At 69.4% G+C, this 57110-nt stretch carries 52 protein-coding genes and 1 pseudogene (2 of these 53 cut by a window edge); 25 read left to right on the forward strand and 28 right to left on the reverse strand.

The annotated features are described in order from the left end of the window. A protein-coding gene (locus HFP15_RS09460) for a 3-ketosteroid-9-alpha-monooxygenase, oxygenase component (protein WP_168513707.1) crosses the window boundary here: on the reverse strand, window positions 1–641 show its 5' portion. Its footprint begins 484 nt before the window's first position; 641 of the gene's 1125 nt are visible here — the first part of the coding sequence; the start codon lies at window positions 639–641; its stop codon lies beyond the left edge, outside the window. Beyond that, entirely contained in the window at window positions 638–2296 is a 1659-nt protein-coding gene (gene kstD / locus HFP15_RS09465; protein ID WP_168513709.1) for a 3-oxosteroid 1-dehydrogenase, read from the reverse strand. The genes HFP15_RS09460 and kstD overlap by 4 nt, the downstream gene beginning before the upstream one ends. A 99-nt stretch (window positions 2297–2395) precedes the next feature. Between kstD and HFP15_RS09470 the strand changes: the two are divergent. The 6 genes and pseudogenes from HFP15_RS09470 to hsaB all read left to right on the forward strand — a co-directional run bounded on the left by HFP15_RS09470 (window position 2396) and on the right by hsaB (window position 7882). Then, window positions 2396–3986, forward strand: a pseudogene (locus tag HFP15_RS09470) (FAD-binding protein). Window positions 3987–4100: 114 nt separating this feature from the next. After that, window positions 4101–5276 (forward strand): 3-hydroxy-9,10-secoandrosta-1,3,5(10)-triene-9,17-dione monooxygenase oxygenase subunit, encoded by a 1176-nt coding sequence (hsaA, locus tag HFP15_RS09475; RefSeq protein ID WP_168513713.1) that lies wholly within the window; start codon window positions 4101–4103, stop codon window positions 5274–5276. Then, a complete protein-coding gene (hsaD, locus tag HFP15_RS09480) occupies window positions 5276–6121 on the forward strand; it encodes a 4,5:9,10-diseco-3-hydroxy-5,9,17-trioxoandrosta-1(10),2-diene-4-oate hydrolase (protein WP_168513715.1) in 846 nt (281 codons plus the stop codon). Before hsaA ends, hsaD begins: the two co-directional genes overlap by 1 nt. Further along, a complete protein-coding gene (gene hsaC, locus HFP15_RS09485) occupies window positions 6121–7023 on the forward strand; it encodes an iron-dependent extradiol dioxygenase HsaC (protein ID WP_168513717.1) in 903 nt (300 codons plus the stop codon). Before hsaD ends, hsaC begins: the two co-directional genes overlap by 1 nt. 3 nt (window positions 7024–7026) lie before the next feature. Then, window positions 7027–7161, forward strand: a complete 135-nt coding sequence (locus HFP15_RS43440; RefSeq protein ID WP_281355531.1) for a hypothetical protein — start codon at window positions 7027–7029, stop codon at window positions 7159–7161. A gap of 193 nt (window positions 7162–7354) precedes the next feature. Continuing rightward, entirely contained in the window at window positions 7355–7882 is a 528-nt protein-coding gene (gene hsaB / locus HFP15_RS09490; protein ID WP_168513966.1) for a 3-hydroxy-9,10-secoandrosta-1,3,5(10)-triene-9,17-dione monooxygenase reductase subunit, read from the forward strand. Window positions 7883–7930: 48 nt separating this feature from the next. Here the strand turns inward: hsaB and HFP15_RS42645 are convergent, their stop codons facing one another. The 5 genes from HFP15_RS42645 to HFP15_RS09505 all read right to left on the reverse strand — a co-directional run bounded on the left by HFP15_RS42645 (window position 7931) and on the right by HFP15_RS09505 (window position 12954). Further along, window positions 7931–8272 (reverse strand): MFS transporter, encoded by a 342-nt coding sequence (locus HFP15_RS42645; RefSeq protein ID WP_246271542.1) that lies wholly within the window; start codon window positions 8270–8272, stop codon window positions 7931–7933. 337 nt (window positions 8273–8609) lie between these two features. After that, complete coding sequence (locus HFP15_RS42650; protein WP_246271543.1) at window positions 8610–8831, reverse strand: hypothetical protein; 222 nt, start codon at window positions 8829–8831, stop codon at window positions 8610–8612. Between the two features lie 109 nt (window positions 8832–8940). Beyond that, window positions 8941–9219 carry a hypothetical protein gene (locus tag HFP15_RS42655; protein WP_246271544.1) on the reverse strand — a complete coding sequence of 93 codons (279 nt, stop codon included), beginning with the start codon at window positions 9217–9219 and terminating at the stop codon, window positions 8941–8943. Between the two features lie 1855 nt (window positions 9220–11074). Then, complete coding sequence (locus HFP15_RS09500) at window positions 11075–11863, reverse strand: alpha/beta fold hydrolase (protein ID WP_168513719.1); 789 nt, start codon at window positions 11861–11863, stop codon at window positions 11075–11077. A gap of 251 nt (window positions 11864–12114) precedes the next feature. Beyond that, window positions 12115–12954 (reverse strand): SDR family oxidoreductase, encoded by an 840-nt coding sequence (locus HFP15_RS09505; RefSeq protein ID WP_168513721.1) that lies wholly within the window; start codon window positions 12952–12954, stop codon window positions 12115–12117. Between the two features lie 117 nt (window positions 12955–13071). Here HFP15_RS09505 and HFP15_RS09510 point away from each other — a divergent pair, with 117 nt between their 5' ends. Further along, window positions 13072–13503, forward strand: a complete 432-nt coding sequence (locus tag HFP15_RS09510; protein WP_168513723.1) for a winged helix-turn-helix transcriptional regulator — start codon at window positions 13072–13074, stop codon at window positions 13501–13503. Between the two features lie 861 nt (window positions 13504–14364). Here HFP15_RS09510 and HFP15_RS09515 read toward each other — a convergent pair. Beyond that, window positions 14365–15495: a steroid 3-ketoacyl-CoA thiolase gene (locus HFP15_RS09515; protein WP_168513725.1), complete on the reverse strand. Its 1131-nt coding sequence runs from the start codon at window positions 15493–15495 to the stop codon at window positions 14365–14367. A gap of 238 nt (window positions 15496–15733) precedes the next feature. On the opposite strand from HFP15_RS09515, the gene HFP15_RS09520 reads away from it, so the two are divergent. Next, window positions 15734–16960 carry a cytochrome P450 gene (locus tag HFP15_RS09520; RefSeq protein ID WP_168513727.1) on the forward strand — a complete coding sequence of 409 codons (1227 nt, stop codon included), beginning with the start codon at window positions 15734–15736 and terminating at the stop codon, window positions 16958–16960. Between the two features lie 45 nt (window positions 16961–17005). Next, window positions 17006–18517 carry an amidase gene (locus HFP15_RS09525; RefSeq protein ID WP_168513729.1) on the forward strand — a complete coding sequence of 504 codons (1512 nt, stop codon included), beginning with the start codon at window positions 17006–17008 and terminating at the stop codon, window positions 18515–18517. Here HFP15_RS09525 and HFP15_RS09530 read toward each other — a convergent pair. From HFP15_RS09530 to HFP15_RS09540, 3 genes are read right to left on the reverse strand one after another with little or no spacing between them, the layout of a single operon-like run. After that, the gene (locus tag HFP15_RS09530; RefSeq protein ID WP_168513731.1) at window positions 18514–19674 is read right to left on the reverse strand and encodes a thiolase family protein; all 1161 of its coding nucleotides are present in this window, start codon (window positions 19672–19674) and stop codon (window positions 18514–18516) included. The genes HFP15_RS09525 and HFP15_RS09530 overlap by 4 nt on opposite strands. Then, window positions 19674–20690 (reverse strand): thiolase family protein, encoded by a 1017-nt coding sequence (locus tag HFP15_RS09535; RefSeq protein WP_168513733.1) that lies wholly within the window; start codon window positions 20688–20690, stop codon window positions 19674–19676. Before HFP15_RS09535 ends, HFP15_RS09530 begins: the two co-directional genes overlap by 1 nt. Before the next feature lie 11 nt (window positions 20691–20701). Then, window positions 20702–21655, reverse strand: a complete 954-nt coding sequence (locus HFP15_RS09540; protein ID WP_168513735.1) for a Zn-ribbon domain-containing OB-fold protein — start codon at window positions 21653–21655, stop codon at window positions 20702–20704. Between the two features lie 78 nt (window positions 21656–21733). Between HFP15_RS09540 and HFP15_RS09545 the strand changes: the two genes are divergently transcribed. Beyond that, on the forward strand, window positions 21734–23302 hold the full coding sequence (locus HFP15_RS09545; protein WP_168513737.1) for an acyl-CoA synthetase: 1569 nt from the start codon (window positions 21734–21736) through the stop codon (window positions 23300–23302). Between the two features lie 120 nt (window positions 23303–23422). On the opposite strand, the gene HFP15_RS09550 is transcribed toward HFP15_RS09545, so the two are convergent. Further along, window positions 23423–24211, reverse strand: a complete 789-nt coding sequence (locus HFP15_RS09550) for a crotonase/enoyl-CoA hydratase family protein (RefSeq protein WP_168513968.1) — start codon at window positions 24209–24211, stop codon at window positions 23423–23425. 46 nt (window positions 24212–24257) lie between these two features. Here HFP15_RS09550 and HFP15_RS09555 point away from each other — a divergent pair, with 46 nt between their 5' ends. Together HFP15_RS09555 and HFP15_RS09560 are read left to right on the forward strand one after the other, a co-directional pair. Further along, window positions 24258–25853, forward strand: coding sequence for an acyl-CoA synthetase (locus tag HFP15_RS09555; protein ID WP_168513739.1), 1596 nt, complete (start codon window positions 24258–24260; stop codon window positions 25851–25853). 10 nt (window positions 25854–25863) lie between these two features. Further along, window positions 25864–26973, forward strand: coding sequence for an NAD(P)H-dependent flavin oxidoreductase (locus tag HFP15_RS09560; RefSeq protein ID WP_168513741.1), 1110 nt, complete (start codon window positions 25864–25866; stop codon window positions 26971–26973). Window positions 26974–26989: 16 nt separating this feature from the next. Here HFP15_RS09560 and HFP15_RS09565 read toward each other — a convergent pair whose 3' ends face one another. Beyond that, window positions 26990–28165 (reverse strand): APC family permease, encoded by a 1176-nt coding sequence (locus HFP15_RS09565; protein WP_246271575.1) that lies wholly within the window; start codon window positions 28163–28165, stop codon window positions 26990–26992. A 160-nt stretch (window positions 28166–28325) separates the two neighbouring features. Here HFP15_RS09565 and HFP15_RS09570 point away from each other — a divergent pair, with 160 nt between their 5' ends. Together HFP15_RS09570 and HFP15_RS09575 are read left to right on the forward strand one after the other, a co-directional pair. Continuing rightward, complete coding sequence (locus HFP15_RS09570) at window positions 28326–28805, forward strand: hypothetical protein (RefSeq protein WP_168513745.1); 480 nt, start codon at window positions 28326–28328, stop codon at window positions 28803–28805. A gap of 16 nt (window positions 28806–28821) precedes the next feature. Next, window positions 28822–29268: an SRPBCC family protein gene (locus tag HFP15_RS09575; RefSeq protein WP_168513747.1), complete on the forward strand. Its 447-nt coding sequence runs from the start codon at window positions 28822–28824 to the stop codon at window positions 29266–29268. Between the two features lie 54 nt (window positions 29269–29322). Here the strand turns inward: HFP15_RS09575 and HFP15_RS09580 are convergent, their stop codons facing one another. The 4 genes from HFP15_RS09580 to HFP15_RS09595 form a co-directional block, all read right to left on the reverse strand. Further along, window positions 29323–30996, reverse strand: a complete 1674-nt coding sequence (locus HFP15_RS09580) for a fumarate hydratase (protein ID WP_168513749.1) — start codon at window positions 30994–30996, stop codon at window positions 29323–29325. A 336-nt stretch (window positions 30997–31332) separates the two neighbouring features. Continuing rightward, window positions 31333–32379: a sigma-70 family RNA polymerase sigma factor gene (locus HFP15_RS09585; RefSeq protein ID WP_168513751.1), complete on the reverse strand. Its 1047-nt coding sequence runs from the start codon at window positions 32377–32379 to the stop codon at window positions 31333–31335. A gap of 221 nt (window positions 32380–32600) precedes the next feature. Continuing rightward, window positions 32601–33026 carry a D-aminoacyl-tRNA deacylase gene (dtd, locus tag HFP15_RS09590; RefSeq protein ID WP_168513753.1) on the reverse strand — a complete coding sequence of 142 codons (426 nt, stop codon included), beginning with the start codon at window positions 33024–33026 and terminating at the stop codon, window positions 32601–32603. Then, complete coding sequence (locus HFP15_RS09595; RefSeq protein WP_168513755.1) at window positions 33023–34504, reverse strand: DUF7782 domain-containing protein; 1482 nt, start codon at window positions 34502–34504, stop codon at window positions 33023–33025. Before HFP15_RS09595 ends, dtd begins: the two co-directional genes overlap by 4 nt. Before the next feature lie 108 nt (window positions 34505–34612). On the opposite strand from HFP15_RS09595, the gene HFP15_RS09600 reads away from it, so the two are divergent. Both HFP15_RS09600 and HFP15_RS09605 read left to right on the forward strand, forming a co-directional pair. After that, complete coding sequence (locus HFP15_RS09600; RefSeq protein ID WP_168513757.1) at window positions 34613–35830, forward strand: amidohydrolase; 1218 nt, start codon at window positions 34613–34615, stop codon at window positions 35828–35830. 54 nt (window positions 35831–35884) lie between these two features. Beyond that, the gene (locus HFP15_RS09605; RefSeq protein WP_168513759.1) at window positions 35885–36220 is read left to right on the forward strand and encodes a DUF3099 domain-containing protein; all 336 of its coding nucleotides are present in this window, start codon (window positions 35885–35887) and stop codon (window positions 36218–36220) included. A gap of 6 nt (window positions 36221–36226) precedes the next feature. On the opposite strand, the gene HFP15_RS09610 is transcribed toward HFP15_RS09605, so the two are convergent. Genes HFP15_RS09610 through HFP15_RS09620 form a run of 3 tightly spaced genes read right to left on the reverse strand, consistent with a single transcriptional unit; the run spans window position 36227 to window position 38511 of the window. Continuing rightward, window positions 36227–37090: a carbohydrate kinase family protein gene (locus HFP15_RS09610; RefSeq protein WP_168513761.1), complete on the reverse strand. Its 864-nt coding sequence runs from the start codon at window positions 37088–37090 to the stop codon at window positions 36227–36229. Further along, window positions 37087–37989 carry a pseudouridine-5'-phosphate glycosidase gene (locus HFP15_RS09615; RefSeq protein WP_168513764.1) on the reverse strand — a complete coding sequence of 301 codons (903 nt, stop codon included), beginning with the start codon at window positions 37987–37989 and terminating at the stop codon, window positions 37087–37089. The genes HFP15_RS09610 and HFP15_RS09615 overlap by 4 nt, the downstream gene beginning before the upstream one ends. 12 nt (window positions 37990–38001) lie before the next feature. Next, the gene (locus tag HFP15_RS09620) at window positions 38002–38511 is read right to left on the reverse strand and encodes a pyridoxamine 5'-phosphate oxidase family protein (protein ID WP_168513766.1); all 510 of its coding nucleotides are present in this window, start codon (window positions 38509–38511) and stop codon (window positions 38002–38004) included. A 70-nt stretch (window positions 38512–38581) separates the two neighbouring features. Between HFP15_RS09620 and HFP15_RS09625 the strand changes: the two genes are divergently transcribed. Continuing rightward, entirely contained in the window at window positions 38582–38833 is a 252-nt protein-coding gene (locus tag HFP15_RS09625; RefSeq protein ID WP_168513768.1) for a DUF3039 domain-containing protein, read from the forward strand. Here HFP15_RS09625 and HFP15_RS09630 read toward each other — a convergent pair. Beyond that, window positions 38797–39906, reverse strand: a complete 1110-nt coding sequence (locus HFP15_RS09630; protein WP_168513770.1) for a YihY/virulence factor BrkB family protein — start codon at window positions 39904–39906, stop codon at window positions 38797–38799. The genes HFP15_RS09625 and HFP15_RS09630 overlap by 37 nt on opposite strands. Before the next feature lie 204 nt (window positions 39907–40110). Between HFP15_RS09630 and HFP15_RS09635 the strand changes: the two genes are divergently transcribed. After that, window positions 40111–41871: a DEAD/DEAH box helicase gene (locus tag HFP15_RS09635; RefSeq protein ID WP_168513772.1), complete on the forward strand. Its 1761-nt coding sequence runs from the start codon at window positions 40111–40113 to the stop codon at window positions 41869–41871. Window positions 41872–41906: 35 nt separating this feature from the next. On the opposite strand, the gene HFP15_RS09640 is transcribed toward HFP15_RS09635, so the two are convergent. Together HFP15_RS09640 and HFP15_RS09645 are read right to left on the reverse strand one after the other, a co-directional pair. After that, window positions 41907–43226, reverse strand: a complete 1320-nt coding sequence (locus tag HFP15_RS09640; RefSeq protein ID WP_168513774.1) for a PepSY-associated TM helix domain-containing protein — start codon at window positions 43224–43226, stop codon at window positions 41907–41909. 106 nt (window positions 43227–43332) lie between these two features. Continuing rightward, window positions 43333–43512, reverse strand: coding sequence for a DUF7455 domain-containing protein (locus HFP15_RS09645; RefSeq protein ID WP_168513776.1), 180 nt, complete (start codon window positions 43510–43512; stop codon window positions 43333–43335). Between the two features lie 418 nt (window positions 43513–43930). Here HFP15_RS09645 and HFP15_RS09650 point away from each other — a divergent pair, with 418 nt between their 5' ends. From HFP15_RS09650 to HFP15_RS09660, 3 genes are read left to right on the forward strand one after another with little or no spacing between them, the layout of a single operon-like run. Then, window positions 43931–45277, forward strand: coding sequence for a type I glutamate--ammonia ligase (locus tag HFP15_RS09650; RefSeq protein ID WP_168513778.1), 1347 nt, complete (start codon window positions 43931–43933; stop codon window positions 45275–45277). Window positions 45278–45281: 4 nt separating this feature from the next. Then, window positions 45282–46061 carry a DUF6885 family protein gene (locus HFP15_RS09655; RefSeq protein ID WP_168513780.1) on the forward strand — a complete coding sequence of 260 codons (780 nt, stop codon included), beginning with the start codon at window positions 45282–45284 and terminating at the stop codon, window positions 46059–46061. A 4-nt stretch (window positions 46062–46065) separates the two neighbouring features. Continuing rightward, window positions 46066–46833 (forward strand): CPBP family intramembrane glutamic endopeptidase, encoded by a 768-nt coding sequence (locus tag HFP15_RS09660; protein WP_168513782.1) that lies wholly within the window; start codon window positions 46066–46068, stop codon window positions 46831–46833. A gap of 18 nt (window positions 46834–46851) precedes the next feature. Here the strand turns inward: HFP15_RS09660 and HFP15_RS09665 are convergent, their stop codons facing one another. The 5 genes from HFP15_RS09665 to HFP15_RS09685 form a co-directional block, all read right to left on the reverse strand. After that, window positions 46852–48960 (reverse strand): 3-hydroxyacyl-CoA dehydrogenase NAD-binding domain-containing protein, encoded by a 2109-nt coding sequence (locus HFP15_RS09665; protein ID WP_168513784.1) that lies wholly within the window; start codon window positions 48958–48960, stop codon window positions 46852–46854. Then, on the reverse strand, window positions 48957–50150 hold the full coding sequence (locus HFP15_RS09670; protein ID WP_168513970.1) for a thiolase family protein: 1194 nt from the start codon (window positions 50148–50150) through the stop codon (window positions 48957–48959). Before HFP15_RS09670 ends, HFP15_RS09665 begins: the two co-directional genes overlap by 4 nt. Before the next feature lie 232 nt (window positions 50151–50382). Beyond that, entirely contained in the window at window positions 50383–51633 is a 1251-nt protein-coding gene (locus HFP15_RS09675) for a ribonuclease D (RefSeq protein WP_168513786.1), read from the reverse strand. Window positions 51634–51701: 68 nt separating this feature from the next. After that, window positions 51702–52418 (reverse strand): response regulator, encoded by a 717-nt coding sequence (locus HFP15_RS09680; protein WP_168513788.1) that lies wholly within the window; start codon window positions 52416–52418, stop codon window positions 51702–51704. 631 nt (window positions 52419–53049) lie between these two features. Next, a complete protein-coding gene (locus HFP15_RS09685; protein WP_168513790.1) occupies window positions 53050–53613 on the reverse strand; it encodes a DUF3000 domain-containing protein in 564 nt (187 codons plus the stop codon). 87 nt (window positions 53614–53700) lie between these two features. On the opposite strand from HFP15_RS09685, the gene hemE reads away from it, so the two are divergent. The 4 genes in view from hemE to HFP15_RS09705 are tightly spaced (at most 19 nt apart) and all read left to right on the forward strand, a layout consistent with a single transcriptional unit that may run on beyond the window. Then, window positions 53701–54780, forward strand: a complete 1080-nt coding sequence (gene hemE, locus HFP15_RS09690; RefSeq protein ID WP_168513792.1) for a uroporphyrinogen decarboxylase — start codon at window positions 53701–53703, stop codon at window positions 54778–54780. Continuing rightward, window positions 54780–56150 (forward strand): protoporphyrinogen oxidase, encoded by a 1371-nt coding sequence (gene hemG / locus HFP15_RS09695; protein ID WP_168513794.1) that lies wholly within the window; start codon window positions 54780–54782, stop codon window positions 56148–56150. Before hemE ends, hemG begins: the two co-directional genes overlap by 1 nt. Window positions 56151–56169: 19 nt before the next feature. Beyond that, window positions 56170–56862 carry a hydrogen peroxide-dependent heme synthase gene (gene hemQ, locus HFP15_RS09700; RefSeq protein ID WP_168513795.1) on the forward strand — a complete coding sequence of 231 codons (693 nt, stop codon included), beginning with the start codon at window positions 56170–56172 and terminating at the stop codon, window positions 56860–56862. Further along, a protein-coding gene (locus tag HFP15_RS09705) for a CoA transferase (RefSeq protein WP_168513798.1) crosses the window boundary here: on the forward strand, window positions 56859–57110 show its beginning. Its footprint extends 1098 nt past the window's final position; the window shows 252 of its 1350 coding nt (coding positions 1–252); it begins with the start codon at window positions 56859–56861; the stop codon falls past the right edge of the window. Before hemQ ends, HFP15_RS09705 begins: the two co-directional genes overlap by 4 nt.

Raw genomic sequence — 57110 nt, forward strand, 5'->3', positions numbered from 1 at the left:
TAGTTGGAGGCCATGCCCACGTCCGGGCGGCCCTTGGTGTTGAGGTACTGCGTCGCGATGTGGCCTTCGAAGACGTTCTTGAAGTACGTCGGGAAGGCGTAGTGGATGTAGAAGAAGTGCGCCATGTCGACCATGTTGTCGACGATTTCCCGGCAGTTGGACCCCTCGATGAGCACCGAGTCCCAGGTCCAGTTGCTCCACTCGCCGCTGAAGATCCCGTCGATGCGCGGGATCACGACGTCCTCGGGAGGAGGGTTGCCCTGCGGGTCGTGCCACACGAACAGCTGCTTGTTCTCCTCCAGGGTCAGCCACGACCGGGTGCGCGCACGCAGCGGAACCCTTTTGGCGTAGGGAATCGACATGCACTTGCCGTTGCCGCCCCAGCGCCAGTCGTGGAACGGGCACGCCACCTCGTTGCCCTTGACCGTGCCCTGGGTGAGGTCCCCGCCCATGTGCCTGCAGTATCCGTCGAGCACGTTGAGCTTGCCGTCCTCGCTTTGGAACACGACCAGTTTCGTGCCGAAAGCGTTGATCGCGTGCGGCTTTCCGTCCTTGAAGGAGTCCGCGAGGCCAAGGCAGTGCCAGCCACGCGCGAACCGCTCCGGCGGTGCGCCCGCTTCGATGCTCCGGACTTCTGTCATCGTTGCCCTCCGCTGCTCTTGTCTCCAGCCAGGTGCTCGGCGGCGAGGTAACCGAAAACCATCGCGGGTCCGATGGTCGCGCCGGGACCCGCGTACGTGTGGCCCATGACCGCCGCGCTGGTGTTTCCCGCCGCGTACAACCCCGCGATCACCGATCCGTCCTCACGCAGGACTCGTGAGTGCGTGTCGGTACGCAGTCCGCCCTTGGTGCCGAGGTCGCCGGGGACGATCTTGACCGCGTAGAACGGCGCGCGGTCGACGGGGCCCAGGCTCGGGTTCGGCCGGTTGCGCGGGTCGCCGTAGTAGTGGTCGTAGGCGCTGGCCCCGCGCTGGAAGTCCTCGTCCACGCCGTTGCGCGCGAAGCCGTTGAACCGGTCCACGGTTTTGATCAACGACTCGGCGGGCACCCCGATGCGCTCGGCCAGTTCCGGCAGCGTCGCCGCCTTCGCCGCGGCGCCGTGTTTGAACCAGCGTCCGGGCAGCTTCTGCCGGGGGCCGAGACCGGTGAACATGTACCGGTCGCGGTAACGCTGGTCGAACACGAGCCAGGTCGGGATGTGCCGGGCCGGTCCGTCGCCCTCGCCGTACATCGCGTGCACTGCCTCCACATACGGCGCGGACTCGTTGACGAACCGCTCGCCGTGCCCGTCGATCATCAGCGAACCGGGCCGCGACCGTTCGGCCAGCGCGAACCACGGACCACCGGGGAGCGGGATCGACGGCCCCCACCAGGCGTCGTCCATCAGGCCGACGGCGGCGCCGAGCTTGAGCCCCGCGTTGATGCCGTCGCCCGTGTTGGCCTTGGCGCCGACCGTCCATTCGGTTCCGATCGGCTGGCGCTGGTACTTGGTGCGCATCTCCTCGTTGTGCTCGAAGCCGCCGGCCGCCAGGACAACGCCGCGCCGGGCCCTGATCTCGCCCTCCGGGGTGAGCACGCCGGTCACCCTGCCCTCTTCGGTCATCAGGTCCGTCAGTGGCGTGCTGAGCCACACCGGGACATCGGCGCGCAGGAGCCCGGCGCGCAGGCCGGCCGCGAGCGCCTGACCCATGGACAGCGGACGGCGGCCGGTGACTCGCGCGCCGAGCCAGCGCAGACCGAGGCCGAACAGTCGCAGCACGCCCTTCGGGTGCCGCGCGATGAGGCTCAGCCAGCGATAGTCCGCCTGGGTGATCGGCACGCCGAGCGGCGCCGCGCTGTAGGGCGGTTCGAGATTCGCGATCTCCGGTCCGAGCAGGCGCGCGTCGAATGCCTTCGGCTCGACGGAGCGGCCGCCCGGCCGTCCGCCCGGCGCCTCGGGGTGGTAATCGGAATAGCCGGGCACCCACTGGAACCGGAGCGGGGTGTGCCGCTGCACGAAGGCGACGACCTCGGGACCGCGGTCGAGGAAGGTGTTCCGCTGCTCGGCGGGAACGGCGTCGCCCACGATCGCCCGCAGGTAGTCGCGCGCCTTCTCCGGCGTGTCCGTGATCCCGGCGGCGCGCAGCACCTCGTTGTCCGGGATCCACACGCCGCCGCCGGAACGGGCGGTCGACCCGCCGAACTTCGCGGCCTTCTCGAGGACGACGACACTGAGCCCATGCTGGGCGGCGGCCAGCGCGGCCGTCATCCCGGCTGCCCCGCTGCCGACCACGACCACGTCGAACTCGTGGGTCATGCCACCTCCGGATGAAACATGTTCCAGACGGACGGGCCGCTGCTCGCAGCCTTTGTCGTCACCATAGACGAGAACGTGTTTCAGTTCTAGGGTGAGGTCGTGGCTGGAGCAGTGGATGTCGTCGTGATCGGGTTCGGAGCAGCAGGTGCGTGTGCGGCCATCGAGGCCGCCGACGCAGGCGCCTCGGTGCTCGTACTGGACCGGTTCAGCGGCGGTGGCGCGAGCGCGCTGAGCGGTGGAATCGTGTACGCGGGCGGCGGTACCGCGCATCAGCGTGCGGCAGGTGTCGACGACTCGGTCGATGCGATGTACGACTACCTGCGCGTCGAGGTCGGCGACGCCGTGTCGGAAACGACACTGCGCCGGTTCTGCGAGCAGAGCTCGGACATGGTCGGCTGGCTGGAAGGCAACGGGGTGCCGTTCGAGGGCAGTCTCTGCCCCTACAAGACCTCGTATCCCAACAACGACTACTACCTCTATCACTCGGGCAGCGAAACGTCCGCGGGCTTCCGCGACCTGGCGAAACCGGCCGCGCGCGGGCACCGGGTGAAGGGCCCGGGCACGTCGGGGAAGTTGCTGTTCGCGCGGCTGGCGGAGGCGGTGCGCGGGCGTGGTGTGGAGGTGCTGTCCGGCACCCGGGCGACGGAGCTGATCGCCGGGCCGGACGGTGTCGCCGGGGTCCGGGTCCGCACACTGCGGGAGGCGCCGAGGTGGGTGCGTCGCGCGCACCGGTTGCTGGCGAAGTACGCGGCGAAGCCGGGAATCTACGTTCCGGCCGTGCGGAAGGCGCTGCACCGGCGGGCTGAGCGGCTCGAACGTCGCTATGCCAGGGAAGTGGAAATTCACGCCCGCCGCGGGGTGATCATCACGGCGGGAGGCTTCATCGCGAACCGGGAGATGATGCGCGAGCACGCGCCGGCCTACCGGGGCGGGCTGCCGCTGGGAACGGCCGCCGATGACGGCTCCGGCATCGGCCTCGGAGTCGGCGCGGGTGGTGCGACGGCGAAGATGGACAAGGTGACCGCGTGGCGGTTCATCACGCCGCCGCGTGCGTTCGTCGGCGGGCTGCTGGTCGACGCGGCGGGGCAGCGGATCATCGACGAGTCGCGCTACGGCGCCGCCGTCGGAGAGGCACTGATCAACCGGCACGAGGGCAAGGGCTGGCTGCTCGTCGACGACGACATCGTGGCCGAGGTCAAACGCACCGCCCGCAAGGAAGCCCTGTGGTTCCAGTGGCTTCAGTCGATCTACATGCTGCGTCAGGGACGCGTGACGGGTCCGACGCTGGCCGAGGTCGCGCGGCGTGCGGGCGTCGATCCGGACGGGTTGGCGGCCACGGTCGAGGCGTATCACGCGGATGATCCGATGAGAAAGCCCGCTGAGTACGCACGTCCGGTGCGCAAGCCACCGTTCTCGCTGCTGGACGTGTCGGTGAAGCCCAGCCTGGGGTTCCCGTGCCCGATGCTCACCCTCGGTGGGCTGGTCGTGGACGAGAACACCGGTCAGGTGCGTTCCGCCGACGGTGGTCGGATTCCGGGTCTGTACGCGGCGGGGCGGTCCGCGGTGGGAATCTGTTCTAACTCGTATGTGAGCGGATTGTCGCTGGCCGACTGCGTGTTCTCCGGGCGTCGGGCCGGAATGTCGGTGGCGACGGCCACGCGGTGATGACAAAAACGAGAACGTGTTCTAGTCTTGACGATGAGATTGCAGGTCTGACGAGGGACGGGACAACATCCATGAGCGGTGATCAGCAAGCGCTCCACCCGTCATCGCGAGCCGGGGCACGAGGGAAGTGAGGACCCCAATGAGCGAGCAGGACGCGGGCGCAGTGATCGCCGCGGTCACCGAGCTGCTGCCCGTCCTCCGGGAACGCGCGCAGGAGACCGAGGACACGCGGCGCATTCCCGATGAGTCGATAAAGTCGTTGCAGGAGACCGGTTTCTTCAAACTGCTGCAGCCCAAGCGCCACGGCGGCTACGAGGCCGATCCGGTCACCTTCTACACAGCGGTGAAGCTCATCGCGAGCGCGTGCGGATCGACCGGCTGGGTCGCGTCGATCCTGGGTGTGCATCCGTGGCACCTCGGGCTTTTCGACGCGCAGGCGCAGGAGGACGTGTGGGGCGAGGACGTCGACACGCGCATCTCCTCGTCTTATGCGCCGATGGGCAAGGCGAAGGTCGTCGACGGCGGGTACCGGGTCTCCGGGCGCTGGAGCTTCTCGTCCGGTTGTGACCACGCGACGTGGGTGCTGCTCGGCGGGCCGGCGTTCAAGGACGACCAGCCGGTGGACTTCTGCACGTACCTGTTGCCGATCGAGGACTACAAGATCATCGACGTGTGGGACACGGTCGGGCTCCGGGGTACCGGCAGCAACGACATCCTCGTGGAGGACGTGTTCGTGCCCCAGCACCGGGCGCTGAGCTTCGTCGCGACGTCGAAGTGCAAGACGCCGGGGCAGGAGGTCAACACAGGGCCGCTGTACCGGCTTCCCTACGGTTCGGTGCATCCGTCGACGATCACCGCCCCGATCATCGGGATGGCGCAGGGCGCCTACGACGCGCACATCGAACATCAGGGCAAGCGCGTGCGTGCCGCTTACGCCGGTGAGCAGTCCAAAGAGGACCCGTTCGCGAAGGTCCGGATCGCCGAGGCGTCGAGCGATATCGACGCGGCGTGGCTTCAGCTGACCAGGAACATCGACGAGCTGTACCAGGCGGCGTGCCGCGGCGAGAAGTTGTCGTTCCCGGCTCGCCTGCGGGTGCGGCGCGACCAGGTTCGCGGGACGGAGCGGGCGATCGCCGCGGTGGACCGGCTGTTCGAGAACTCCGGCGGCCGCGCGCTGAAGGTGGGCACGCCGATCCAGCGCTTCTGGCGTGACGCGCACGCCGGCAGGGTGCACGCGGCCAACGATCCGGAACGGGCCTACATCATGTTCGGAACCGGCGAGTTCGGGCTTCCCATCGAGAATGCGATGGTCTGATGGAAGGCAAGTACGCAGAGGTCGGTGACGGGCTCCGACTGCACTATCACGAGGCCGGCGCGGAGCACAGCGAGACCGTCGTGCTGTTGCACGGTGGGGGGCCGGGCGCGTCGGCGTGGAGCAACTTCGCCCGCAACATCCCGGTGTTCGCCAAGTCGTATCGCACGATCGCGGTCGATCAGCCGGGGTTCGGCAAGTCCGACAAGCCCACGTCACATCCTCAGTACTTCACGCACAGCTCCTCGGCCGTCGTCGGGCTGCTGGACGCGCTCGGGATCGAGAGGGCGCATTTCGTCGGCAACTCACTGGGCGGCGGTACGGCCGTCCGGCTGGCGCTGGACCATCCGAAGCGTGCAGGCCGGCTGGTGCTGATGGGGCCGGGCGGGTTGAGCGTCAACGTGTTCGCGCCGGATCCGACCGAGGGCGTCAAGAACCTGGGGCGCTTCCCGGCACCACCGGGGCCCAGTAAGGAGAAGCTGGAAGCGTTCCTGCGGGTGATGGTGCACGATCAGTCGCTGATCACCGAGGAGCTGATCGAGGAGCGGTTCGCGGCGGCCAGCACGCCGGAGTCGCTCGCCGCGATGCGGGCGATGGGGGAGTCGTTCATGCGGCCCGACTCCTTCGAGCAGGGCATGTTGTGGCGGGACGCGCATCGGCTGCGGCAGCGGGTGCTGTTGATCTGGGGTCGTGAGGACCGCGTCAACCCGCTTGATGGCGCATTGGTCGCGTTCAAGATGATTCCGCGCGCTCAGTTGCACGTGTTCGGGCAGTGCGGGCATTGGGCGCAGCTGGAGAAGTTCGAGGAGTTCAACCGGCTGGCTCTCGATTTCCTTGGGGGTTCCTGATGGGAATTCGCTCGCTCGGGTATCTGCGCATCGAAGCCACGGACATGGAGAAGTGGCGCGAGTACGGGCTCAAGGTGCTCGGCATGGTGGAGGGCAAGGGAACGGATCCCGACGCGCTGTATCTGCGCATGGATGACTTCCCGGCGCGTTTGGTGATCGTCCCGGGTTCTTCGGACCGGCTCGCCCAGGCAGGCTGGGAGGCCGCGAACGCGGCGGAGCTGGAGGAGGTCCGCCAGCGCCTGTCGTCGAACGGCGTGCCGTTCAAGGAGGGTACGGCGGAGCAGCTCGGCGACCGCCGCGTGTGCGAGCTGATCACCTTCGAGGACCCGTCCGGCAACACGCTGGAGGTGTTCCACGGCGTCGCGCTGGAGCACCGGCGTGTGGTGAGCCCGTACGGACACCGGTTCGTCACCGGTGAGCAAGGACTCGGGCACGTCGTGCTGTCCACTCACGACGACGACGCGGCGTTGCGTTTTTATCGCGACGTGCTGGGCTTCCGGCTGCGCGACTCCATGCGGATGCCGCCGCAAATCGTGGGACGCCCGGCCGACGGCGCACCCGCGTGGTTGCGTTTCTTCGGTTGTAATCCGAGGCACCACAGCCTGGCGTTCCTGCCGATGCCGACACCCAGCGGGATCGTCCATCTCATGGTCGAGGTGGAGAACACCGATGACGTCGGCCTGTGCCTGGACCGCGCGAAGCGGCGTGGCGTGCCCATGTCGGCGACGCTGGGCAGGCACGTGAACGACCTGATGCTCTCCTTCTACATGAAAACGCCGGGCGGCTTCGACGTGGAATTCGGCTGTGAGGGACGTCAGGTGGACGATTCGAACTGGATCGCCCGTGAGAGCACGGCCGTGAGCCTGTGGGGCCACGACTTCAGCGTGGGTATGCAGCAGTGAGTATTGCTCCTTTCTCGCGCCGGGCAGGACAATCCTCTGCTGCGGCTGCGGCTGCGGCTGCGGCTGCGGCTGCGGCTGCGGCTGCGGCTGCGGCTGCGGCTGCGGCTGCGGCTGCGGCTGCGGCTGCGGCTCGGGTAAGGGCGGGCAGTCGAAATCCGGCATGTATGACTACGCCGACCCCGGCATGGATGGCGGCGCGAACCCAGGTATGGATGACCACGCGAATCCCGGCACGGATGGCGACGCGTACCCCGGCATGGATGACCACGCGCACCCCGGCATCGCCGGGCAACCCGCGGTGTACGCGAACGCCGCTCCGGGAGCTCACACCATGATCACCCAGGTCGACTCCGCCCAGTTCCGCTCCGTTCTGGGGCACTTCTGTACTGGCGTGACGGTCGTAACGGCGCACGATGGAACCACGCCCGTCGGCTTCGCCTGCCAGTCCTTCGCGGCACTGTCGTTGGACCCGCCGCTGGTGTTGTTCTGCCCCAGCCGAACATCCCGAACCTGGCCGGTCATCGAGCAGGCCGGGCGATTCACGGTCAATCTTCTCTCCGAGAACCAGCGCGAGGTCAGCGCGGCGTTCGGCAAGCCCGGCGCCGACAAGTTCGCCTCGGTCGAATGGGGGCCGGCACCATCCGGTTCACCGATCCTGCGCGGCGCGCTCACGTGGGTGGACTGTGACCTGGAGGCCGTCCACGAGGCAGGCGACCATTACGTCGCCATCGGCCGGGTGAGGGCCCTCGGTGATCCCTCCAGCGACCGGCCACTCTTGTTCTACCGCGGCCAGTACACCGGTACGGAAGCCACGCGGACACAGCTTTTCGCCTGGGCCGGGCCTGACGACTGGCTTTGATACCAGGGCGGCTTCGATCCATAGTGGACACCGCGTCGGCGACATCATTCACGCATGGAAATCTCCTCTACCGTTCGCCCAGTGGTTCGCGGTCCGAGGACTGCGACATCTGCGATCAAGATGGCCATCGCAATGGTGACAACGAACGAATGGCATCGCCGCGGTCGCCAGCCGGGACAGTGAGTGCGCTGAGCCCGCCGCCGTTGCCCGCAGCGAGGTGGGGAACAGCTCCGCCTGATATGTGTGGAACGCGTTTGAGAACGCGTTGCTGATCGCGGTGTAGCAGAAGCCGAGAATCGAGACCGCCACGCCCGTGGTCGAGTAACCGAACGCGAGCCCGAAGCCCGCCATGCCAAGTGCGCTGCCGACTATCAGCCACTTCCGCTGCACTCACTCCATGATCGGAGTGGAGAGCGCGGAGTCGATGGGGTAGCCGAGGAACGTCAGCGCACTGGTCGTGAGCGAATGGGCGAGGTCGAAAACCCTTCGCTGCCAGGATGATCGGTACCAGGGAGCCGAACCCGTAGTAACCGAACGCCAGCAGTACTTGGAAAAGATACAGCATGATCGTACGGCTTCGCCAGGGGTTCGAATCAGCGCGCCGAATCGTTCCGGCTTCGGTGTTGCCGCGGACGCCTGTTTTCCGGCTCCGGCAAGGGAATCGCGGCTGTTCGCTCCGGTCGGCGAACGACGGCCTCGCATGTTCCGGCCGGTCGTGCGTGACGAGTCAGCCCGGTGACTCGGGCAGGCCGGCCTCCAGGGCCCAGACGATGGCGACCCCGAGTGCGCCGACCACGAACAGCCAGCGCCGGCCGCCGATGCCCAGCGGCGCGTGCCCGAGTAGGAATCCGGCCGCGGGCATGTCACAGAAGCCGACCGTGTAAGCCCAGGCCGTAGCGCGGCTGCGGGCGTGCGGAGGCAGCAGATCGGCCGGGTAAGCGCCGGTCACCGGCAGCTCCGCGCCGATGTCGATACCGCGATGAACCGGCAGACGACGAGCATTCAGACATTCGTGCTGGATGCGCCCGGTAGTGTGAAAACAGAGTAGATACTCAGCGTCAGCAGAAACGTTGTGCGCCGGCCCAGCCGGTCGGCGAGCCGGCGCAGTGCGATCGCGCCGACGAACGTGCCGAGGAACCCGACGCGAGCAACGGCTTGAGTTCGTCGCTGGACACGCCGAACTCTCGGGACAGCACGTGCTTACCTTGCTGGCGAGGAAAAGGGTCGTACAGGTCGAAGAACGTCGCCACACCGAGCACCGCGATCACATACCGGTGAGGCGGGGTGACGGGGAGCCGGTCGAGGCGTACCGCTGTTTCTCGCTGCGTGGTGCTCATGCTGGGCAAGCTACCCGCGCACCGCACCAATCCGGAATACCTGTTCGTGTAGTGGCGGTGGAACGTCCGTTCGATTACCGTAGTCCTCGTGGCGGGCCCGTCGTGGCCTCGCGAATTTGGAATTCTTCCATGGAAGATGGATTTCTCACTCATGGCGCGTGTGCGCGCCTGTCTTGTTGTCACGAGAACGGAGGTAGCGAGTGAAGACGATCGAACGGTGGTCGGAACCTGCACGGGTACGTGGTCTGGACGTCCGTCCCCTTGGAGCTGTGCGCGCGGTTCGTTCCGTATCCACGGGACGACTTGGTCAGGGACGGCGGTGTGATCCGGCTGGACATGATCGTGCCGGTGCAGCGGGCAGATGCTGACCATGCTTGGCCGGGAGTGTTTTCGCGGCACCTGGTGCACAAGGTCCGCGCCCACAACACTTCTCGCCTCCACGCCCAGGGGCGCACCTTTGGGCTCGCGGAGTGCGGGGCAGCCTGCGTACCGGTCGCGCCGACCTCGGGTCGCGTCCGGTGCCCGGTCTGCTGGCCATGGCCGGACGTGAATTCCCAGTTCGCTGAGCCGAACAGTGTGCTGGGAACGGTGCGATACCAAGAGGTCGGATGACGGTGCAATCTACTTCATCGAAGGGAGTGGTGTGATTGAGTGATGAGGTCGCGCGAGCGCGCTCGACGCGCCGAGGTACCTGCCGCCTGTGAGGATTGTGACTTGAGGAACGCGATGGCGATGCCTTGCCTAACGCCGACGCGATGCCACCCTGTTCGGAACGCGGCCGAGTTCCGAACAGGGGACATCGTGGCTGTGTCGGGAAGGTGAACGGAGAATTCGAGGTCACCCCCGTGCGTACCGTGCGACGTTGGCGCCGACCTGCGAGGAGTACGCGGCGGTGGGCGTAAACCAGCTGACCGTAGACGTTGGTGGTGGTGGCGGCAGGTGACACGGTCGGCCCCGGGTGGAGCGGCGGACTCTTCGTCTGGGACACAGCGCGAGTGACTGTCCTTTATGGAGTATTCCGTACGCCGCTCGGGCAGGCGTGGCGTGACCGGACTGAGCTCTTGCGAGGGGCGGCGATCGAGTCCGGCGCAAGGCGCGGACGGTGGCATCCGCCGAGACTCTGCGCGACGAGTACGGCTCGTGTGGTGGCGCGACGAGCTCGAGGAATCGGGCTGGATGCACAGCCCGGCCCGATTCCTCGGATGCCGCCCTTTCCGGCGACGGTCGGTTCCGGGCTGCGATCTTGAATCAGGATGAGCGGATAACGGCGCGATTTACTGCGGAATTGACAGGTGAAATCGCGATAATTGCGTTGACGATTTCCGATCTGAAAATTGCCGTCGTATGCGTATGGCGGAAGATTGTGTTACGCCATGCGTCGAATCGGTCGCCCCGAGTTGGGGATTCTGACGCCGGCCGAGGTCGGCGGCGAACGTGACGGCGGCACGAGCATCCGGTCGCACGGAACGGTGTGCCAATGCACCTTCGAGCGCGAGCCGCCGGGCGACGCACTCGCCCAACGCATGCCCCGGCGTCTGCGCGGTTCGGCCGCGAGGAGTCGTCCCGAACGCTGGGGCCGCGTCGGAAGAATGTTGCGAAGGCGGCACTTACCACGGCAGATCCGACCGAGTGGTAGCGGGTGCGAGCGCCATCGGGCACAAGCCATCCGTAACAGAGCGAGGGACCCCCAGACGGCGCCGAACTGGGGGAGGAAAGGCGCGGCCTGGGGGCCGTTCGCCCCGGCGCTCGAGGGGGAGTGTGCGCCGGAGCGCGACCGATGTGAAACTGGGGAGGATGACACCGGCCGCTACAACCAGAGTACAACTCTCTTGGCGGTTTAGCTGGTGCCCGCGAATCAGGCGAGCAGGTCGGTGAGCAGTTCGTCGAGTGCCGTCGCGAAGGCCTTCGGATTCCGCTGAGGTGCCAAATGCGCGCCGGGCATTTCCACGAATGGCAAACCGAGTTCCAGTGCCAGCGACCGCGCCGGTCGATAGTGATAGTAACCGCGGCTGCCCTCTCCCGCGGCGAGCACGAGCGGCACTTGAGCGCCACGCAACGCATCCACGTCGGGAAGGTAGTCATAGAAGCCGACGAGCTCACGGGCGAACAACGTCCGCCACTCGTTCTCGTTCGGTAGCCGGACCGTCTTCAAATCGGGCAACGCGGCACCGGCGATCGAGCGGAGAAAGTTCTTGAAAGCGCCCACCAGGTCGTCGCTCGTCGCCTGTTCCGTCGCGAACTCGAGCCATTCTTCCGCGTCGGGCAGCAGTCGCACGGCCGGTGGCTCGTGCGCGACGAGTCCGTCCACGGCTTCGGGATGCCGCGTCGCGAGCGCGAGCGCGATCTGCGCACCCGCGCTGCTGCCGAACACGAGCGCTTTGCCGTACCCGAAGTGCTCGATCACGGCGCGGGCGTCATCGGCGTGCCGTTCCACGCTCAGCGGCCCGCCGCCGGTGCTGCGGAAATGCCCCCGGCGGTCGTAGACAAGTACGGAGTAGGCCTCGCCAAGACGTTCGGCGAGTGCGATGTAACTGTCCGCGGAGCCGATCCCGCCCGCGATCATCAGCAACGGCGGACCGTCCCCGAGACGCCGCACGAACAGTTCGGCGTCCTGCACAGAACACCTGCCGTCCTCGGAGAGCATGGCGGAAAGTCAAGCACAACCCGACGGGGCGGCGCGACGCAGGAGGGTGCGTGGTGCCCGTCACACATTGACCCGAGCATCGGAGCAGCGCCAAGCGGCATGCGACGGGTGAGGCCAACGACGTGCGGTTACGGGCTTGTTCGAAATGGACGGTTGTGTGGTTGTCGGTCCTGCATGCCTGCCTTGCCGGGCGCCTGAGCCGGCCATGCGGTGGCCGGGTGCCCACGACGGTGCGTGGGCACCTCCGGCGGTCAGACCGCCGAGGCGATCGTGTCGGCGATCGGGGTCGTGGCGTGGCCGATGAGGGCACGCAGCTCGCCGGTCACGTCGCCGAGCAGGCCGGCCTTCGTGTCACCGTCGAGCGCCACGACGAACTGCGCCGTTGCTTCCGGCAGGCTCGCCTCGATCAGGGCGGCCTTGTGCTGTTCGGGGCCGAGATCGGTGTAGGTGATCGTCTTACCGGATGCCTTGGCGATCGCGGCCGCGAGCTCGTCGTAGGTCCACGAGTCGTCGCCGGAGAGTTCGTAGGTTTTGTTCTCATGTCCGGTCGAGGTGAGGATCTCGACCGCGGCGGCGGCGAAATCCGCCCGTGCTGCGCTGGCGACGCGGCCGTGACCGGCGCTGCCGACAAAACCGCCGGTGCGCAGCGCCTGCTCGATGGTCGGCAGGTAGTTCTCGTTGTACCAGCCGTTCCGCAGAATCGTGAACGGCAAACCGGACTCGCGGATGAGTTCCTCGGTCGCCTTGTGTTCTGGCGCGAGGATCAGCGGACTGGTGTCGGCCTTCGGCGCGCTGGTGTATACGAGGTGTTGGACGCCCGCCTTCTGCGCGGCCCGTACGACCGCTTCGTGCTGCTCGACGCGCTTGCCCACCTCGCTACCGGAAATGAGCAGGACCTTGTCGGCGCCTTCGAGCGCGGCAGCAAGCGTTTCCGGCTGGTTGTAGTCGGCCTTGCGAACCGCGACACCCAGGTCAGCTGCCTTCTCGGGCGAGCGGACAGCGGCCACAATCTGGCCGGCGGGGACCGTGGCCTTCAGGCCCTCGACGACGAGACGGCCGAGCTGGCCGTTCGCGGCGGTAACGACGATCATGCGTGACTCCTTCACTCCGTGCTACTCCTTCGAAGTTAGTACTAACTTTTCGAAAGTGCCAACTAGGAGTAAGTGTGGTCACATTGAACGGTGCTGTGGGAACGGTATTTTGGAAGCATGGCCAGTCCGGCGACCTCGCCCGCCCCGTCCGAAGAGGACGGCGCGGAACTGGAGCACGACCGGTTGATCGCGGACGTGTTCGCACGCGCATGCACCTCGCGCGGCATCCTCGAGCACGTGACGGGGCGCTGGGGGACGCTCGCGCTCGCCGCGCTGGCCGAGGGTCCGTTCCGGTTCAACGCGTTGCGGCGCAAGGTGGACGGCGTCAGCGAGAAGATGCTGGCGCAGACCCTCCAGGCACTCGAACGCGACGGTTTCGTGCACCGCGAGGCGGAGCCGACGATTCCGCCGCGCGTCGAGTACAGCCTCACCTTGAGTGGTCGCGCTCTTGCCGAGAAGCTGCGGGATCTCATCGAGTTCGTCGAAGCCCAGGTGCCCGATGTGACGGCCGCCCGCACCCGCTACGACGCGGCGAAGGCGCGCGCGTAGCTCTGGCCGCGCGGCGGCGACGTCGCGACCCGAGTTTGCTCGAGTCCTCGCGGGCGGCCACACGAGGGTTTTCGTCGAGTGTCTTGATCCAGAGGCTCGCGGCGACTGACGAATGCGGGAAGCCATCGCGGCGGCGACCGGTGCGTGCGCCAAGTGATGGAGGCGGCGCGTGATTGCCGGCAGCCCGCACCGACGCGGAGCGGTGTCGCCTGTGGCGGGCCGCTGGCTGACGGCCTGCGGCGGCGGCCAGATGGCAATGAAGGGCCCGGCGGTCACGAGGCTCCGCTACGGAGCGAAGGCCCGATGGCGGTGGAAGTCCTGCGGTGGGGCGCTGGCCGGATGGCGGCCGAGGCACCTGCCGTGGAGCGGTGGGCGTGGCGGCGGGAGGCCAGTCGTCAGGCGCTGGCTGCATAGCGGCGGATGCCCTGCCGCGGAGCGGTTGCCGTGGGGCGCTGGCCGGATGGCCGGGGCCCTGCCGTGAAGCGGCGGGTGCGGCGGCCGAGGCTCCGTCATGGGGCGCTGGGCCGATGGTGGCGGAGGTCGGCGTGAACCGCTGGCCTGTGGCGGCAAGGTCCTGCAGCGCTGGCCGGACGGCGGCCATCCTGCTGTGGAGCGGTCTGCCATGGAGCGTCGGGCGTCGCGGCGGGAGTTCCGCTGAAGCGCGTGGGCCAGTCGGCGGCGGAGCCGCACGGAAGTTTCGCCGCAGCGAGCCCCGGCCGCCCCGGGCCGGAGCCACGGCTTCAGCACGCGACCACGTCAGCACGCCAGCACGCGACGCCGTCAGCCGGGGCGGCTCGCGGCGGTCGGCGGGCCGAGGGTGCTCGGGCCGCCGACCTGCCGCGGGCCGACCATCTCAGCGCGCTACAACCGCTCCAGGATGGTTGCCGTCGACAAGGCACCGCCGGCGCACATTGTCACCAGGGCGGTCGTCTGGTCGCGTCGTTCCAGTTCGTGCAGAGCGGTGGTGAGCAGGCGGGTGCCCGTGCTGCCGACCGGGTGTCCCAACGCGATCGCGCCGCCGTTGACGTTCACGCGTGCCGGGTCGGGCTCGTGCACCTGCTGCCACGACAGCACGACCGACGCGAACGCCTCGTTCACCTCGAACAAGTCCACGTCGCCGATCTTCATGCCCGCCTTCGCCAGTACGCGTTCGGTCGCCTGGACCGGCCCATCGAGGTGGTAATACGGCTCGGCGCCGACCAGCGCCTGCGCCCGCAGCCGCGCCCGTGGCCGCAGGCCCAGCTCACGCGCCCGCGCCGCGTCCATCAGCAGCACCGCCGACGCGCCATCGGAAATCTGCGACGAAGTACCCGCCGTGTGCATCCCGCCGTCGAGCACCGGCTTCAAACCGGCCAGCCCCTCCATCGTCGTCTCGCGCAGGCCCTGGTCCTTGCTCACCAGCCCGTCCGGCGTCTTCACCGGCACGATTTCCCGGTCGAAACGCGACTCCGCCCACGCGGCAGCCGCCTTCTGCTGCGACGCCACGCCGAACCGGTCGACGTCCTCCCGCGTCAGTCCGCGCCGCTCCGCGATCCGTTCCGCGGCACCGTACTGGTTCGGCATATCGACAGCCCACGAGTCCGGCCTCGGCTTCCCGACGTCGACACCGACGTTCGCGCCGAGCGGCACCCGGGACATCGCCTCGACGCCGCACGACATGCCGATGTCGATCGTGCCCGCGGCGATGAGCCCCGCGATCAGATGCGTCGCCTGCTGCGCCGACCCGCACTGCGCGTCGATCGTCGTCGCGCCCGTTGCTTCCGGCAGTCCGGCATGCAGCCACGCGGTGCGGGTGACGTTGCCCGCCTGCTCGCCCGCTTGCGTGACACAGCCGCCGATCACCTGCTCGACCAGTGCCGGATCGAGACCGGCCCGCTCCAGCAGCCCAGCCTGCGCCCCACCGAGCAGCTCCGCCGCGTGCAACCCGGACAACCAACCACGGCGCTTGCCGATCGGGGTCCGCACGGCCTCGACGATGACGGGATCACCCACCGCGCTCTCCTTCCTCTCGTTGACTGTCAAAGTAGAACAAGTTTCAGTACAAGACAACCGAGCCGCAGGTGAGCTGCCATTCGGCTACCGTCCGAGAGTGTGCGTTCTACCAGTAGTTTCAAGATCCTAATCGAGTAAGTAAACAGGTATCACTAAACCCCTTCCTTTAGTTAACACCGTATGCTTCAATCTGCTCTAGAACGTGTTCCACGAGGATGTGGCGCTCCTGGAGGTAGCCGTGGCAGCACCGATGATCCCCGCAGGTTTCGACTTCACCGACCCCGATCTGTACGCGCAGCGGCTGCCGCTCGAAGAGTTCGCCGAGCTGCGCCGCACGGCCCCGGTCTGGTGGAATCCCCAGCCGCACAATCTGGCCGGGTTCCATGACGACGGCTTCTGGGTGGTGACGCGCCTGGAGGACGTCAAGACGGTGTCCCGCGACAGTGAGCTGTTCTCCTCGCAGGAGAAGCTCGCGATCATCCGGTTCGACGAGACCATGACCGAGGAGGGCATGAACGCCAACCGGCTCGTGCTCCTCAATATGGACGCCCCGCAGCACACCAAGCTGCGCCGCATCGTCTCGAAGGGCTTCACCCCGCGCGCGATCAACAAGCTCGAGGACACGTTGCGCGACCGCGCCGCGCGGATCGTGCACGCGGCGAGAAAGAGGGGCTCCGGCGACTTCGTCCAGGACGTCGCGTGCGAGCTGCCGCTGCAGGCCATCGCCGAGCTGATCGGGATTCCGCAGGAGGACCGCGGCAAGATCTTCGACTGGTCCAACCAGATGATCGGCTACGACGACCCGGAGTACCAGGTCGAGCCGATCGCGGCCTCGGCGGAGCTGGTCGGCTACGCGTGGAACATGGCCGAGGAACGCCGCAAGTGCCCGATGGACGACATCGTCACCAAGCTCGTCCATGCCGACGTCGACGGCGAATCGCTCAACTCCGAGGAGTTCGGCTTCTTCGTCATCCTGCTTTCCGTGGCGGGCAACGAAACCACCCGCAACGCGATCACGCACGGCATGAAGGCCTTCCTCGACAACCCGGACCAGTGGGAGCTGTACAAGGAGAAGCGGCCCAAGACCGCGCCGGACGAGATCGTCCGCTGGGCCACGCCGGTGATCGCGTTCCAGCGCACCGCGATGGCCGACACCGAACTCGGCGGGCAGCAGATCAAACGCGGCGACCGGGTCGGCATGTTCTACAGCTCGGCCAACTTCGATCCGGAAGTGTTCGACCATCCGGAGAAGTTCGACATCATGCGCGAGGACAATCCGCACGTCGGGTTCGGCGGCACCGGCTCGCACTACTGCATCGGGGCGAACCTGGCACGCCTGGAGATCGACCTGATCTTCAACGCGATCGCCGACGAGATGCCGAACATCCGCGAGCTGGCGCCGCCGGACCGGCTGCGCTCGGGCTGGCTCAACGGCATCAAGCACTACCAGGTCGCCTACGAATAGGCCTACGCTCGCCTCCTACCGAGCTTCGCAGGCAGGAGGTGCCCGATGGCCGTCGTCCCGCCCAGTATCGAAGAACTGCGTGCGATCGCCGATCGCTACGGATTCCGATTCGACGACGCGGACCTGAAGTCGTTCTCCGGCCTCGTGCAAGGCAATCTCGCCGCGCACGAGGCCGTCGAGCGGCTGTGGTCGGCGCCGTTGCCGCCGGAACGCCGCTACGAATGGCCCCAGGAGAACCCGCTCGGTGCGTGGTACGTGCGCACCTCGATCGCGCCCACCGGCGAGGGGCCACTGAGCGGTCGCGAGGTCGTCATCAAGGACAACATCGCGGTCGCCGGAGTGCCGATGGCCAACGGATCCCGTGCGGTGGAAGGTTTCGTGCCGAGCCGGGACGCAGCGGTGGTCAGCCGCGTGCTCGCCGCCGGCGGCACGGTCGTCGGCAAATCCGTGTGCGAGGACCTGTGCTATTCGGGCTCCAGTTTCACCTCCTGCTGCGGCCCGGTGCTGAACCCGTGGGACCGCACCCGGCACGCGGGCGGCTCGTCGTCGGGCAACGCGGCGTTGCTGGCGGCGGGAGAAACCCAGCTCGCGATCGGCGGCGACCAGGGTGGCTCGGTGCGGATGCCGGCCGCCTTCTGCGGCATCGTGGGACACAAACCCACGCACGGGCTCGTTCCTTACACCGGCGCGTTCCCGATCGAGACCACGATCGACCACCTCGGCCCGATGACCAGGACGGTGCGCGACGCGGCGTTGTTGCTGAGCGTGCTCGCGGGCGACGACGGCTACGACTCGCGGCAGTACCGCACTCCCGAGCCGCAGGACTACCTTTCCGCCACCGAACAAGACATTCGCGGGCTACGCGTCGGCGTGCTCACCGAGGGGTTCGGGCTGCCCATGTCCGAACCCGGGGTGGACGACGCGGTGCGGGCGGCGATCGACCAGCTGGCGGCCGCGGGCGCCGTGGTGGCCGAGGTGAGCGTGCCGTGGCACCGGGACGGGCTCGACGTGTGGACCGTCATCGGCACCGACGGCACCGCGCGGCAGATGATCGACGGTCACGGCTACGGCATGAACGTGGCCGGGCGTTACGACCCGGAGCTGATGGTGCATTTCGCGCGGGGCATGCGTGAGCACGCGAACGAGATGTCGGACACGCTCAAGACGATGATCCTCACCGGCGCTTTCGCCGCGCAACGCTACGACATGCGGCACTACGCGATGGCCCGCGAACTCGCCTGGGACCTGCGGGCGGCCTACGACGCGGCGCTGGCCGAGCACGACGTGCTCGTGCTGCCCACGGTTCCCTACGTCGCGCGCCCGCTCCCGGGCCCGGATGCCACCCGCGAGCAACGCATGGACAACGCACTGAGCATGGTCGGCAACACCGCGCCGTTCGACGCGAGCGGGCATCCGGCGATCTCGGTGCCGGCGGGGCTCGTGAACGGCCTGCCGACGGGACTGATGATCGTCGGCAGGCGGTTCGACGACGCGACCTGCCTGCGCGCGGCCGCGGCCTACGAGCGGCAGGTCGGTGGTTTTCCTTCCCCTGCTTAGGGTTTCTCCGCGCCGACGACCCACATCGAGAAGTACTGCGAGCCGCCGCCGTAGGCATGGCCGAGCGCGCGACGGGCACCGTCGACCTGGTAGTCGCCGGCCCGGCCCATGACCTGCTTGGCGGCCTCGGAGAACCGCAACATCCCGGACGCGCCAATGGGATTGGAGGAGAGCACGCCCCCGGAGGGGTTGACCGGCAGCCGCCCGCCGAGCGCGGTCTCGCCTGCCTCGGTGAGCTTCCAGCCCTCGCCTTCGGGCATGAAGCCGAGGTTCTCCAGCCACATGGGCTCGAACCAGGAGAACGGCACGTAGATCTCCGCTGTGTCCACTTCGGACAGAGGATCGGTGATGCCTGCCTCGTGCCACAGCGCGGCGGCGGCGTCCTGGCCTGCTTGCGGATTCACCTGATCGCGTCCGGCGAAAGTTGTCGGTTCCGTGCGCATCGCGGTAGCCTGAACCCACGCCGCACCACCACGCACAGCGTCTCCGGCCGCTTCGTCACCGAGCACCATCGCGCACGCACCATCCGAGGACGGGCAGGTCTCGTCGTAGCGGATCGGGTCCCAGAGCATCTGCGATTTCTGCACCGACTCCACCGTGATGTCGGATTGCCGCAGGTGCGCATAGGGGTTCAACGCGCCGTTGCGCCGGTCCTTCGCCGCCACGATCGCGCCGATGTGTTCCGGCGCGCCCGAACGGCGGATGTAGGACCGGACGTGCGGGGCGAAGTACCCGCCCGCGCCCGCGCCGACCGGCATCGTGAACGGGGGTGTGATCGACAGTGCCCACATCGCGTTCGACTCGGACTGTTTCTCGTACGCGACCGTGAGCACGCGCCGGTGCACTCCGGCCTGGATGAGCGATGCCGCGACCAACGCCGTGGAGCCGCCCACCGAACCGGCGGTGTGCACCCGCAGGAGCGGTTTCCCCGTGGCTCCCAGGGAGTCGGCGAGGAACAGCTCCGGCATCATCACGCCTTCGAACAGGTCCGGCGCCTTGCCGATCACGACCGCGTCGATGTCGGGCCAGTCGACCTCGGCGTCGGCCATCGCGCGGTCGATGGCCTCGCGCAGCAGGCCGGGCATGGACACGTCGGTGCGCTTGGAGCGGTGATGCGTCTGCCCGGTCCCGAGCACCGCGGTGCGCTGTTTGCCCATCAGTCGAGTCCCTCCATGACCGCGACGAGATTCTGTTGCAGAGCGGGCCCGCTGGTGGCGTGCGCGAGCACGCGGTTCGCGCGGCCGGCGAAGATCTCCTTCGCCGCCTCGCCGATCCGGGACAGGCCCGCCGCGAACATCGGGTTGCCCGTGAGGGCGCCGCCCGAGGGGTTGATCCGCACCCGCTCGTCGAGTCCGAGTGCGGAGCGCAGGATCAGCTCCTGGTGGCTGAACGGCGCGTGGAGTTCGGCGACCTCCACGCCGTCCGCGCCCGCCGCCCTGCCCGCGGCCTCCGCCGAGGGGGCGCGGGTCAGATCGCGCGCGCCGAGCACGGGTGTGTCCACGCGGTGCTCGATGCCGGTGATCACGGCGGGGCGTTCGGCAAGGTCCTTCGCGCGCTCGGCCGAGGCGAGGATCACCACGGACGCGCCGTCGGTGATCGGCGCGATGTCGTGTGCCCGCAACGGATCCGCGACATACGGCGCGTCCAGCAGTCCCGCCATGTCCACGCCGCGGCTGCGCGCGGCGACCTCCGCGAGGTCCTTCTCGCTCCACAGGCCGGCGTCGAGCCCCATCCTGGCCTGGATACCGGCGATGCTGATCGAATCGGGCCACAACGGGGCGACCGTGTACGGATCGAGCTGCAACGACAGGACCCGGCGCAGTTCACCGGCCGAGGACTTGCCGAAGCCGTAGACGAGCGCGGTATCCACCTCGCCCATCCGGACCTTGAGCCACGCCTCGTACAGCGCCCACGCGGCGTCCATCTCCACGTGCGATTCGTGGATCGGCGGGAAGGCGCCGATCGCGTCGATCGCGGAGATGAACGAGAACGCGCGGCCCGCCAGGTAGTCCGAGGAGCCCGAGCACCAGAACCCGATGTCCTTTTTGGTCAGACCCGTCTGGCCGAAAACATCGGCGAAGATGGGCACGAGCATCTCCACACCGTTGGTGGTGCCCTCGGTGCGGCGCACGTGGGGCGCCTGCGCGAACGCGACGACGGCGACGTCTTGCATCAGAGCACCTCTCACAGGTGGTGGGCGTAGGACTCATACGGCGCGTCCGGCTCGCCGGTCGGCTCGAAATGACTGATGTTCTCCAGGCTCGGCTTCCACTCCTCGCGGGGTTTCCACGCCGCGCGCACCCGCATCCCCATGCGCACCTCGGAGGCGTCACAGCCGAGCACGAGGTGCAGGAAGGCGATGTCGGCGCCCTCGAGCAGGATGTAGGCCGCCACGTAAGGCGGTTTGATGCGCTGCCCGAGGAACGGCACGTTGACGATGCAGAACGTGGTCACGATGCCGGTGTCGGGAAGTTCGACCTCTTCCGACGTCGGCACGCCGTCGGTGGGGCACGCGCCGCGCGGCGGGATGTAGACCTTGCCGCACGCGGGGCAGCGCTGCCCGATCGGCTTGCCCTCGGCGAGCCCGCGCAGGTACCGGCTTTCCTCCGGTGACGCGGAATGCTGGTAGTGCAGGTGCACCGGGGTGATCATGACGCCGTCCTCGCCCGAGGGAGGTGGTTCCGGCGCGCTCCCGTCCGGTGCGCCGACGGGCACGAAGTAGGCGATGTCCCGGATGTGCCCGACACGCTGATCGGCCCACCGGACGCGCACGCGCAGTCCGGTGTGGATCTGGTCCGGGCTGCCCACGTCCACCGCGTGCAGCATCGACGTGTCGGCGCCGTCGAGCTTGATCAGCGCCCACGCGAACGGCCGGTCCAGCGGCTGGCCTTCGAGAGGTTCGGCTATCCACGACCACGACACGACGGTGCCCTCGTCGCCGACCGGCACGAACTCGGTCAGCGGCGCGGCGGTCTTCGGATCGTATTCGGCAGGGGGTACGTGCACCCGCCCGTCGGAGGCCCGCACGCCTTCGATCCGGCGCTCGGCGAGCCCGGTCATGAAGCGCCCGAGCACCGGCCCGAGCGAACGCGTGTAGTCGAAGCCCACTTCGAGCGGTGCGGAAAGCGGGGTAGTCACATTTGGAGTGAAACACGTTCTCGAAATCGCGGCAAGATGCACTTGCCCGCATGTGTAACAAGTTCTAGATTCGAGCCCATGACGACCTCGGAGCAAACGCGCGTCACGACCGGACTGTGGAACATCGCTGCGGCCGAGCCGGATCGCACGGCCGTGGTCGACCCCGATGGCACCGAGGTCGGCTACGGGCAGCTCGCGGCGAAGGCGGACGCCTACGCGCGCGGCCTGCAGGAGCTCGGCCTCGAGACGGGCGACGTGATCGTCGTCCAGCAGCCCAACGGTCACGAGCTGCTGGCGGCCTATTTCGCCGCGATCCAGTCCGGGCTCTACGTCGTGATGGTCAACTGGCACCTCGTCGGCCACGAGATCGCCTACATCGTCGCCGACAGCGGAGCGAAGGCGCTGCTGGCGCACGAACGCTTCGGCGAGGCGGCCCGGATCGCCGCCGACGAGGCCGGCCTGCCCGCCGAAGGCCGGTTCGCGGTGGGCTCGATCGAAGGTTTCCGGCCGGTCGGTGAGCTGGGCACGGGCGGCGAGGGGCGGCCCGCGCGGCGCACCGCCGGCTCGCCGATGCTGTACACGTCGGGTACCACGGGCAAGCCCAAGGGTGTGCGGCGTCCGTTGACCGGCAATGACCCCGACGAGGTTCCTGCCGCGTCCAGCTGGTTCTTCGGGATCTTCGGGCTGAAGCCGTTCGACGACCACGTGCACCTGTGCGGCTCGCCGCTGTATCACACCGCGGTGCTGAACTTCGCCTCGATCTCCATCCAGCTGGGGCACAAGGTCGTGCTGATGGACCGCTGGGATCCCGAAGAGATGCTGCGGCTGATCGAACGGCACCGCGTGACGCACAGCCACATGGTGCCGACGCAGTTCCGGCGGCTGCTCGCGTTGCCGGACGAGGTGCGCGGCCGCTACGACCTCTCGTCGCTGCGGAACATGATCCACGGTGCCGCCCCGTGCCCGCCCGAGGTGAAGCGGCGGATGCTGGAGTGGTGGGGGCCCGTCGTGACGGACTACTACGCGGCCACCGAGGGCGGCGGCACGGTGATCAGCGGCGAGGAATGGCTGCGGAAACCGGGTTCGGTCGGCCTGCCGTGGCCGGGTTCGGTGGTGAAGATCCTCGACGACGACGGCAACGAGCTGCCGCCGAACCAGCCGGGCGCGGTGTACATGAAGATGGGCTCGTCGACCTTCGAGTACCACAAGGACAAGGCCAAGACGCAGAAGAACCGCGTCGGGGAGCTGTTCACGCTCGGCGATGTGGGCTATCTGGACGAGGACGGCTACCTGTTCCTGCACGACCGCAAGAACGACATGATCATCTCCGGCGGCGTGAACATCTATCCCGCCGAGATCGAGAACGAGCTCGTGATGCACCCGAAGGTCGCCGACGTCGCCGTGTTCGGCGTGCCGCACGAGGACTGGGGTGAGGAGATCAAGGCGGTCGTGCAGCCCGCGGAAGGCGTGTCGCCGGGCGAGGAGCTCACCGCGGAACTGCTGGAGTACGCCCGTGCCCGGCTGGCGAAGTTCAAGCTGCCCAAGTCGATCGACTATCTGGACGAGCTGCCCCGCGATCCCAACGGCAAGCTGTACAAGCGCAAGCTGCGGGACCCGTACTGGGAAGGCCGCGAGCGGGCGATCTAGGTTCGCAGTCCGGGCGGCGGTGCGAGGCGATCCGCACCGCCGCCGATCGCTGTCCGCGCAACCACGTTCGCCGGCCGGGAAAACCGGCGAGGACCGAGGCGGGTCCTCGCCGGTCGCGGCTCAGCGGCCTTCGAAGTTCGGCTTGCGCTTCTCCGCGAACGCTTTCGGGCCTTCCCGCGCGTCTCGCGACTGGAAAACCTTCAGGCCGTACTGGGCATCGAGCTTGAAGGCCTCCTCCTCGTGCATGCCCTCCGTATCGCGCATGGTGCGCAGGATCGCCTGCACGGCAAGGGGACCGTTGGCCGCGATCTGGCCGGCGATCTCCAGTGCCTTGTCCAGCGCGGTCCCGTCCGGCACGACCTGCCCGATCAGCCCGATCTCCTTCGCCTCGGCGGCCGTGATGTGTTTGCCGGTCAGCAGGATCTCCGCGGCCACCGTGTACGGGATCTGCCTCGGCAGCCGCACCGCCGAACCGCCCAGCGGGAACAGCCCCCAGCGAGCTTCGGAGACGCCGAACTTCGCGCTCTCGCCCGCCACGCGGATGTCCGTGCCCTGCAGGATCTCGGTGCCGCCCGCGATGGCCGCGCCCTCGACGGCCGCGATCAGGGGCTTGGTCAGCCGCCGGCCCTTCAGCAGGCCCTCGATACGGCTGGGGTCGAACGTCCCCCGCTCGAAGTTGTCGGCCGGCGAGTTCTTCGACATCGACTTCAGGTCGGCTCCGGCGCAGAACGCGCCACCCGCACCGGTCAGGATGCACGACCGGATCTCAGGATCCGAGTCCACCCGGTTCCAGGCCTCGACCATGATCGCCATCATCTCGCCGGTGATGGCATTACGTGCTTCCGGCCGGTTCATCGTCACCACGAGCGTGTGCCCGCGTTGTTCAACTAGCGCGTGCGCCATTCCCACCTCCGTCACCATTGCCCAGAACGATAACATGTTCTACTTTGGCTGAGTGGCATACAACATCGCGGATCTCCTCGAGCACGCCGTCGACGCCGTGCCGGACCGCACCGCGGTCATTTGCGGCGGACGGAAGGTCACTTACGCCCAGCTGGAACAGCGCGCCAACCGCCTGGCCCACCACCTCGCCGCGCAGGGGGTCGGCAAGGGTGACCACATAGGCGTGTACTCGCGAAACTCGATCGAGATGATCGAGACGATGTTCGCGGCGTTCAAGCTCCGCGCCATCGCGATCAACGTCAACTACCGCTATGTGCACGGCGAGCTGCGCTACCTTTTCGACAACGCCGATCTCGTCGCCCTCGTGCACGAAAGGCAGTATTCGGACAAGGTCGTCGCGGTCCGCCCGGAGGCGCCGAAACTGAAACACGTTGTAGTTGTTGAAGACGGCAGCGACGAGCCGTTCGACGGGGTCGCCTACGAGACCGCGCTGAGCGAGAACTCGCCCGAACGGGACTTCGCCGAGCGCAGCGCCGACGACATCTACATGCTCTACACCGGCGGCACCACCGGCTACCCCAAGGGTGTCGTGTGGCGGCACGAGGACGTGTGGCGCGCACTCGGCGGCGGCATCGACTTCGTCACCGGCGAGTACGTGCCCGACGAATGGACGATGGCCGAGCAGGGCAAGGCAGGCGGCATGGTCCGGCTGCCCGCCGCGCCGTTGATCCACGGCGCCGCGCAGTGGGCCGCGTTCGGTGCGCTGTTCTCGGGCGGCACGGTGGTGTTCGTGCCGCAGTTCGACGCGCACGACGTGTGGCGCAACGTGGTGGAGCACAAGGTCCAGGTGCTCACGATCGTCGGCGACGCGATGGCCCGGCCGCTCATCGACGCCTACCACGAGGCCGGCTACGACGCGTCCTCGCTGGTCGCGGTGTCCAGTCACGCGGCGCTGTTCTCCCAGACGGTCAAGCAGGAGTACCTCGCCGCGTTTCCCAACATCGTGCTCACCGACGCGATCGGCTCGACCGAGAGCGGGTTCACCGGCATCGGCATGATCGGCAAGGACAGCGACCACAGCGCGGGCCCCAGGGTCAGCTTCGGCAAGGACGCGGTCCTGCTGGACGAGGAAAACCGTGTGGTGGAGCGGAAACCGGGCGCTTCCGGGCGGATCGCGCGGCGCGGGCACGTGCCCGTCGGGTACTACAAGGATCCCGAGAAGAGCAAGAAGATCTTCGCCGAGATCGACGGTGCCCGCTACGTCATCCCCGGCGACTACGCGCGCTACGAGGAGGACGGCACGGTCACGCTGCTCGGCCGCGGCTCGCAGTGCGTCAACACCGGCGGCGAGAAGGTGTTCCCCGAAGAGGTCGAGGGCGCGCTGAAATCGCATCCCGACGTGTTCGACGCCCTGGTCATCGGTGTGCCGGACGAACGGCTCGGCCAGCGCGTCGCCGCGATCATCCAGACCAGGAACGGGCAGGAGCCCGATCTCGACGCGATCGAGGCACACGTCCGCACCGAAATCGCCGGGTACAAGGTGCCGCGCAGCGTGTGGGTGGTCGAGGAGATCGGCCGGCTGCCGAGCGGAAAGCCGGACTACCCGTGGGCGCAGCGGCACGCGGCCGCCCACCAACCCGCCAAGTAGGAGGAAACGTATGCGCACCGCGCTGTGCGACAGGCTCGGCATCGAGTACCCGATCATCGGTTTCACCCCGTCGGAGCATGTCGCCGCCGCGATCAGCAAGGCGGGCGGCCTCGGCGTACTGGGCTGCGTCCGGTTCAACGACGCCGCGGAACTCGACGGCGTGCTGGACTGGATGGACGCCAACACCGACGGCAAGCCCTACGGGGTCGACATCGTGATGCCGGCCAAGATCCCGACCGAGGGCACCCAGGTCGATCTCGACAAGCTGATTCCCGAGGAGCACAAGGCTTTCGTCGAGCGGACGCTCGCCGAACTCGGCGTGCCGGAGCTGCCCGAAGAGGCCGAACAGCGGGCCGGGGTGCTGGGCTGGCTGCACTCGGTGGCGCGCTCGCACGTCGAGGTCGCGCTCAAGCACCCGATCAAGCTGATCGCGAACGCGCTCGGTTCGCCCCCGGTCGACGTGATCGAGCAGGCACACTCGCACGGGGTGCCGGTCGCGGCGCTCGCCGGCAAGGCGGAGCACGCGGTACGGCACGTCAACAACGGCGTGGACTTCGTTGTGGCGCAGGGATACGAGGCCGGCGGGCACACCGGCGAGATCGCGTCGATGGTGCTGCTTCCGGAGATCGTGGACGCGGTCGGTGACCGGGCTCCGGTGCTCGCGGCCGGCGGGATCGGCTCGGGACGCCAGGTGGCGGCGGCACTCGCGCTCGGCGCGTCCGGCGCGTGGATGGGTTCGTACTGGCTGGCCACGGAGGAGTACCTGACGACCATGCCCGGTTCGGTCGCGATGCAGACCGCGCTGGTCAACGCCACATCGTCGGACACCGTGCGCACCCGGATCTACACCGGCAAACCCGCGCGCCTGCTCAAGACGAAGTGGACCGAGGCGTGGGCCGCACCCGAAGCGCCGCAGCCGCTGCCGATGCCGCTGCAGAACCTGCTCGTCTCGCCCGCGCACAACCGGTTGCACGAGACGAACGATCCGCAGCTGGTGTCGATGCCCGCGGGCCAGATCATCGGGCGCATCGACCGGGTCCGCCCGGTCGCGGAGATCATGGCCGAGCTGATCAGCGGGTACGAGGAGGCACTGACCAGGCTCGACAAGACCCGAGGTTGACGCATGCGGGCGCCGTTCAGCTACGTGAGCTGGGCCGCCCTGCACCGGGAAGACCTCGCCTGACGGCGAAAGCCAGCACGCCGATCGCCAGCACGACCAAGCCGGAGAGCACCGACGACAACGGCAGGCTGAACGCCAGCACGACACAGCCGATCAGCCCGGCCACCGGAATCACGCGGCGGCCGAGGGTGAACGCGCTCGCGTTGGCGATCGCGTAGTAGGTCAGCACAGCGAACGACGAAAAGCCGATCGCACCACGGAGATCGGCGAAGGACACCAGTACCGCGACCAGCACGCCGACCGCGATCTCCGCCCGGTGCGGCACCCCGAACCGGGGGTGCACCGCGGCGAGCGCGGTCGGCAGGTGGCCGTCGCGGGCCATCGCGAAGGTCGTCCGGGACACCCCGAGCACCAGCGCCAGCAACGATCCCAGCGCCGCGATCGCGGCCCCGATCCGCACCACCGGCGCGAGCCCGGACGGCACCGCGACCGCGAGGGGGTCCGAAGTGGACGCGAGCACGTCCGGCCCGAGGCCCAGCAGCAACGCGACCGCGACCACGGCGTAGACCACCAGCGTCAGCCCCAGCGCGATCGGGATCGCCCTGGGAATCGTGCGCGCCGGATCACGCACCTCCTCACCGAGCGTCGCGATGCGCGCGTAGCCGGCGAAGGCGAAGAACAACAGCCCCGCCGACTGCAGGATCCCGGTCGGATTCGCCGCGAGGGAAAGCCCCGCGGTGGAATGGTTTCCGGCTACGAACATCGCGATCACCGAACCCGTGAGCACGAGCAGCGTGATGCTCACGATCACCCGGGTCGCCAGCGCCGAACGCTGTACGCCCCGGTAGTTCAGCGCCGTCAGCGCCAGCACCGCGCCCGCCGCGATCAGCGACTGCCACGGGCGCGCGAGCCCCGGCGCCACGTACAGCGCGACGGTCAGTGCCATCGCCGCGCAGCTCGCCGTCTTGCCGACGACGAACCCCCAGCCCGCGAGGTAGCCCCAGAACTCGCCGAGCCGCTCCCTGCCGTAGACGTAGGTGCCGCCGGAGGACGGATAGATCGCGGCGAGCCGGGCCGAGGACGTCGCGTTGCAGTAGGCCACGACCGCGGCCACCGCGAGCCCGATGAGCAGACCCGCACCGGCCGCGTGGGCCGCGGGAGCGAAGGCGGCGAACACCCCGGCGCCGATCATCGAGCCGAGGCCGATGACCACGGCGTCGCCGGTGCCGAGCCGTCGCTTGAGCTGTTCGGTCACGGGGACATCCAACTGTATGGCGCGGGGATCCGCATCCATCCGGTCATGCAACCCGGACGCGACGCGCTTCCGTCCAGGACACATGAGGTGGAAAGGAATGCTAGCCGGAATCGGGATCGTCCTCGTCACCGTCACGGCCTGCGGGGAGCGGCCGAACTCCGCGTCTCCCGGCGGCGGGGGCACGGCGCCCACGACCAGCAGCGAACCGGCGCCGACGGTGCCCTCGATGCCGGCGCGGCCCGGCAGTTCGCAGACCGCGCCCGCGGGCAGCACGCTCGTGCCGCCCGCTCAGATCGACGCGACGCGGCTGCCCCAGGACTTCCCGCGTGAGGTCTTCGTCACAGCCGACGACCGGTCGCTGTACCTGCGTGCGGAGGAGGGCGGCTGCAACCAGGCGTCGGCCGAGGTGAAGGAGCAGACCCTGGCGCAGGTCGTGGTCAACCTCGTGGAGACCAGGTCGAACAAGCAGGGCCAGATGTGCACGATGGACATCCGCTACCCACTGGTGTCGGTGGCGCTCGCCGCGCCGCTCGGGCAGCGGAAGGTCGTGCTGACTTCCGAGAAGCGAGGTTACTAGGGAGTAGGCTCCCGGCATGGGTAACCGCCAGGTCTCCGTAACCAGGACGATCGCCACCGCGCCGGAGAACATCTTCGAGCTGCTCGTGGACCCGTCGAAGCATCCGCTGCTCGACGGGTCCGGCACCGTCCGGGCCGCACAGGCAGGCGCACCGCAGCGCCTGGAGCTCGGCTCGAAGTTCGGCATGGACATGAAGATGGGCGCGTCGTACAAGATCCTCAACACGGTGGTCGAATTCGAGGAGAACCGGCTCATCGCGTGGCGCCACTTCAACGGCCACCGCTGGCGCTGGCGGCTGGAGCCCGTCGAGGGCGGGACCAGGGTGACCGAGACCTTCGACTGGTCCACGGCGCGCGTGCCGTTCCTGATCAGCCTCAGCCACTTCCCGCGCAAGAACAAAGAGGGCATCGAAAAGACCCTCGACCGCCTCGCCGGGATGTTCCCGGTCGGCTCCGGAAGCTGACACGCGACAAGCGGCCAGGGTGCGCACACCCTGGCCGCTCGTCGCGTGGTTGTCTCAGCTGCGGAAGCTGATCTGCAGCACCGGCTCCGAGGTCTCGGCGAAGAAGTCGTTGCCCTTGTCGTCGATCACGATGAACGCGGGGAAGTCCTCGACCTCGATCTTCCACACCGCTTCCATGCCCAGCTCGGGGTACTCCAGCACGTCGACCTTCTTGATGCAGTCCTGCGCCAGGCGCGCCGCGGGACCACCGATCGACCCCAGGTAGAAGCCGCCGTGCTGCTGACACGACGCGGTGACCTGCTTGGACCGGTTGCCCTTGGCGAGCATCACCATCGAGCCGCCCGCGGCCTGGAACTGCGCCACGTACGAGTCCATCCGGCCCGCCGTGGTCGGCCCGAACGAACCGGACGCGTAACCGTCCGGAGTCTTGGCCGGGCCGGCGTAGTACACGGGGTGGTCGCGCAGGTACTGCGGCATCTGCTCGCCCGCCTCGAGCCGCTCCGCGATCTTCGCGTGCGCGATGTCGCGCGCCACGACCAGCGGACCCGTCAGCGACAGCCGCGTCTTGACCGGCAGCGACGCGAGCTGGGCGCGGATCTCGTCCATCGGCCGGTTCAAATCGACGCTGACGACCTCGTCGGACAGGTCGTCCTCGGTGACCTCCGGCAGGAACCGCGCCGGGTCGCGCTCCAGCTGCTCGATGAACACGCCGTCGGCGGTGATCTTCGCCTTGGCCTGGCGGTCGGCCGAGCAGGACACCGCGATGCCGACCGGGCAGGACGCGCCGTGCCGGGGGAGCCGGATCACGCGCACGTCGTGGCAGAAGTACTTGCCGCCGAACTGCGCGCCGATCCCGAACTGCCGGGTCATCTCCAGCACCTGGCCTTCGAGGTCCTTGTCACGGAAGCCGTGCCCGAGCGCGGAACCCTCCTCGGGCAGGTTGTCGAGGTAGCGGGCCGAGGCGAGCTTGGCGACCTTGAGGTTGAACTCGGCCGACATGCCGCCGACCACGATCGCCAGGTGGTAGGGCGGGCAGGCCGCGGTGCCCAGGCTGCGCAGCTTCTCGTCGAGGAACTTGGCCAGGCGCTTGGGGTTGAGCACCGCCTTCGTCTCCTGGTAGAGGAAGGTCTTGTTGGCGCTGCCGCCACCCTTGGCCATGAACAGGAACTCGTACGTCGGAGAGGACTGACCGGCAGCGTTGTCCCGGTGATACAGCTCGATCTGCGCGGGCAGGTTCGTACCGGTGTTCTTCTCTTCCCAGAAGTTCACCGGTGCCATCTGCGAGTAGCGCAGGTTCAGCTCCTGGTAGGCGTCGAACACGCCGCGCGCCAGCGCTTCCTCGTCGTTGCCGCCGGTGAGCACGCCCTCGCTGCGCTTGCCGATCACGATCGCGGTTCCGGTGTCCTGGCACATCGGCAGCACGCCGCCCGCCGAGATCGCCGCGTTGCGCAGCAGGTCCATGGCGACGAACCGGTCGTTGCCGCTGGCCTCCGGGTCGTCCACGATCGCACGCAGCTGGGCCAGGTGCGAGGAACGCAGCAGATGCTGGATGTCGGTGATCGCGGTCTTCGCGAGCTTCGTCAGCGCCTCGGGGGCGATTTCGAGGAACTCGCGGCCGCCCGCCTCCACGACGCGGACCCCGTCCGGCGTCACGAGGCGGTACTCGGTCTCGGTGTCCGGGGACAGCGGCAGCACGTCGGTGTAGTTGAACGGCGGGGTGGTGGTCACGCACGGCTCCTCTGCACGCGGTTCGGGTAGCCAAAGACGTTACCGCGTGCGTGCGGTCACACCGGGTGTGGTGTGGCGAAGAACCACAAGGGCCGGAAAATAGTCGGAAGGCCGGGCCCACCCCGACGGACCCGACCTTCCGGGGAAAGCGGACAGGAGCACCGAGCACCTACCGCGAAGCTCACACAACGGAAGACGTGTTTCTCCCGTGCGCGTTGCTTCGACCGTCCCGTGACGAAAGTCATATGTCAACGCCGCCGTTCGGGTTATACCAAGCGTCGCGCCGCGATAACGGGAGGTCACCTCCACCTTCCGGAGGTGACCTCCTGCCTTTCGTCAGCTGGCGTAGGCCCGCAGCCGCTCGGCGCGCTCGCCCTGCCGGAGCTTCGACATGACCTCGCGCTCGATCTGCCGCACGCGCTCGCGCGAGAGACCGAAGTGCTTGCCGATCTGGTCCAGCGTGCGCGGCTGCCCGTCGTCCAGGCCGTAGCGCAGCCGGATCACCGATTGCTCACGCTCGTCGAGGGTGGCCAGCACCCGGCGCAGATCGTCCTGCAGCAGGCCGGAGATCACTGCGCTCTCGGCGTCGGTGGCCTCGGAGTCCTCGATGAAGTCGCCCAGCGGGGCGTCCTCCTCGGTGCCGACCGGCATGTCCAGGCTTACCGGGTCACGCGCGTGGTCGAGCAGGTCCGAGACCTTCTCGGCCGGAATACCCGACTCGGCGGCCAGTTCCTCGTTGGTGGCCTCGCGGCCCAGCTGCTGGTGCAGGTCACGCTTGATGCGCGCGAGCTTGTTCACCTGCTCGACCAGGTGCACCGGAAGGCGGATGGTGCGGCCCTGATCGGCCATGCCCCTGGTGATGGCCTGGCGGATCCACCAGGTGGCGTAGGTGGAGAACTTGAACCCCTTGGAGTAGTCGAACTTCTCCACCGCGCGGATCAGGCCGAGGTTGCCCTCCTGGATCAGGTCCAGCAGCGGCATTCCGCGCCCGGTGTAGCGCTTGGCGAGCGAGACGACCAGCCGCAGGTTGGCTTCCAGCAGGTGGTTCTTCGCGCGGTGCCCGTCCCGGATGAGCGCCCTGAGCTCGACCTTGCGCTGGTCGGTGAGGTCCTCGGCGGTGTCCAGCATGTGCTGGGCGAACACGCCAGCCTCGATGCGCTTGGCCAGCTCCACCTCGTCGGCGGCGGTCAGCAGTGCGGTCTTGCCGATCCCGTTGAGGTAGACACGGACCAGGTCGGCCGCGGGCCCCTGCGCGTCCAGGTCGGCGTCCACACTCGGCTGAGCGGGTACGCTGGAGTCGAAGGCCGGCTCGGACGCGAGTTCGGGGATTCGCCGCTCGGGCTTTGAGCGGCCGGTCTTACGCTCGAGAGTCTGTACTGACATGTTTGCCTCCCCGGTCACGGGCTGACACGTTGGTGCGTCACACCGGCTGTGCGTCGTGCCCCGAGCCTGTGGAACTCGGAGCCCGAATCCAGCTCGTCGGCTGGACACTTGGGTCAACGCGGCAAGCCCCGGAATCGTTCCCGTGTGTTCCCGGAGAATGGACGGAATAACCATGCGGCCGGTTGCTCGACCAAACCTGAGGTTTTCCTGAGAAGCGTGGTCTAGACCTCGACGAGAACGGTGAAGGGCCCGTCGTTCACGCTGTGCACCGCCATTTTCGCGCCGAACACGCCGGTACTCACACGTGCGCCCCGCTCGCGGAGTTCACGCACCACGCCGTCGAACAGGGTGGCCGCGGCTTCCGGCCGGGCGGCGGCGATCCAGGATGGACGACGTCCTTTCCGGGTATCTCCGTAAAGAGTGAATTGGCTCACCAGGAGCAGCGGTGCCCCGGTGCTCGCGCACGACTCCTCGCCGTCGAGCAGGCGCAGTTCGTGAAGTTTGCGGGCCATCGCGACCGTTTTGTCGGAAGTGTCGTCCTTGTGGACGCCGAGCAGCACCAGCAGGCCCGGCTCGCCGATGGCGCCGACGACCTCACCGTCGACCACGACGCTGGCCTCCGTGACCCTGGCCACCACGGCTCTCATACGGGCTCGATCATCCCGTGGCGGACGAGTTCCCGGATCATCGGCAACGCCGCTCCGGCCAGTTCCTCCGCCGTGCCGCCGTGCGCGATCGTGAGCAGTTCCAGCAGGTCGGACAGGGGCAGCGCGCCGCGGCAACCCGCCAGCAGCGCCGCGGCCAGTTCGTCCACCTCGTGCTGCCAGCCGGGCCCGTCGGTGCGGTGCAGGCGGCGGATCGTGGTCTGCCAGCCCTCCTCGCCCGGCGTGTCGATGCGTTCCAGCAGCACCGTCGGCGGCACCCGGAACCGGGTGTCCAGCAGGTCGTCGGCGTGCTCGCGCAGCCAGGCGACCCGGTCCAGCCACGCGCCCGCCTCCGGGCCGAGCGGATCGTCATAGGCCTGCCGCAGGTCCTCGCACACGACGGTCGGGTGCTCGACCTCGGCGCGGCGCAGCGTGACGAATCCGAACCCGATGCCCCGGACCTTCTCGTCGGCGAACCAGTCCAGCCACGCGCCCGCCTTCGCGCGGCCCTCGGGTGAGCGGGGATCGATGCCCGCGTCGCGCAGCCAGGTGCCGACATACAGGCCGGGATCGGCCACGTCGCGCTGGACGAACCACGCGTCCGTGCCTGCCGGCAGCCAGCGCGCCACCCGATCGGCCCAGTCCTCGCCTTCCACGTGCAGCCAGGACGCGAGCAGCTGCCCCACGCCTCCGGGGTTGAGCAACGCCGGAAGCTGGCGAACCACCAGCGCCGAGGCGTCGTCCCCGGCGAGCCCGGAGTCGCGGTAGGTGTAGTCGACGCGGGGCGGGCCGACCACGAACGGCGGATTGCACACGATCTGGTCGAACCGCCGGCGCGCGACGGGCGCGAACCACTCGCCGCGCAGCAGTTCGACGTCGAGCCCGTTGAGCCGGAACGTCAGATCCGCCAGCGCCAGCGCGCGTGACGAAACGTCCGTGGCTGTCACGTGCTGCGCGTGCCGCGCCGCGTGCAGCGCCTGCACGCCGTTGCCGGTGCCGAGGTCGAGTAACGAGCCCACCGGGCGGCGGATGGTGGCGCGGATCAGGCTGAGCGAGGCGTGCCCGACGCCGAGCACGTGATCCGGTGGCACCTCGTGACCCAGCTGGTCGGAGTCCAGGTCGGAGACCACCCACCAGGAGCCTTCCTCGTCACCGTGCGGGCGCACGTCGAGTCCGGCGCGGATCCGCTCGCCGTCCCCGCGCACCAGCCCGCTCGCGAGCGCGTCCTCCAGTGGCAGCGGGGCGAGCGCGGCGCGAACGGCGGCCTCGGGCTCGCTGCCGCCGAGCAGGAACAGCCGGATCAGGGTGCCCAGCTCACCGGCGTCGGTGCTGGCGCGGTAGGCCGGCTCCGGCTCGTTGCGGCCGAGTGCGGCGTGCGCGGCACCGCCGAGCGCGGCCAGCACGCCATCGGCGTCGTAGGAGGTGCGCCGCAGTGCCTCGCGCAGGCGGGCGCAGAAGTCGTCGGAGAACTCGAGGGTCACAGCCGGTGATCCTATGCGGGCAGGCGCCGGTCCACCCGGACGAGCCGCTTCAGTCCACTGTGGCCGGTGAGCGGCGCGTGGCGTGGTGTTCTGTGCTGAGATGGTGGGATGACCGCTGCCCTGGCTCCGCTGGACGGGCTGCTGCCCGCGCTGGAAACGCTGTACGTGGACCTGCACCGGCACCCGGAACTTTCGTTCGAGGAGCATCGGACGGCGGCCGAACTGGCCCGCCGTCTGACCGAATCGGGCTACGAGGTGCACACGGGTATCGCGGGCACCGGGGTGCTCGGCGTGCTGCGCAACGGCGAGGGCCCGGTGGTGATGCTGCGCGCCGACATCGACGCGCTGCCCGTCGAGGAAAAGACCGGACTCGAGTACGCGGCGCGCGGCGAGGTGATGCACGCGTGCGGGCACGACATGCACGCCACCTGGCTCAGCGGAGCGGCCGACCTGCTCGCGCGGGCCCGCGGATCGTGGCGGGGCACGGTGCTCGCGGTCTTCCAGCCGGGTGAGGAAAAAGGCAGCGGCGCGGCGCGGATGGTCGGCGACGGCCTGTTCGACCTCGCCGGCACGCCGTCGGTCGTGCTGGGCCAGCACGTCGTGCCGGGTCCGGCAGGCTGGGTGCTGACCCGGCCCGGCGTGATCATGGCCGCCACCGACGCCATGCGGATCACCCTGCACGGGCGCGGCGGGCACGGTTCGCGGCCGGAGACGACGGTCGACCCCGCGGTCATGGCGGCGTCGGTGGTGATGCGGCTGCAGACGATCGTGTCGAGGGAGATCTCGGCCACCGATTCCGCGGTCGTCACGGTCGGGTCCATGCGGGTCGGCACCGCGCACAACGTCATCGCCGACCACGCCGAACTCGAGGTCAACGTGCGCACGTTCGACGATCAGGTGCGCAAGCGGGTGCTGGCCGCGATCGAGCGGATCGTGCGGGGCGAGGCCGCCGCCGCGGGTGCGCCGGAGCCGCCCGAGTTCACCTCGATCGGGAGCTTCCCGGTGACCAGCAACGACGACGCGAGCAACGCCGCGCTCACCACGGTCTTCCGCGACCACTTCGGCGCCGAGCGGATCATGGAGGCGCCGCTGGTCACCGGCAGCGAGGACTTCAGCGAGTTCGGCAGGGCGGCCGGGGTACCGTCGGTGTTCTGGCTGGTCGGCGGGCTCGATCCGGAGACCGTGCTCAAGGCGGTGGCCGAGGGCCGGTTCGAGGACGACATCCCGTCGAACCACTCGCCGAAGTTCGCGCCGGTGCTGCATCCGACGCTGCGGACGGGAGTGGAGACGCTCGTCGTCGGGGCGTTGTCGTACCTGCGGAGGTGATTGACCCACCTGGGTGTCGCATCCGGCGGCGCGGTGGGAGCATGGACAGCGGAGGTGGTGGTCGTGAACAGGTCCCCCGGCGGTTCTGGCCGTGAGGTCGATCCGGTGCTCATCACCGAGGCCGCGCCGTCGTATGAGGACGAGCACGCCGCCCGTAAGCGCAAGTACATGCTGATGATGGGCATGCGCTTCCCGTGCCTGATCCTGGCGGGCGTGTTCTACCACACGTGGTGGCTGGCGCTGCTGTTCATCGTGTTGTCGATCCCGCTGCCGTGGATCGCGGTCCTGGTCGCCAACGACCGCCCGCCACGCAAGGCGGAGCAGGTGAGCCGCTACGAGCGCGAAGCGAGGGCCATCGAACGAGGCGAACACCGCATCATCGAAGGCTGACAAGCGCTAAGGCTGCGCCCCCACCCGCGACACCGCCTCGGCCCCCAGCCGCGCGCCCGCCCGCAGTGAGTCCACTGTGGACTTCCCGGTCAGCCAGGCCGCGAGCAGGCCGGCGTCGAAGGCGTCGCCCGCCCCGGTGGAATCGACGCAGTCGGCCGGTTCCGCGGGCACGCTGACCACGCCGTCCCCATCGATCCAGCTCGCGCCCGCCATGCCCTGGGTGACCGCGACCGCCCCGACTTCGCCCAGCAGGCTCGCGGCCGCCGCGGGGTGCGGCGAACCGGCGAGCGCGGTCAGCTCGTCGGCGTTGGGCAGCAGCAGGTCCACCCCGCGCACGTCGGCGAGGAACCGGTCCGGATCGGTGATCAGCGCCGCCGCCTGCGGATCCACCGACGTCGTCAGCCCGGCCTCCTTCGCCGCCGTCAGCGCCGCCAGCCCACCGGGCCGCGACGACGGGTACAGCAGCACGTAGCCGGACAGGTGCAGGTGGGACGCACCGGCCAGCGCGGCCGCCTCGACGTCCTCCGCACGGAACCGCGCGTTCGCGCCCCGGTCGGCGAGCATGCTCCGCTGCCCGCCGTCGTCCACCAGCGACACCACACAGCAGGTGGCCGCGTCCGCGTCGACCGCGAAGGCGCACCGCACGCCCGCCGCCTCCAGTTCCGTGCGCATCAGGCGGCCGCCCGCGTCGTCGCCGACCCGCGCGATCAGGGTCGTGGCGGTGCCGGTCGCGGCCAGCCAGCGCGCCGTGTTGGCCCCGGCCCCGCCACCGGTCAGCTGGACGCGGGCGCTGGAATCGCCGCCGTCGACGATGCCGGTGTGCCGTGCCACCACGTCGAGCCCGGCATCGCCCACCACCACGATCCTCATGCCAGCTCCACCGCGACCTGGGCGGCCAGCCGCGCGTTGGACAGCACCAGCGCCTCGTTCGCGTCCAGGCTCACCCCGCCGCTCGCCGAGTGGAAATGCTCCAGCAGCACGGGAGTCACGTCCTTGCCGGAAACCTGGTTGCCGCGCACCAGCTCCAGCCCTTCGGCGAGTAGCCGGTCGTGCAGCTCTCTGTCCATTTCGGACTCGGCCGGGACCGGATTCGCCAGCAGCACACCGGAACCGCTGTAGCACCGGTGCGCCGACACCACCGCCGCGACCTGCGCGGGGTCCTCGACCCGCCACGGCACGGCGTGCCCGGAGGAACGCAGGTAGAAAGCGGGAAAGTCGTCGGTGCGATACCCGAGCACCGGCACCGAAGCGGTCTCCAGCACCTCCAGCGTCGCGGGAATGTCGAGCACCGACTTCACGCCCGAGCACACGACGAGCGTCGGAATCCGGGACAGTGCACCGAGATCCGCCGACACGTCCCAGGACTCGGCCGCCCCGACGTGCACCCCGCCGAGTCCGCCGGTGGCGAACACGCCGATCCCGGCCGCGTGCGCGAGCGCCGAGGTGCTCGCCACGGTCGTCGCACCCGAACGGCGCAGCCCGACCGCCGGGCCGAGATCGCGCAGCGACAGCTTGTCCAGTCCCGCGTCCGCCGCACACACGCGGTCCAGTTCGGCGGAAGACAGGCCCACGACGGGACGGCCGTCGAGCACCGCGATGGTCGCGGGCACCGCACCCGCGTCGCGCACGGTGCGCTCGACGCGGTCGGCCACGTCGCGGTTACGGCCGGGCGGCAGCCCGTGGGACAGGATCGTGCTCTCGAGCGCGACGACGGGCCTGCCGCTGTTGACGGCGTCGGCCACCTCGCCGGAAAGGGATATCGGGGTCACGGCCGATCATCATCACCCAGCGGGCGAGCGCAGGTCCCAGCGGGTCGGCGAGCCCGTGAAGTCCCGTTCGTCCAGCGCGAACACCCACCGTGGGCGCACCCGCACGGTCGCGTTCTCGGCCGGATCGAGGAAATCGAGGTCGTAATCGGTGCCGTACTTGACGTTGAGCGCGTCCAGGAACGTCTTGACCGACACGGTGTCCGTCATGATCCTCGCCCGCCCCTCGGCGATCACCGGGTTGAGCGGATCGCCGGTGGCGACCGAGACCTCCGAACCGAGCACGATGTTGCGTATCTTGCGCGAGCCGACCGACGAGGAGAACCACACCGCGTCGTCGTGCCACACCGCCCACACCGGCATCTGGTGCGGCCTGCCGTCCGGCCGGACCGTGGCCACCCAGTAGTCGTGCGAATCGCGCAGCCTCGCCACCGCCCACGACCAGGGGAGCAGCCCGGATCCCTGATCCGGCGGCAGCATGCCGTAGCCGGGCATGTACGGACGGCTCGATCTGGGCTCGGGCATCGCCGCTCACCTCCTTGGGCAGATGGTGCGCCTCTCGCGGCCGCGGTGGCCAGTCCGGCATCATGGAGACATGAGTACGACGACGTTGCCCGAGGTCGAAACACGGCCGGAGAGCACTGACAGCACCGACAGTGACGAACCGAAGGTCTTCCACTACGTGCGCAAGAACAAGATCGCCGAGAGCGCGGTCATGGGCACGCACGTCGTGGCGCTCTGCGGTGAGGTCTTCCCGGTGACCAAGTCGCCCAAGCCCGGCTCGCCGGTGTGCCCGGCGTGCAAGGAGATCTACGAAGGGCTGCGCCCCGGACCCGAGGGCGACTGATCGGCCAGGCTCGGCTCCCCGCCGTCGTCGTCGGCCTCGGCGGACGGCTCGGGTCCGGATTCGGGCCCGGCCTGCTTGCGCGGCCTGCGTAGCGGTGTCGTGGTGCGCTCCCACAGGCTCTTGCCCTCGGAGCGCATCCGCTCGCTCGCCCGCTCCATCTCCAGCCTGCGCCACTTCCGCCGCTGCCGCCTGGTCATCTTCGCCGGCCACAGCTCCTGGATGGCGCTGTTGAAATACGCGCCGCCGACCACGGCCATGCCGATGAAGTAGGTGAACAGCAGCCATGCGATCGGCGTGGCCAGCGCCCCGTAGGTGTAGCCGGTCCTGGTGATCCAGCCCAGGTAGATCCGCAGCCCCACACTGGCCAGCAGGAAGATCACCATCGCGAGCACCGCGCCCGGCAGCCCCCGGTGCCACGGCAGCCGCCGCGGCAGCGAGACCTTGTACAACGTCGCCAGCGCGAGCACCAGCAGCACGCCCAGCACGGGGTAGTACAGCGTGCCCACCCACATCGCCAGCGTCGGGCGCCACGAGTCGGGGAAGAAGTCGGTCAGCAGGTCCGGCCCGATCGCGATGATCGGCAGCCCGATCACCAGCAGGATCAGGCTGGCCAGATACAGCAGCAACGCGAAGATCCGTTGCCACACCTCGTTGCGCACACCGTACTGGTCGTGCGCCACGGTGATCGCGTCGACGAACGAGGACATCGCCGACGATCCCGCCCACAGTGAGATCACGAACCCGACCGAGACGATCTCGCCCTTGCCGATGGTGAGGATGTCGTCGACGGTGGGTCCGATGATCTGCTGCACCACGTTCCCGGTGAAAATCCGGTCGCAGAACGTGATGATCTTGTCGTGCACGTCGGTGACGAACGCCTGGCCGAACAAGTCGCCCATGTAGCCGAGACAGCCCAGCAGTCCCAGCAGCAGCGGCGGCAGCGACAGGGTCTGCCAGAACGCGGCTTCGGCCGACTCGGAGAAGATGTTGCCGTCCCAGGCCTTGGAAAGGGTGCGGCCGACAAGGCGCCGCACACCTTTGCGGGGCGGTTTGGGCTCGGTCTTGTCGTTCATCTCGAGGTCCAGCATGGTGCATTGGCGCGGTTTTGGCGCGCCGATGGTGTGGCGTGTTCCACTCGGCCGTGCCGTTCGCGGCCCGATCCCCGCTCGCCCGGTAGTCTTCTCCGAGCGCCCTCACGCCCGGCGGTGCTGCCGGAGGTGTTTCGTGAGGGTTTTCGCATGTCGCGTTCCGAGTCGGCGAGAGGAGGGGGACGATCCTTGTCGGACACGGCCCAGCGTAATCGGGAATCAGGCTTCGCCGCGCCCGAGCCGCAGCACGACGCGACGCCCCGCCCGCTGCGTGCGTGGCAGCGGCGCGCGCTGACGAAGTACCTCACCACCAACCCGCAGGACTTCCTCGCGGTGGCCACGCCCGGCGCGGGCAAGACCGTGTTCGGCCTGCGCATCGCCGCCGAACTGCTGTCCGACCGCACGGTCGAGCGGATCACGATCGTCACCCCCACCGAGCACCTCAAGCACCAGTGGGCGATCTCCGCGGCGGCCGCCGGTATCGCCATCGACTCCAACTACCGCAACGGCCAGGGCGCGACCTCCGGCGACTACCAGGGCGTCGCGCTCACCTACGCGCAGGTCGCGGCCCACCCGACGCTGCACAGGGTGCGCACGGAGAACTTCAAGACACTGGTCATCCTCGACGAGATCCACCACGGGGGTGACGCGAAGTCCTGGGGTGACGCGGTGCGCGAGGCGTTCACGCCCGCGGTGCGGCGCCTGTCGCTGACCGGGACCCCGTTCCGCAGCGACGACTCGCCGATCCCGTTCATCACCTACGAGCCCGACGGCGACGGCGCGATGCGCAGCAAGCCGGACCACTCCTACGGCTACGCCGACGCGCTCGCCGACGGCGTCGTGCGGCCCGTCGTGTTCCTCGCCTACTCGGGTGAGGCGTCGTGGCGCACCAGCGCGGGCGAGGAGTTCACGGCGCGGCTCGGCGAACCGCTGACGGCCGAGCAGACGGCGCGCGCGTGGCGCACGGCGCTGGACCCCGGCGGCGAGTGGATCCCGTCGGTGCTGCAGGCCGCCGACACGCGGCTGCACCAGCTGCGCAGTGCCGGCATCCCGGACGCGGGCGGCCTGGTGATCGCCACCGACCAGGAGTCGGCGCGCGCCTACGCGAAGATCCTGGCGCGGATCACCGGGGAGAACCCGGTCGTGGTCCTGTCCGACGATCCGAAGGCCACGAAGCGGATCGGCGAGTTCTCCGATTCGGGCGACCGCTGGCTGGTCGCGGTGCGGATGGTGTCCGAAGGCGTTGACGTCCCGCGGCTGGCGGTCGGCGTGTACGCCACGAGCGCGTCCACCCCGCTGTTCTTCGCGCAGGCCATCGGCCGGTTCGTGCGGGCGCGGCGCAAGGGCGAGACGGCCAGCGTGTTCCTGCCCAGCGTGCCGGTGCTGCTGGAGCTGGCCAGCGAGCTGGAGGCGCAGCGCGACCACGTGCTCGGCAAGCCGCACCGGGAAAAGGACGGCTGGGACGACGAGCTGCTCGCGCAGGCCAACCGCACCGAGGACGAGCCCGGCGAAGAGGAGAAGGCGTTCACGTCGCTGGGCGCCTCCGCCGAGCTGGACCAGGTGATCTACGACGGGAACTCCTTCGGCACCGCGGTGTTCTCGGGCAGCGAGGAGGAGCAGGAGTACCTGGGGCTGCCGGGCCTGCTGGAGCCGGACCAGGTGCGGGCGCTGCTGCGCAAGCGGCAGGAGGAGCAGCTGGCCGATGCCAAACGGCGGAAGCCGGTGAAGGAGGAAGCCCCGCAGGCGCCGCCGAAACCGCAGTCGGTGCAGGAGCGCATCGCGGCGCTGCGCAAGGAGCTGAACGCGCTGGTGGGCATGTATCACCACCGCACGAACAAGCCGCACGGCGCGATCCACAACGAGCTGCGCCGCGTGTGCGGGGGACCGCCGACGGCGATGGCGACGGTCGACCAGCTGGAGGAGCGCATCGTCACGCTGCGGTCCTGGTAGGCGCGCCAGGGCGAGCGCCCGGCACCGGGCACGCCTCAAGCCCGGTGCGCCGCCCGCCAGCCGAGGAACGCGTCCACCGCCAGGAAGACCAGCAACGACACCCCGAACACCGGCAGGAACCAGCCGATCGCGATCAGCACGACCGCACCAGGGAAGAGCACCGTCATCGGCAGCTTCCGCAGCCCGCCTCTTGGGTACGGACGGCCGAAGCGCGGTTGGGTGGGCCGCCGCAGCCACCACATCCGGTAGCCCCAGACGATCAGCCCGACGAGCCCCACGCACACCAGCGCCAGCACGATCTGGTTCGCCAGCCCGAACAGCAGGCCCATGTGCGCGTCGATGCCCCAGCGGGCGAGCTTCGCGGCCAGCGGCCAGTCGCCGAACCGCAGCACGCTGGTGACCTCGCCGGTCGAGGCGTTGACGGCGGCCGCGTCCTGCTTCTCCGGCCAGCTCCGCTGCACCTGCTTGACGACGTACGGAGAACCGGCTTCGGCCGGCATGGTGATCTCGACGGGATCGCTCAGCCCGGCCGACCTCGCGGCCGTGAGCGCGGCATCGGTGCTGATCACCGGCGCGTCGGCGGGGGCCTGTGCGGCCTTGGCCGGCACGCTCGGCGTCTGCCAGCTCAGCGTGGTGCGCAGATCGCTGATGTTCTGCCCGGCGAACTGCGACCAGGTCAGGCCCGTCGCGGACAGGAACAGCAGCACGGCGGCGACCCACAGGCCGGTCGTGGTGTGCCAGGACAGCAGCTTCGCGCGCTTGCCGGTGCCCTTGTCGCGCCGCCGCCGGCCCCACCACAGCGCGAGCCCGCCGAGGACGACGACCCACAGCCAGCTGGCGGCCAGCTCGCTGTACAGGCGCCCGGCGTCGCCGAGGTTGAGGTTGCGGTGCAGCTGGTCCAGCCACGCGCGCAGCGGCAGCGCCTGCCCTGAGCCGTAGGTTTCCAGTACCCCGCGGATCTCGTTGTCATGCGGGTTGACGAACACCGTCTTGGCGTAACTGTCCTGCAGGCCGGGCACCGAGAACAGGACCTGAGTCGTGTCGGTGGCCGATGGCGCCGGGCGGACCTTCGTGAGCCGGCCTTCCGGCAACGTGGCCCGCGCGGCGGCGACCTGGGCCTCCAGTGGCTGCCAGCGCGCGTCGGCGGCCACGTGCAGTTCGTGGTCGTAGACGGCGTTCTCCAGCTGGGGAGTGAAGATGTAGAGCAGCCCGGTCAGAGCCGCGATCAGCAGAAACGGTGCGACCAGGACGCCGGCGTAGAAGTGCAGGCGCAGCAACAGCGGTCGCAGCGACGGGCGGGAGCCCGGTGTGGTGGCCGAGGACGGCGGGGACGTGACGAGATCATCGGTCGTCATGCCCTTCCGGTCGGTGAATCCTCCCCGATGGTTCCCGTGTGGTGACCGTCACATATGAGACGGGCGGGAATCCCGGAGGATTCCCGCCCGCTGGCAAGTCCGGCTGTTAGCGCTGGATCTCGGCCGACATCTCCTTGAGCTTGGCCTCGTACTCGCGGGCGTGGTGGCCGCAGAAAAGCAGCTCGCCGCCGGAGGAGAGGATCGCTCGTACCTGTGCTGCTGCTCCGCAACGGTCACAACGGTCGGCTGCGGTCAGTTCGGGGCGGGTGAGCGTAGGTGATGTCATTGGAGTCTCCCTCCGTCCCGGCATCGGTCGCCCGATGCCATCGATCCAGCACGATCACTTCGGCACTGTCTCCGGGGGCGGGGTCGCCACCGGCTCCGCGGTGTTCGTAGCTTCCACTCTTGCAGACGCTGAGCGTGTTGCAAGTGTTCCCGTCTCTGTGGGACTTGCGTCACGTCGAATTACCCCGGATGTCGTAGGTCCAATCCCGGTATCTAGGACGCGAAACACCGCCGAAACGTTCAGACCACGCGTTTGCCGTGGTCAGCGAGGTGCCCGAGTGGCGGTACATGGCGGAAAACGCTCCCATGGGCACGGCCGGCGGCGCCAGGTCTGTTCGTTCACAGCGAAACCGCGGCGGGGCCGAAACGGCGTTGCGATGGGACTTCCGCGACGTCGTGAGCGTGAGACACTTCACCTCATGACGAAGGCAGCATCGGCTGCGGCGAAGGACCTGGCCGCTGCCGGGGTCAGTGGGGTGCAGATCGCGTGGGCCGACAACAACGGCATTCCGCGGTCACGCATCGTGCCGATCAACGGCCTCGCCGATGCCGCCAGCCGTGGCGTGGGGATCACCTCGCTGTTCGCGGTCTTCGACACCCACGACGCGATCACGTATGCCCATCCGGGCCTGTCCACGCCCTCGGGCGACGTGCGGCTGGTGCCCGTGATCGAGCGCCTGCGGCGGCTCGCGGGCCAGCCCGCGCTCGCCTGGGCACCGGGGCGGCAGATCGCCGCGGACGGATCGCCGTGGCCGTACTGCCAGCGCGCGGTGCTGCAACGGCAGGTCGCGGCCGCGGCCGGACAGGGTTACGAGCTGCGTGCGGGTTATGAGCTTGAGTTCTGCCTCGCCCCGGCCGGCAGTCCGGACATCGCGTCCGCGCCGGGGCACCGCGGGCCGGCCTACAGTCCGCACGCACTGGTCGAACTGGACGGGTTCATCGCCGCGCTGTTGCACGACTTCGAGGTCAACGGGCTGCCGCTGAACCAGGTGCACGCCGAGTACGGGCTCGCGCAGGTCGAGTTGTCGCTGCGCCCGACCGACCCGGTGTCGGCGGCCGACGACCAGCTTCTGGCCAGGCAGACCATTCACGCGGCGGCGCACGCGCACGGGCTGCGGGCCAGCTTCTCGCCGATCGTGGCGCCCGAGGCCGCGGGCAACGGCTGGCATCTGCACACTTCGTTGTGGCGCAAGGGCGGCAACTTGCTGGCCGGAATTCCCGACGCGGACGGTGCGGGTTATCTCGCCGGGCTGTTGCGCGAGCTGCCGGCCCTGACCGCGATCACCGCGCCGAGCGTACTGTCCACAGTGCGGCTGCGGCCGGGCTATTTCGCCAGTGCGTACGCGTTCTGGGGTGTGGAGAACCGGGAGGCGCCGTTGCGTTTCGTGCCCGGCACCGAGCTGCTGGGCGCCGAGCACGCCAACGTCGAGCTCAAACCGTCGGACGCGTCGGCGAACCCGTATCTCGCGCTGTCCGCGGTCCTGGCCGCCGGACTCGCCGGAATGGCGGAGAACCTGACGCTGCCCGAACCCATCGCGGAGGATCCGGGCACGTGGCCGGACGAGCGCCGGGTCGCCGAGGGCGTGGTGCGGCTGCCTGCGACACCGGCCGAGCAGAGCACGGCGCTGCTCGCGTCGAAAGCGGTTTCCGGAGTCCTGGGGGAGGAGTTGCTCGGTGCGTTCGGCGCGGTTCGGAACTCGGATGCGGACTGGGCCGCCGAGCGCGACCTCGCCGAGATCGTCGCGGCCCATCTGTGGCGGTACTGAGGCGGTGCGGTTGCTGGATCGGGTTCGCTGGTTTCCCGGCGCGCGAGAACTGATCGTCCAGGCGCGCGCCGAGATGCCGCAGAAGGACGAGCTGTGCGGCGCCTTCGTGGCCGTGGTCTCGTTGCGTGCCTACGGGATCGAGATCTCCGACCAGGACGAGGCGGCGGCCGCGGCCGGAATCCGGTTGCTCGCCGGGGGCACGCCGGAGGGCAGGCCGCCGGGTGAGAAGATCCGCGACGACTACCGGATTTCGTTGCCCCGCACGCAGAACGCCGCCGAGGCCGGGGCGTCCTCGGCTGGCGTCGCGCACGCGATCGAGGTTCTTTCCGCCGGGCGGCTGCGGGCGGTCCCGGCCTGCGGTGACTGGACGTCGGCACGGCTCGGCGAACTGCTCACGGCTCTCTACGACCTGCGGTGGGTCGCTCCGGTGGCCAATGTGGACACCGCCGAGCTCGGCGCCTTCGACACTCCGGCCACGGCACTGGCCGACTACCTCGACGGCGGCCTGCCGCCGTTCTGGAGTTCCCGCTGGCACACCGGGCATTTCACGTTGTTGACCGGCGTCGCGACGGGCGAAGGTGGTGCGCTCGTGTCCGTAATGGACAGTTACCCGTCGCTGGGCGACCGCGGGCTGCACCTGCAACTGCTGGACCGGCTCGCGCTCGCGCTGCGCCGGGAACGGCTCGGGCGGCCCGGCGGTGTCCTGCTCACCGTGCCCGAAGCCGACGCCGAGCGCGCCGCCGGGCTGATCACGCGTGCCGGTCTCCGCGTCGGTCTCTGGTGACCGGATGATCGCCAAGCGGCTGCCCGTGTGGGCCTATCTCGTCGTCGTTCTCGGTTACCTGGTCGTCGTGCAGGGACTCGGCGCGTTCTTCACGAAGGATCTCGGGCTCGGCTACGCCAACGCCAACACGATCGACGCGCTGTGGCGCAGTATCGCGCTGCCGATCGGGATCGGGCTGGTGCTGGTCGCCGTGCTCGTCACCGTGCTGCGCTGGTGGCGGCCGGTCCTGGCCGACGACCGGCCGGTCAGCCGCTGGGTCCTCGCCGTTCCCGTGGTCATGTTCGGCGCGACGCTCGTGGCCACCGACTACGGGGGACTGGCCGAGCGCGGCCTCGGCTTCAGCCTGTTGCTGCTGCTCGGCGTGCTGTTCGTCGGCTTCGCCGAAGAGACCCTGTTCCGCGGCGTGGGACTCGTGTGCTTCCGGCAGAACGGTTACCCGGAAGGAAAAGTGGCATTGTGGACGTCCGTGATCTTCGGGCTCGCCCACGCCAGCAACCTGATCAGCAACGGCCCGAAGGCATTCGTCCAGGTCCTCGTGACCGCGATCGCGGGCTACTTCTTCTACCTGGTCCGGCGGCGCACCGGAGGACTGCTCGCGCCCGCGATCGTGCACGCCCTGTGGGATCTGTCGCTGATGTCGGCCACGGTCGTGCCCGGCCGGACCTACGCCGGTCCCGCGTGGTGCGTGCTCGCGCTCATCGTGCTCGCGGTCGTGGTCGTCGCGTGGCGCCGCCAGATCGAGCCGGCGGCCACCGTCGCGGGTCCTCCGTGACGGTGGCCGCCGGGCGGATCAGGCGGGAACCGAGGCCACGCCGGGAGCCAGGAACGGCTTGCCGGTGACCTTCTCCGACACGCCGGTGCGGTCGAGGTAAGGCGTGATGCCACCGAGCCAGAACGGCCAGCCGGCACCGAGGATCAGGCACAGGTCGATGTCCTGGGCCTCGGCGACCACGCCCTCGTCGAGCATCAGCTTGATCTCGTCGGCGATCGCGGTCAGCGCGCGATCGCGCACCTCCTCGGCCGAGGACGGCTTGTCGCCCTGCTGCCACAGCGCGGTGACCTCCGGGTCGACCGTCTGGTTGCCCTGGGCGTCCCACTGCCACACCGCGGTCTTGCCGGAGTCCACGAACCGCTTGAGGTTCTCGCTCACCCGGAAGCGGTCCGGGAACGCCGCGTGCAGCGTTTCGCCCACGTGCAACGCGATCGCCGGGCCGACCAGCTGTGTCAGCACCAGCGGCGTCATCGGCAGCCCGAGCGGGTCGAGCGCGTGGTCGGCCACCTCGAACGGGGTGCCCTCGTCGATCGTGGTCAGCACCTCGCCGAGGAAACGCAGCAGCAGCCGGTTCACCACGAACGCGGGCGCGTCCTTGACCAGCACGCAGGACTTCTTCAGCTGCTTGCCCAGCGCGAACGCCGTCGCCAGCGACGCGTCGTCGGTCTTCTCCGCCCGCACGATCTCCAGCAGCGGCATGACCGCGACCGGATTGAAGAAGTGGAAGCCGACGACCCGTTCGGGGTGCTGGAGCTTCGAGGCCATCTCGCTGATCGACAGCGAGGAGGTGTTGGTGGCCAGGATCGCCTCGGCCGAGACGAACTGTTCCACCTCGGCGAACACCTGCTGTTTGACGCCCATCTCCTCGAACACGGCCTCGATCACGAAGTCCGCGTCGGAGAAGGCCGCCTTGTCCAGCGAGCCGCTCACCAGGGCTTTGAGCCGGTTGGCCTCGTCCGGAGAAATACGAGACTTGGCTCGGAGTTTGTCCACCTCACCGTGCACATAGGACACTCCCTTGTCCACGCGCTCCTGGCTGACGTCGGTCAGCACGACCGGAACCTTGAGCCTGCGCACGAACAGCAGCGCCATCTGCGAGGCCATCAGTCCGGCGCCGACCACGCCCACCTTGCTCACCTTGCGTGCCAGCGACTTCTCCGGCGCACCGGCGGGCCGCTTCGCACGCTTGTTGACCAGGTTGAACGAGTACAGCCCGGCGCGCAGCGTGTCGCTCATCAGCAACTCGGCCAGGCCATCGGTCTCGGCCGCGTAGCCCGCGTCGAGATCGTTGTTCCGGGCCAGTTCCAGCAGCTCCACGGCCTTGGTCGCACCCGGCGAAGCGCCGTGCGTCTTTCCATCCACAATGGACTTCGCGCGGGCGATGGCGTTGTCCCAGGCCTCGCCGCGATCGATCGCACGCCGCTGTGGGATCTTCTCCCCGCGCACGACCTGCGCCAGCCACGCCAGCGACTGCTCAAGGAAGTCCGCCGAGCCGAGCACCTCGTCCACGATGCCCAGTTCCGCGGCCTTGGCCACGTTCAGCATCTTGTTCTGATTCAGGGCGTTCTCGATGATCACGGTGACCGCGGCGTCCGGTCCGATCAGGTTCGGCAGCAGCTGCGTGCCGCCCCAGCCGGGGAACAGGCCCAAGAACACCTCGGGGAAGGAGATGGCGGCGGTGTTCTCCGACAGCGTGCGGTAGTGGCAGGACAGCGCGAGCTCGAGGCCGCCGCCCATCACCGCGCCGTTGACGAAGGCGAAGGTCGGGATCTCCGAATCGGTGAGGCGGCGGAACACCTCGTGTCCGGTGGCGGCGATTTCCCTTGCCAGCGAAGGATCCGAGACGGCCTCGACCCCGGAGAGGTCGGCGCCGACGGCGAAGATGAACGGCTTGCCGGTGACCGCGATCGCGGCCGGTTCGGCGGCGAAGGCCTCGTCCAGCGCGGAGTTCAGGCTCACCAGGCCCTGCGGCCCGAACGTCGACGGCCGGGTGTGGTCGTGGCCGTTGTCGATGGTGACCAGCGCGACCGGCTTGTCCAGCCCGGGCACCTTGACCAGCCGGGTGACCGCGGTGGTGACGACCTCGTCCGGGAAGGCCGCGCTGGCCTGCTCAACTGTGAAGGTCACTTGTCGCTCCCGTCGTACGCAGGGTTCTCCCACAGCACGGAACCGCCCATGCCGATACCGATGCACATCGTGGTGAGGCCGTAGCGGACCTCGGGATGCTCGGCGAACTGGCGCGAGAGCTGGGTCATCAGCCGCACGCCGGAGGAGGCCAGCGGGTGCCCGCAGGCGATCGCGCCGCCCCACGGGTTGACGCGCGGATCCGTCGCCTCGATGCCGAAGTGGTCGAGGAAGGCCAGCACCTGCACCGCGAACGCCTCGTTGATCTCGAACAGCCCGATGTCCGAAATGGACAGCCCGGTGCGGGCGAGCAGCTTCTCGGTGGCCGGCACCGGGCCGATGCCCATCACCTCGGGCTCGACCCCGGCGAAGGAGTAGCCGACCAGCCGCATGCCCACCGGCATGCCCAGCTCGCGCGCGGTCCGCTCGTCGGCGAGGATCGCGCCGGTCGCACCGTCGTTGAGCCCGGCCGCGTTGCCCGCGGTGACCCTGCCGTGCGGACGGAACGGCGTCTTGAGCGTGGCGAGCTGCTCGACCGTGGTGCCCGGACGGGGCGGCTCGTCCTCGGTGGCCAGGCCCCAGCCCAGCTCGGGGTTGCGGATCGCGACCGGCACCAGCTCGGGCCCGATCTTGCCGGCCTTCACGGCGTCGGCGTAGCGCTCCTGGCTCTGGGCGGCGTACTCGTCCGTGCGCTGCTTGGTGATGGCCGGGTAGCGGTCGTGCACGTTCTCCGCGGTCTGGCCCATGACCAGCGCGGTCGGATCGACCAGCTTGTCGGCCACGATGCGGGGGTTCGGGTCGACGCCCTCGCCCATCGGGTGGCGGCCCATGTGCTCGACACCGCCTGCGATGGCGATGTCGTAGGCGCCGAAGCCGATGCCACCGGCGATGCTGGTCACCGCGGTCATCGCGCCCGCGCACATCCGGTCGACGGCGAAACCGGGCACGGACTTGGGAAGGCCGGCCAGCAGCGCGGCGGTGCGGCCGATGGTCAGCCCCTGGTCGCCGGTCTGGGTGGTGGCGGCGATCGCGACGTCGTCGACGCGCTCGGGCGGCAGTTCCGGATGCCTGCGCAGCAGCTCCCGGATCACCTTGACCACCAGGTCGTCGGCACGGGTGTTGGCGTAGATGCCCTTGTCGCCCGCCTTGCCGAACGGGGTGCGTACCCCTTCGACGAAGGCAACGGAGCGCACCTCTCGCGCGGTCGGCGCCAGTGGTGTTGCGGCCACGGTTGCTCCTCACGGGGAAAGAAATCTGAGGTGGTTTACAGGCGCACCATAGCCCTTGTTACCCGTCGGTAACCAGAGGAGTGGTCCTGTCGAGTGCGTCACGCCACCTTTTAGGGGTGGAGGTTCTTTCCGCTCGGCGAGGACCGGGCCGCCCGCGAGCGGTCCGGTTCGGGTGAAGTGGTGACGGTGCCGGGTGCTACTTGGCCGCGGTACTGCGCAGCGCCGTGGCGAGGTCGCTCGCGGTCAGCTCGATCTGCCAGGGCCGTGCACCGCCGGCGCGCAGCACCTCGGTGACGCCTTCCGCGCTCCGGTCCTCCGGCGGGCGCCAGCAGGTGCGGCGCAGCAGATCCGGCAGCAGCAGGTTCTCCACCGGCAGCTGGTGATGTCCGGCGATCCTGGTCAGCGCGGCGCGTGCCGCGCCGAGCCGGGCCGCCGCGTCGGGGTCCTTGTCCGCCCAGCGGTTGGCGGGCGGCGGACCGTCGTTGGGTTGTGCCGGGTTCGGCAGCGCCTCGCGAGGCAGCGCCCGCGCCGCCTCCAGATGCCGGAACCACTGCGCCGAGTAACGCCGCTGCACGCGGCCGCCGAACACCGGCAGCGCCTGCAGCTCGGCCACGGTCTTCGGCTCGGCGAGCACCGCGTTGACGATCGCGCTGTCCGGCAGCACCCGGCTGGGCGCGCGGTCGCGTTTGCGCGCGAGCTCGTCGCGCGCCTCCCACAGCGCCCGCACGGCGGCCAGACCACGGGCGGTGCGGACCTTGTGGATTCCGGACGTGCGGCGCCACGGTTCGGCCCGCGGAGCCGGTGCGGGTGCGTTGCGCACGGCCTCGAACTCCTGGCGGGCCCAGTCCAGCTTGCCTTGCGCGGCCAGCTCGGCCTCGAGTTTCTCGCGCAACGGCACGAGCAGTTCGACGTCCAGCGCCGCGTAGTTGAGCCAGTCGACCGGCAGCGGTCGTTTCGACCAGTCCGCCGCGCTGTGGCCCTTTTCCAGCTGGTAGCCCAGCAGCCGCTCCACGAGCGTGCCGAGGCCGACGCGTTCGTATCCGGCCAGCCGTCCGGCCAGCTCGGTGTCGAACAGGCTCACCGGCCGCAGGTCCAGCTCGGCGAGGCAGGGCAGGTCCTGCGAGGCAGCGTGCAGCACCCACTCCTCGGCGTTGATCGCACGCCGAAGCGGTTCGAGCTGCCCGGCCAGCGCGATCGGATCCACCAGTACCGAGCCCGCGCCATCCCGGCGCAGCTGCACCAGATAGGCCTTGGGCCAGTAGCGGTATCCCGACGCGCGTTCGGTGTCGACCGCGATCGCCCCGGAACCGGCGGCCAGCTTCTCGCAGGCACGCGTCAGTTCTGCGGGGTCGCCGATCACCGGAGGGGTCCCGTCGGCCGGTTCCGTCAACAGGATGGGGCCGACCGGTCGCTCCGCGTCATCGACGCCTTGATCTGCGGTTTCCACAACGTTCAACCCTACGGGACGGGCGTACCGCGCCTGGTGCGCCCGCCCCGCAGAGCCTTGAACATCGGTCAGCGGATGACGCCCGCGCGCATCGCCAGCGCCACCATCTGCGCCCGGTCACCGGTGCCGAGCTTGCGCCCGATCCGTGACAGGTGCGACTTGACGGTGAGCGCGGAGAGGCTGAGCTCTTCGCCGATCTCCTTGTTGGACTGACCGTCCGCCACGAGCTGGAGAACCTCCACCTCACGTGCGGACAGCTCCCGCGGCGTGTTGTCGGTGCCCGGGACGCGCGTGCCGGTGGCCAGCACCGGTGCCACGCTCGGGTCCGCGTACACGCCACCGTCCAGCACCCTGCGCACGCCGTCGGTCACCACCATGGGCGAAGCCGACTTGAGCAGGTATGCCTGTGCCCCGGCCTGGAAGGCCGAGCGGACGGCGTACGGGTCGTCCGAGGATGCGAGTACCACGATCCGAGGCCACCCGTGGTTACGCAGCTCGGTAACCAGTTCGATGCCCGAGCCGTCGGGCAGACCGAGGTCGAGGATCGCCAGGTCACAGGGACCTGTCGCGGTCGCCCGCGCCCTCGCCTCGGCTACCGAGGCAGCCTCGTGTACGGTGCCCGCTCCCATCTGAGCGAGTCGAGCGGCGATAGCCTCCCTAAGTAACGGGTGGTCATCGACCACCAGCACGGAAAACAGCTCTTCCCGCGGGTGCGGAACCATGCTCGCCGGCAACGCGCCGGCTGGCGTGGATCTGACGGCCTGAGATAAGCCGACGGCAGCCACGTCACTACCTCCCTGGAGTCGGTCGTGCCCCCCGACCGGCACCGGGACTTTCGGCCAAACAGCCGCGCCAGCTAGACCGAAAGTGGTGTCGTCGAAGGAGCACTTTAGCCGCCCGAGCCGCCCTGCGGGGGGATCGAACGGGTATCTATCCCGATCGAGTAGTTACTAACCGGTGTCCTTGTAGCACGTTCGGGTTAATGTCGGGTTCGCGGCTAACGGTTCTGCGGCAAAGCCCGATGAAGCAAAGTTGGGGCACACCGCCTGCGCGTGCATACGTTGCGTGCATTTGCCGCGTGCGTCAATTAGGTACCGCCAACGGGACGGTGCCCGGGGTTCATCGGGGGGACCCGGGCCGTCCTCCCGCCGTTCGAGTGGGGCCGGATCCAGGCGCCGGCATTGCGGATGCGAATCCTCCGAGTCGTTGTCCAGCGCCGCTGCGGCTGTTCTGATCGACTCCGCCGTTGATCACGCTGCGTCAAAGGCGCTCGGCCGATCCGGGCCAAGATCTCGGCACCACAGAGGGTTTGACCTTCGTTTTCTGGTGACTCAAGGTAATCGGTGATCGGGCTCGGTCTCGTACCGCGCTCCGCCGGGCACACCTCGCCCTCGTCCCCCGCGCGGGCGAAAACGGCTACGAGGTCTGCCGGTGCCCGAACAACGTCACGCCCACCGGAGGCAGGCCCGCGACACTGGACATGAGCTGCAGGAACGCCTCGCCGTGCGGCCGCAGCGCGGCATCGGTCGGCGTCCAGGACGCGCGCAGTTCGAGATCGTCGGTGCGCGCCGGGCCCGCGATGTCGCCGAAGCGGGCGGAGGAGGTCTCGGTGACGGTGCCGCCCAGTGCGGTCCACGAGGCGCCGGAGGACTCCAGCGCGTCGGTCAGCCAGGACCAGCCGACCGCGGGCAGGAACGGATCGGTGGCCAGTTCGCGGTCCAGTTCGGCGCGCACGTAGATCACCAGGCGCAGCACGCCGTTCCAGGCCTCCTGGCCCTCCGGATCGTGCAGCAGCACGAGACGGCCGGTGGCCAGCACGTCGGCGGGGCCGGTGGTCTCGCAGCTCAGCGCGTAGGACCACGGGGCCAGACGCTGCGGTGCGCGCACGCTCTCCAACGTCACTTCCGGCCGGGGCCGGACGGCTTGCAGCGCCGCGACAGCTTCACGGAACATCTCGGGCGCATGCGTCATCGCGGTCACGCGACCGACTTTAAGCCGGAACCGCGACCGTGAGGTGTAGACGCGCCGAGGAACGGTGCCGCACCCGGTCGTGGCACGATGATTGCGATGCCAGCTACCGCTCAGTCGTCTCCCCGGTCCGCCCAGCGCGATCTGTCCGAGGCGCCCCTCCTCGTCGCCGCTCGCGGCGGCCGCCCTTCGCGGCTGCCCGTGTGGTTCATGCGTCAGGCCGGACGTTCGCTGCCCGAGTATCGCGCGTTGCGCGAGGGCGTGCCAATGCTGAAGTCCTGTTTCGACCCGGAGATGCTCGCCGAGATCACGCTCCAGCCCGTGCGCAGGCACGGCGTGGACGCGGCGATCCTGTACAGCGACATCGTGGTGCCGTTGTACGCGGCCGGGGTCGACATCGACATCATCGCGGGCACCGGGCCGGTCGTGGCCGAGCCGGTGCGCTCGGCCGGAGACGTCGCCGCGCTGCCCGTGCTCGACCCCGCGCAGGTCTCCGCCGTCGCCGAGGGCGTCGGGCTGCTCGTGCAGCGGCTGGGCGGCACCCCGCTGATCGGGTTCGCGGGAGCGCCGTTCACGCTCGCGTCCTACCTGATCGAGGGCGGGCCCAGCCGCAACTACGAGCACACCAAGGCGCTCATGCACAGCGAGCCCGAGCTGTGGCACCGGCTGGCGGGCCGGCTCGCGGACATGGCGCTGACGTTCCTGCGTGCCCAGCTCGACGCGGGCGCCGACGCGGTTCAGCTGTTCGATTCCTGGGCGGGCGCGCTCTCGGTGCGCGACTACCGCGAATTCGTGTTGCCGCATTCGGCGAAGGTGCTCGGCGGGCTCGCGGACTACGACGTGCCGCGCATCCACTTCGGCGTCGGCACCGGTGAGCTGCTGGCCGTGATGCGCGAGGCCGGCGCGGACGTGGTCGGCGTGGACTGGCGCATCCCGCTGGACGAGGCGGTGCGCAGGCTCACCGCGGCCGGGGGCACGCCGCCCGTGGTGCAGGGCAACCTGGATCCGGCGCTGCTGGGCGCGTCCTGGCCGGTGATCGAGACCGAGGTCCGGCGCGTGGCCGCCGAGGGCAGGGCCGCGGCGGGGCACATCTTCAATCTGGGCCACGGCGTGCTGCCGGGCACCGACCCCGAGGTGCTGACCCGGGTCGTCGAGCTGGTGCACTCGCTGGAGCCGTGATGCGGATAGCGGTCGTCGGCGGTGGCGTCTCCGGGCTCACGGCCGCCTACCGGCTGCGCACGCGGTTCGGCGACGGCGCGACCATCACCGTCTTCGAGGCCGGCGATTCGCTGGGCGGCAAGCTGCGCACGATCGAACTGGCGGGGCGGCGGTTCGACGTCGGCGCGGAGGCGTTCATCGTGCGCCGCCCGGAAGCGCTCGAACTCGCCGGGGAGATCGGTCTGGAGCTGACCCACCCGACAGGAGCCCGGTCGCGGCTGCGCGCGGGCGGGACGCAGGTCGGCATGCCGGGCGGCACCGTCATGGGCATACCCGGCTCGGCGGAGGCCGTCGCCGGGCTGCTGTCGGCGGAGGGCCGCCGCCAGGTCGCCGCCGAGGGCGGGCTGCCGCCGGTGGTACTGACCGGCGACGTCTCGCTCGGCCGCCTGCTGCGCGAGCGGTTCGGCGACGAACTGGTGGACCGGCTGGTCGATCCGCTGCTCGGCGGCGTCTACGCCGGCGGCGCCGACGGGCTCGGCCTCCGCGCCACCTTGCCCGGGCTGGCGAAGGCACTCGACTCCGGCGCGGCCACGTTGACCGCGGCCGCCGCGTCGCAGCTGCCCGCCTCACCCAATCCCGGCCCGGTCTTCGGCACGCTGCCCACCGGGCTCGGCACGCTCATCGACCGGCTCGCCGAACTGGGCAAGCCCGAGATCCGTCTCAGCACGCTCGTGACGGGCCTGCGGCGCCGCGCCGGAGGCTGGACGCTGGAGCTGACCGGCGAGGCCGTGGACGTGGACGCGGTGCTGCTCGCCGTGCCCGCCCCGGCCGCCCGCAGACTGCTCGAACCCGTCGTGCCGGCCGCGTCGGCCGCGCTGGGTGAGGTGGAGCTGGCCTCGATGGCCGTCGTGGCGCTCGCGTTCCCGCCGGGCACCGCGCTGCCGGACGCCTCCGGGGTGTTGATCGGTGCCAAGGAGCGCTACCCGGACGGCAGTCCGCCGGCGGCGAAGGCGTTCACGTTCTCCAGCCGCAAGTGGGGGCATCTCGGCGGCGGGCCGGTCCTCGTGCGGGGGTCGGTCGGGCGGTTCGGCGAGCCCGGCGCGCTGCGGGCGGACGACGACGAGCTGGCGCGGCTGGTCCGGGCCGATCTCGCCGAGCTGGCCGGGGTGACGGCGCAACCGGTCGACGTCGCGGTCATGCGCTGGGGCGGCGGACTGCCGCAGTACGGCGTCGGGCACCTCGACCTGGTGGAGCGCGTCGAGCGAGCGGTCGCCGGCGTGCCCGGCCTGGAGATCACCGGCGCGACGTTCCACGGCGTCGGCATCCCGGCCTGCGTCGGTGCGGCCACTCGCGCCGCGAGCCGCATCACCTCGGGAGCCGTGCGCGGCTAGCTAGTGCCAAGATGGACACATGGCGCGCCTGAACTACCAAGAGCTCAACGACACCATCCGCTACACCGCATGGTCGGTCTTCCGCGTCGAGCCGGGCAAGCTGCCCGACGACCGCGGCTCGGCCGCGCGCGAGACCACCGAATACCTGGACGCCCTGGAGGGCAAGGGCGTGGTCGTGCGCGGCGTGTACGACGTGTCGGCTCTGCGCGCGGACGCGGACTACATGATCTGGTGGCACGCGCAGGAGGCCGAGCAGGTGCAGGCCGCCTACACCGGCTTCCGCCGCACGCCGCTGGGCCGGGTGTCCACGCCCGTGTGGAGCCAGTTCGCGCTGCACCGGCCCGCCGAGTTCAACAAGAGCCACATCCCGGCGTTCCTGGCGGGCGAGGAGTCCCGCAAGTACGTCTGCGTGTACCCGTTCGTGCGCTCCTACGAGTGGTACCTGCTGCCCGACGAGGAGCGCCGCAAGATGCTCGCCGAGCACGGCAAGATGGCGCGCGACTACCCCGACGTGCGGGCCAACACCGTCGCGTCGTTCGCGCTCGGCGACTACGAGTGGATCCTCGCGTTCGAGGCCGACGAGCTGCACCGGATCGTGGACCTGATGCGGCACCTGCGCGGCAGTGAGACGCGGCGGCACGTCCGTGAGGAGATCCCGTTCTACACGGGCACGAAGGTGCCGCCCGCGGAGTTGGTCGCGGCCCTGCCGTGACCGGGCTCTGGGGGGAGCTCGGTCTGCCGGACGCGGTTGTCACCGGCGAGGAAACGGTGCTGCCCGGCCCGTTCCGGGTCGCGCACGCGGCCTCGCAGACCATCGCCGCGGCGACGCTCGCGGCCGGGGAACTGTTGCGGCTCAAGGGAATCGAGCCCGGCACGGTGTCGGTCGACATGCGGCACGCGGCAGCGGCCTTCCGCAGCGAGCGCTATCTGCGCGTGAACGGCGAGCCGCCCGCCGACCCG

It is taken from the genome of Amycolatopsis acididurans, assembly GCF_012328925.1.
Classification (GTDB): Bacteria; Actinomycetota; Actinomycetes; order Mycobacteriales; family Pseudonocardiaceae; genus Amycolatopsis_E; species Amycolatopsis_E acididurans.

Excerpts from the sequence above, each read along its gene's own strand:
- HFP15_RS09500 (WP_168513719.1), bottom strand. The coding sequence starts at position 11,863 with ATGCTCTCCGAGGACGGCAGGTGTTCTGTGCAGGACGCCGAACTGTTC.
- HFP15_RS09620 (WP_168513766.1), bottom strand. The coding sequence starts at position 38,511 with ATGCCCGAGCCCAGATCGAGCCGTCCGTACATGCCCGGCTACGGCATG.
- HFP15_RS09645 (WP_168513776.1), bottom strand. The coding sequence starts at position 43,512 with ATGACATCACCTACGCTCACCCGCCCCGAACTGACCGCAGCCGACCGT.
- HFP15_RS09625 (WP_168513768.1), top strand. The coding sequence starts at position 38,582 with ATGAGTACGACGACGTTGCCCGAGGTCGAAACACGGCCGGAGAGCACT.
- HFP15_RS09510 (WP_168513723.1), top strand. The coding sequence starts at position 13,072 with ATGGCCAGTCCGGCGACCTCGCCCGCCCCGTCCGAAGAGGACGGCGCG.
- hsaB (WP_168513966.1), top strand. The coding sequence starts at position 7,355 with ATGATCACCCAGGTCGACTCCGCCCAGTTCCGCTCCGTTCTGGGGCAC.
- HFP15_RS09565 (WP_246271575.1), bottom strand. The coding sequence starts at position 28,165 with ATGATCGGCGCCGGGGTGTTCGCCGCCTTCGCTCCCGCGGCCCACGCG.
- HFP15_RS09545 (WP_168513737.1), top strand. The coding sequence starts at position 21,734 with ATGACGACCTCGGAGCAAACGCGCGTCACGACCGGACTGTGGAACATC.
- hemG (WP_168513794.1), top strand. The coding sequence starts at position 54,780 with ATGCGGATAGCGGTCGTCGGCGGTGGCGTCTCCGGGCTCACGGCCGCC.
- HFP15_RS09650 (WP_168513778.1), top strand. The coding sequence starts at position 43,931 with ATGACGAAGGCAGCATCGGCTGCGGCGAAGGACCTGGCCGCTGCCGGG.
- HFP15_RS09660 (WP_168513782.1), top strand. The coding sequence starts at position 46,066 with ATGATCGCCAAGCGGCTGCCCGTGTGGGCCTATCTCGTCGTCGTTCTC.
- hemQ (WP_168513795.1), top strand. The coding sequence starts at position 56,170 with ATGGCGCGCCTGAACTACCAAGAGCTCAACGACACCATCCGCTACACC.
- HFP15_RS09560 (WP_168513741.1), top strand. The coding sequence starts at position 25,864 with ATGCGCACCGCGCTGTGCGACAGGCTCGGCATCGAGTACCCGATCATC.
- dtd (WP_168513753.1), bottom strand. The coding sequence starts at position 33,026 with ATGAGAGCCGTGGTGGCCAGGGTCACGGAGGCCAGCGTCGTGGTCGAC.
- HFP15_RS09525 (WP_168513729.1), top strand. The coding sequence starts at position 17,006 with ATGGCCGTCGTCCCGCCCAGTATCGAAGAACTGCGTGCGATCGCCGAT.
- HFP15_RS09640 (WP_168513774.1), bottom strand. The coding sequence starts at position 43,226 with ATGACGACCGATGATCTCGTCACGTCCCCGCCGTCCTCGGCCACCACA.
- hsaC (WP_168513717.1), top strand. The coding sequence starts at position 6,121 with ATGGGAATTCGCTCGCTCGGGTATCTGCGCATCGAAGCCACGGACATG.
- HFP15_RS09585 (WP_168513751.1), bottom strand. The coding sequence starts at position 32,379 with ATGTCAGTACAGACTCTCGAGCGTAAGACCGGCCGCTCAAAGCCCGAG.
- HFP15_RS09575 (WP_168513747.1), top strand. The coding sequence starts at position 28,822 with ATGGGTAACCGCCAGGTCTCCGTAACCAGGACGATCGCCACCGCGCCG.
- HFP15_RS09505 (WP_168513721.1), bottom strand. The coding sequence starts at position 12,954 with ATGATCGTCGTTACCGCCGCGAACGGCCAGCTCGGCCGTCTCGTCGTC.
- HFP15_RS09570 (WP_168513745.1), top strand. The coding sequence starts at position 28,326 with ATGCTAGCCGGAATCGGGATCGTCCTCGTCACCGTCACGGCCTGCGGG.
- HFP15_RS09630 (WP_168513770.1), bottom strand. The coding sequence starts at position 39,906 with ATGAACGACAAGACCGAGCCCAAACCGCCCCGCAAAGGTGTGCGGCGC.
- hsaA (WP_168513713.1), top strand. The coding sequence starts at position 4,101 with ATGAGCGAGCAGGACGCGGGCGCAGTGATCGCCGCGGTCACCGAGCTG.
- hsaD (WP_168513715.1), top strand. The coding sequence starts at position 5,276 with ATGGAAGGCAAGTACGCAGAGGTCGGTGACGGGCTCCGACTGCACTAT.
- HFP15_RS09610 (WP_168513761.1), bottom strand. The coding sequence starts at position 37,090 with ATGAGGATCGTGGTGGTGGGCGATGCCGGGCTCGACGTGGTGGCACGG.
- HFP15_RS09530 (WP_168513731.1), bottom strand. The coding sequence starts at position 19,674 with ATGGGCAAACAGCGCACCGCGGTGCTCGGGACCGGGCAGACGCATCAC.
- HFP15_RS09600 (WP_168513757.1), top strand. The coding sequence starts at position 34,613 with ATGACCGCTGCCCTGGCTCCGCTGGACGGGCTGCTGCCCGCGCTGGAA.
- HFP15_RS09535 (WP_168513733.1), bottom strand. The coding sequence starts at position 20,690 with ATGCAAGACGTCGCCGTCGTCGCGTTCGCGCAGGCGCCCCACGTGCGC.
- HFP15_RS42655 (WP_246271544.1), bottom strand. The coding sequence starts at position 9,219 with ATGAGCACCACGCAGCGAGAAACAGCGGTACGCCTCGACCGGCTCCCC.
- kstD (WP_168513709.1), bottom strand. The coding sequence starts at position 2,296 with ATGACCCACGAGTTCGACGTGGTCGTGGTCGGCAGCGGGGCAGCCGGG.
- hemE (WP_168513792.1), top strand. The coding sequence starts at position 53,701 with ATGCCAGCTACCGCTCAGTCGTCTCCCCGGTCCGCCCAGCGCGATCTG.